The sequence below is a fragment of the Streptomyces sp. M41(2017) genome (assembly GCF_002078175.1).
GTDB lineage: Bacteria > Actinomycetota > Actinomycetes > Streptomycetales > Streptomycetaceae > Streptomyces.
Map to the genome: position 1 here is coordinate 3,323,656 of NZ_MWFK01000001.1, position 57,671 is coordinate 3,381,326.

Consider the following 57,671-nt stretch of genomic DNA (forward strand, 5'->3'; position numbering starts at 1 on the left):
TCAGGGTGCTGCCTCTTCTGTGTACGCGGTGCGAGGCGAGCGCGGGGGTCGTGACGGGACCGTGCCGGGGACGTCGGCCGCTCTGTGACGGGCGGGCCGAGTGGCATGGGACCACTGCCGACGCTCGAGCTCTCGTGCCGCTGAGGGTCCCTCCGGACGTCGTACGCAATGTGCCGTACCGACGAGGAGGGCTGTCGGGTCGGAGCCGATCGGGCCACCGACCGGGCATCCTCATTCGTGCGGCCCGACACATACTCGCCGGGCGCATTACCACCATACCCCGGATTCGCGCATATGCGATGGCCGGTTTGGTCACGTAGTCGTCGTCACACTGGTTGACCAGGGACTTCCGCCGTGCGGTGAGAGGGCTATTGTGCGCTTCATGACGACGCCTGACAACGCCGCTGAGAAGCCCGCCGAAGCCCCCGCAGACACCGCTCCGACGGCCACCGGAGTCGCCGCGCAGAACTGGGACACGGCCTCCGCCGACCCGCAGTACCGCGCCGCGGTGGTGGACCTGCTCGGAGCGCTCGCGTACGGCGAGCTGGCGGCGTTCGAGCGGCTCGCCGAGGACGCCAAGCTGGCGCCCACGCTGAGCGACAAGGCGGAGCTGGCGAAGATGGCTTCGGCCGAGTTCCACCACTTCGAGCAGCTGTCGAACCGGCTCACCGCGGTCGGCGCGGACGCGGGCCAGGCCATGGACCCCTTCGTGGCGGCCCTCGACGGCTTCCACAAGCAGACGGCTCCCTCCGACTGGCTGGAGGGCCTCGTCAAGGCGTACGTCGGCGACTCGATCGCCAGTGACTTCTACCGCGAGGTCGCCGCCCGCCTCGACTCGGACACCCGCGGACTGGTCCTCGGCGTCCTCGACGACACCGGGCACGCCAGCTTCGCCATCGAGAAGGTGCGCGCCGCGATCGACGCCGACCCGCGGGTGGGCGGCCGGCTCGCGCTGTGGGCGCGACGGCTGATGGGCGAGGCCCTGTCGCAGTCGCAGCGGGTGGTCGCCGACCGTGACGCCCTGTCGACGATGCTCGTGGGCGGCGTGGCGGACGGGTTCGACCTCGCGGAGGTCGGCCGGATGTTCTCGCGCATCACCGAGGCGCACACCAAGCGGATGGCGGCGCTGGGGCTGGCCGCCTAGCACCCGCCCGCTCGGACGGGCCCCGGCCTTCGGGACCACGGGCCCGTCCTGGCCGCGACGGCCCGCGGACGGCTGTCGGTGCGGCTATCCGCGCGGCTCCCGCGCCTTCTCGTCCCGCTCGTGATCGTCCCGCTCGCGCCCGCCGTGGCGCCGGCGCGGACGGAACCCGCGGCTCCCGCCGAACGGACCGGGCGGTCGCCGGGCGTCAGGCCGTGGCCGAGCGTCGGCGAAAACGCTCCTCCGGGCGGAGCAGCAGCGAGAGCAGCGCCGCGGAGACGGCCACCGCTCCGGCGAGGATGACGAGGAAGTGGCCGGAGCCGAGCGCGGTGTGCGTCAGGAAGGCGCCGAACAGGCCTCCCGCCACCCCCGTCGACAGGACCAGGCTGCGGGCCGGCAGACGGTGCGGCAGGCGGTACGAGGCCGCCCATGCCAGAGCCAGACCAAGCAGCGCGGAGCCGAGCGCTTCCAAGAACATGGTGGGGTGTCCCTCCCTCACGGCCGGTGCAAATCGGTCGTAGCCGGTCCTACCCGTGGCGTGCGGAACGCAACCCTCCCCTGTGCTCGAACTGTGCTCCATCTGTGGAGGAGTTCGCGCGGGGCGGAATGCACGCGAAGGGTCCGGTGACATCGCCACCGGACCCTTCGTGTACCTCCGTGTCGCTCTGTGAACCTCTTACAGAGCGCTGAATCCGACCTTGCGCTGCGTGGGCTCACCGAGCTCCACGTAGGCCAGGCGGTCGGCCGGAACCAGGACCTTGCGGCCGTGGTCGTCCACGAGGCTGAGCAGCTGCGACGTGCCGGCCAGCGCCTCCGACACCGCGCGCTCGACCTCTTCCGGGGTCTGACCGCTCTCCAGAACGATCTCGCGGGGCGCGTGCTGCACGCCGATCTTGACCTCCACGGCTTTGTCCCTCCGACGGTCAGTCATGTGCGCGTTCGTACGCGCCGTACGCAGCACACATTAGCCCGGTGAGGGGACCGGCACGCTCCGCCCGGGAACGCCAGGAGCGAACAGCGGACGGGAACAAAGAAGCGGCCGGGGGATGTGCCCCCGGCCGCTTCCGTGTACTCCGTGCCGATCGATGCCCCGCCCGCTCAGTGCTGGTCGGTGCCGTGCAGCGGGAAACCCGCGATGCCACGCCAGGCGAGCGAGGTCAGCAGCTGCACCGCCTGGTCGCGCGGGACGCTGCGGTCGCTGTGCAGCCAGGAACGGGCCACCACCTGGGCCAGACCGCCGAGCCCCGACGCGAGGAGCATCGACTCGGCACGCGAGAGACCGGTGTCCTCCGCGATCACGTCGCAGATCGCCTCGGCGCACTCGTGCGTCACCTTGTCGACCCGCTCGCGGACCGCGGGCTCGTTGGTCAGGTCCGATTCGAAGACCAGCCGGAAGGCGCCGCCGTCGTCCTCGACGTAGGCGAAGTAGGCGTCCATCGTGGCGCGGACACGCAGCTTGTTGTCCGAGGTCGACGCGAGCGCCGTGCGGACCGCCTGGAGCAGGGACTCGCAGTGCTGGTCCAGCAGGGCGAGGTACAGATCGAGCTTTCCCGGGAAGTGCTGGTAGAGGACCGGCTTGCTGACGCCCGCGCGCTCGGCGATGTCGTCCATGGCGGCCGAGTGATACCCCTGCGCAACGAAGACTTCCTGGGCGGCGCCGAGGAGCTGGTTGCGTCGGGCACGGCGCGGCAGGCGAGTGCCCCGCGGGCGTGCCGCCTCTGTCTGCTCGATGGCTGTCACGCCGCCTCCCAAAATTGTCCACTGCGGTGTGCGCCGCGCCGCCATCGTACTTTTCGGTAACCGTGCTGTGTGCGGTGCGAGCGCAGAATTTCACGGACCGGACGCCGACGGCGGCGGCGCACAGGGGGCCGAAGGGGACGAGCCGGGCGCCCACCCCTCGCTACGGCCCTGATCAGCGGTGTCGCGTCACCTGTAGTCGTCCTCGTTCTGCCGGACGACCCGGGCCTGCTCGGCGCGATCCCCCTCGTCGGCGCTGAGGGGATCGCCCGGGGGCTCCGGGTCCAGGTCCTCGGCGGGATCGATCTCGCCGGCCTGCTCGGCGGCGTCCGCCTCCGGGGCCTCCAGGTCGAGGATGTCCCGGAACTGGTCGTCGAACGTCGTGGGATCTGTCGGGTCGACTGTCATGGTTCCTCTTCCCGAACGGTACGAGTGCGCTCCTGACGTACCTGCGAGTGCCCTCGATCGAAGCCTAGGAGACACGCGATCGGGGCGCTATGCGATCTCCGGGCGATCTGTGACGGCGAACACATGAGCCCCGGCGTGATCGTCTCGTAACATTGCGGCATGTCTTCGACCGAACTCCCGTCCGCGCTGGCCTCCACCGTCACGCCCAGGGTCGGTGCCGTCAGGGTCGCGGAGGGCGAGCGGCTGCGGTCGGTCGGGCTCCCCGGGGTCACGCTGACGGTCCGGTCGAGGCCCCCGGCCCGCGAGGGGCTGCCGCCCGCTCTGTACGTGCACGGCCTGGGCGGCTCCTCGCAGAACTGGTCGGCGCTCATGGCCCGGGTCGACGGGCTGGTGGACAGCGAGGCCCTCGACCTCCCCGGGTTCGGCGACTCGCCGCCGCCGGACGACGGCGACTACTCGGTCACCGGACACGCGCGCGCGGTCATCCGTTATCTCGACGCGTCCGGACGCGGGCCCGTCCACCTCTTCGGCAACTCGCTCGGCGGTGCCGTCTCGACGCGTGTGGCCGCCGTCCGCCCCGATCTCGTCCGCACGCTGACCCTCGTCTCGCCCGCCCTGCCCGAGATCCGCGCCCAGCGGAGCGCCTGGCCGACCGCGCTGCTCGCCCTGCCCGGGGTGGCCGGTCTGTTCACCCGCCTGACCAGGGAGTGGAGCGCCGAGCGACGCGTCCGCGGGGTGACGGCCCTCTGTTACGGCGATCCCACCATCGTGACGCCCGAGGGGTTCCGTGACGCGGTGGAGGAGATGGAGCGGCGGCTCGCGCTCCCCTACTTCTGGGACGCCATGGCGCGTTCCGCGCGCGGGATCGTCAACGCGTACACCCTGGGCGGCCAGCACGGGCTGTGGCGGCAGGCGGAGCGCGTGCTCGCTCCGACCCTGCTGGTCTATGGCGGCCGCGACCAGCTCGTCGGCTACCGTATGGCCCAGCGCGCGGCCCGTGCCTTCCGCGACTCCCGGCTGCTGACTCTGCCGGACGCGGGGCACGTCGCCATGATGGAGTATCCACAGACGGTGGCCACGGCCTTCCGTGAACTCCTCGCGGACCAGGGAGAGTTGACCTCCGAGGCGGCAACCGGCGCGGAGAGCTGAGGCGGGAAGTGGGACGACACAGTCGTCGGGGGCGGGCCGACAAGGCAGAGACCTCGCAGACGCGAGCGGTTCCCGAGGCGGAGCCGTCACCGGAGCCGGGCCCTGACCGGACCCGTCGAACGGCGGCGCCCCGTCCCGGCGCCCTCGGGCCCTACCCGCCGACGGGTACGGGCTCACCCCGCAGCGCACCACCGCGCGCCGACGCGACGCCGGCCCACGGATTCCCGCAGGCCTTCGACGGCACCCCCGCGCGCGGCGTGCCGCGTTTCGCGGACGGCACCCCGGCACGCGGGGTCCCGCGCTTCCAGGACGGCACCCCCGCGCACGGCGTACCGCGCGTCTTCGACGGGACACCCGCCCACGGGACACCACGACTTCCCGACGGGACACCCGCCCACGGGACACCACGACTTCCCGACGGGACGCCCGCCCACGGGATGCCCCGGGTCCGGGGCGGACACCCCGAGCAGCGTGAACAGGGCGGCGGCTGGGGGGAGTCCCGGGCCGGCGCGGCCGTGCAGGGAGCGCCTCCCGGGCCGATGGTCCCGCGCCCGCGCCAGGGGCACCCGACCGCCCCGCGGCAGGCCTACGTCGACGCGTTCGACGTCGCCACGGACGAGGACGACGACCTCTTCGCCCCCCGTTCGGGCGCTCCCGGCCGCACGGCCGGCCCCCGGACCGACGACCCGTACGGCTCCGTCACGTCGTGGGACACGGAGGGCGACGGCTCCGGCGGACCCGGTGGACCGGCACTGCCGGAGACCGGCGAACAGGAGAAGGGCCGAGGCGGCAAGGGGCGGGCGTTCACCGGGATCGCCGCCGCCGCCGTCACCACCGTGCTCGCCGTCGTCGTCGCCGGACAGGTCGCGAGCGGACAGCACGACGCCGGCGCCCGGACCCAGTCCGCCGCAGGCGGCCGCGCGACCCAGGACCCCGCCTCGCGCGGGGACGGCAGGCCGACCCAGGCGGGCCACCCGAGCGTGGCCGCGGTGGCCCTGACGTACGACCAGAAGATGGCCAGGACGTACCCGCTCGGCGCGAAGCTCAAGGGGTCGGGGAAGTTCGACGCCGTGCCCGGGTTCGCCAAGGCGCCCGGCACGGGACGCAAGTACACGTACCGCGTCGACGTGGAACAGGGGCTCGGTCTGGAGGGCGCGCTCTTCGCCGAGGCCGTCCAGAAGACGCTGAACGACAAGCGGAGCTGGGCGCACGGCGGCGCCCGCACCTTCGAGCGGATCAGTTCGGGCAAACCGGACTTCGTCATCACGCTGGCGAGCCCCGGGACCACCGCCGAGTGGTGCGCCAAGTCGGGCCTCGACACCACGGAGGACAACGTCTCGTGCGACTCGGCGTCCACCGAACGCGTCATGATCAACGCGTACCGCTGGGCCCAGGGCTCGACGACCTACGGTGACAAGATTCACTCCTACCGGCAGATGCTGATCAACCACGAGGTCGGCCACCGGCTCGGATACGGGCACGTCACCTGCGACAAGGACGGCGAGCTCGCCCCGGTCATGCAGCAGCAGACCAAGTTCCTCGACCACGACGGAATCCACTGCCGGGCCAACCCCTGGGTGTATCCCGGGAGTTGACAGGAGGCCCTCGGGCCACGTTGACATGCGCCGAAAGTTCGTTCATATTTTGGCGCATGTCGCCCCGTCACGCCTCCGTCTGCGCCGCCATCGAGCTGGCGCTCATCGGCGTGACCGCACTGTGCGTGGCCGACATCGACTGTCGCTGACGCCCGCCCCCGGCGAGTGCGTCGCAATCCTTCTCGTCTCGTTTCCGTGCGCCCCCGAACCTCTCCGGTTCCCCGCGCCCGTACCTCCTCCGGTCCGGTCGGACTCCGACGCTTGACGCCCTGGGCGGGCTCCGTGCCCCGCTGTCTCATTCCGCGTCATTCCGTCTCAGTATTCGAACCATCCGAGAGGTCGTCTTCCGATGCGTCAACCGTCCCTCATAGCCCGCCGCGTGGCAGTGGCATCCGTCAGCCTGGTCGTGGCAGCGGGCGCCGCCGCCTGCGGCCCTGAGGACAACGATGCCAAGAGTTCCGGAGGCGGCGACTCCCAGGCGAAGAAGGGCGGCACGCTCAGCGTGCTGAACTCCAACCCGCAGTCGGACTTCGACCCCGCGCGGCTCTACACCTCCGGCGGCGGCAACGTGCCCTCGCTCGTCTTCCGCACGCTCACCACCCGCAACCGCGAGAACGGCGCCGCCGGCTCCGAGGTCGTGCCCGACCTGGCCACCGACACCGGCCGCCCGAGCAAGAACGCGACCGTGTGGACGTACACCCTGAAGAAGGGGCTCAAGTACGAGGACGGCTCGCCGATCACCTCGGCCGACATCAAGTACGGCATCGAGCGCTCCTTCGCCGCCGAACTCTCCGGCGGCGCGCCCTACCTGCGCGACTGGCTCATCGGCGGGGCCGACTACCAGGGTCCCTACAAGGACAAGAAGGGCCTCGACTCGATCGAGACGCCCGACGACCTGACTATCGTCTTCCACCTGAACAAGCCGGAGGGCGAGTTCCCCTACCTGGCCACGCAGACGCAGTTCACCCCCGTCCCGAAGGCCAAGGACACCGGCACCAAGTACGAGCAGCACCCGGTCTCCTCGGGCCCGTACAAGGTCGTCAAGAACGAGAACGACGGTGAGCGGCTGCTCCTGGAGCGCAACACCCACTGGTCCGCGTCGACCGACGCCGAGCGCAAGGCCTACCCGGACAAGATCGACGTACGGTCCGGTCTGGACTCGTCCGTGATCAACCAGCGGCTGTCCTCCTCCCAGGGCCCCGACGCCGCCGCCGTCACCACGGACACCAACCTCGGCCCGGCCGAGCTCGCCAAGGTGACCGGCGACAAGGAGCTGGCCTCCCGCGTCGGCACCGGCCACTTCGGCTACACCAACTACATCGCCTTCAACCCGAAGGTGAAGCCGTTCGACAACCCCAAGGTGCGCCAGGCGATCTCCTACGCCATCGACCGCAGCTCGGTCGTCAACGCGGCCGGCGGCTCCTCGCTCGCCGAGCCCGCGACCACGTACCTGCCGAACCAGAAGTCCTTCGGCTACACCCCGTACGACCACTTCCCGGCGGGGGCGTCCGGCAACGCCGCGAAGGCCAAGGAACTGCTCAAGGAGGCCGGCTACAAGAACGGCCTGACCGTGACGCTGACGCACTCCAACAGCAAGGACTTCGAGACCAGCCCGGAGATCGCCACCGCGATCCAGGACGCGCTCAAGAAGGCCGGCATCACCGTCAAGCTCCAGGGCCTGGAGTCGAACGACTACAGCGACAAGGTCCAGAGCGTCACGACCGAGCCGGGCTTCTTCCTCGCCCACTGGGGTGCCGACTGGCCCTCCGGCGGTCCCTTCCTGGCCCCGATCTTCGACGGCCGGCAGATCGTCAAGGACGGCGCCAACTTCAACACGGGCTTCCTGAACGACAAGTCGGTCAACGACGAGATCGACGCGATCAACAAGCTGACCGACCTCGACGAGGCCGCCAAGCGCTGGGGCGCGCTGGACAAGAAGATCGGCGAGCAGGCGCTCACCGTGCCGCTGTTCCACCCCGTCTACAAGCGCCTGTACGGCAAGGACGTCAAGAACATCGTGATCAGCGACTGGACCGGCGTTCTGGACATCTCCCAGGTCGCGGTGAAGTAGCACCGTGAGCGAGGCACTTGTCGCCTCCTCGGCCCCCGTGACGGATCCGTCCGTCACGGGGGCCTCGGGGGCCCGTCAGTTCTGGCGGCGACTGCTCGCGCAGCGCGCCGCCCTCGTCGCGGCGGCCGTCGTCGCCCTCCTCGTCCTGGTCGCGATCGCCGCACCGCTGCTCACCGCGATCGAGGGCCAGGACCCCACCACCTACCACCCCTCGCTGGTCGACTCCGCTCGCGGCGGGGTCCCCGTGGGGTCGTTCGGCGGACTGAGCGCCGACCACTGGCTCGGCGTCGAACCGCAGACCGGCCGCGATCTCTTCGCCCGTCTCGTCTACGGGGCGCGCGTCTCCCTCGGGGTCGCGCTCGGAGCGACCGTCGTCCAGGTCCTCATCGGGGTCGTGGTCGGTGTCGCCGCCGCGCTCGGCACGCGCTGGGTCGACCAGCTGCTGAGCCGCTTCACCGAGATCATCATCGCGATGCCGCTGATGATCATGTCGCTGGCGTTGCTCGCGATCGTGCCGAGCAGCTTCCCGCGCCCCCTGCTGGTCGCCCTCGTCATCGGCCTGATCGCCTGGGGCAACGTCGCGAAGATCGCGCGCGCCCAGACCCTCACCCTCAAGGGGCTCGACTACGTCTCCGCCGCCCGGCTCAGCGGCTGGGGCACCTGGCGGATCGCCCGCCGTGAACTGCTGCCCGGACTCGCCGCGCCGGTCATCACCTACGCCGCGCTCCTCGTCCCGATGAACATCAGCGTGGAGGCCGCGCTGTCCTTCCTCGGTGTCGGGGTGAAGCCCCCGACACCCTCCTGGGGACAGATGCTCACCGCCGCCGACGTCTGGTACCAGGCCGCCCCGCAGTATCTGCTGCTGCCCGCCGGCGCGCTCTTCGTGACCGTCCTGGCGCTGACCGTCCTCGGCGACGGCATCCGTACGGCTCTCGACCCGCGCGCCGCCTCCCGTCTGAGCATCGGCACCGGCCGCATTCGTGAGGCCAGGGCCGACGCGGACACCGCGCAGGCCGCCACGGACGCGAACGCCGGGGCGGACGTCACCGGCCGTAAGGAGGAGCGGGCATGAGCGGCTTCGGCGGATTCCTCCTGCGCCGCCTCGTCGGCACCCTGATCACCCTGCTCGCCATCTCGGTGATCGTCTACGTCGTCTTCTTCGTCACACCCGGCAACGTCGCCCAGATCACCTGCGGCCCCCGCTGCTCCCCGGAGCAAGTGCACCAGGTGGCCCAGCAGCTGAGGCTCGACGACCCCCTCTACGTGCGCTACTGGCACTTCCTCCAGGGCATCCTCGTCGGCCAGGACTACTCCACGGGCACGTCCGTGGAGCACTGCTCGGCGCCCTGCCTCGGCATGTCGTACCAGGGCGGCCAGCAGGTGACCCGGCTGATCTTCGCGAAGCTGCCGGTCAGCCTGTCCCTCGTGTTCGGCGCGATGATCCTCTGGCTGATCCTCGGCGTCGGCACCGGCGTCCTGTCCGCGTGGCGGCGCGGCCGGATCAGCGAGCGCGTGCTGACCGGCGTGACGCTCGCGGGCGTGGCCACCCCCGTCTTCGTCATCGGGCTCGTCCTGATGATCATCGTGTGCGGGCAACTGCGGCTCCTGCCCTTCCCGCAGTACGTCAGCCTCACCGACGACCCCGAACAGTGGGCCTGGAACCTGCTCCTGCCCTGGCTCTCCCTCGCCCTCATCGAGGCCGCCACGTTCGCCCGGCTCACCCGGGCGTCGATGCTGGAGACGCTCGCCGAGGACCACATCCGCACCTTCCGCGCGTACGGCGTCGGCGAGCGGTCGATCATCGGACGGCACGCGCTGCGCGGGGCGTTCGCGCCGATCATCGCGCTCAACGCGAACAACGTCGGCGGTGCCATCGGCGGCGCCGTCCTCACCGAGACGCTCTTCGGACTGCCCGGCATCGGCCAGGAACTGGTCCACGCCGTGAACGTCGTCGACCTACCCGTGGTCGTCGGCATGGTCCTGGTCATCGGCTTCTTCGTGGTCATCGCCAACGCCGTCGCGGACGTGCTGTACGCGGTGGCCGACCGACGGGTGGTGCTCGCATGAGCGACTCTTCCACGACCGTGTCCGCGACGGCTTCCATGGCCCCGCCGGACACTGCGGCCTCCGCGAACGGGGGCGGTGACGTCGCGGCCCCGCTGGTCGAAGTGGACGGCCTGTCCGTCGACTTCGGCGGCCTGCGGGCCGTCGACGGGCTCTCCTTCCGCCTGCGGAAGGGGGCAGCCCTCGGGCTGGTCGGCGAGTCCGGCTCCGGCAAGTCGACGGTGGCCTCGGCCCTGCTGGCGCTGCACCGCGGCACCGGGGCGCACGTCACCGGCACGGTCCGCGTCGCCGGCGTGGACGTGCAGCGGGCGTCCGACGACGAGCTGGGCCGGCTGCGCGGCGGCAAGGCCGCCATGGTCTTCCAGGACCCGCTGTCGTCCCTGGACCCGTACTACGCGGTCGGCGACCAGATCGCCGAGGTGTACCGAGTGCACACGAAGGCCTCGCGCCGCGCCGCACGCGCGCGAGCCGTCGACGTGCTGGACCGGGTCGGCATCCCCGACGCCGTACGCCGGTCCCGCTCGCGCCCGCACGAGTTCAGCGGTGGCATGCGCCAACGCGCCCTCATCGCCATGGCGCTGGCCTGCGAACCCGAGCTGCTGATCGCCGACGAGCCGACCACCGCCCTCGACGTGACCGTCCAGGCGCAGATCCTCGACCTGCTGCACACGCTGCGGCAGGAGACCGGGATGGGCCTGCTGCTGGTCACCCACGACGTCGGCGTCGCCGCCGAGAGCGTCGACGAGATCCTCGTGATGCGTCACGGCCGCGCGGTCGAGCACGGACCGGTCACCGCCGTCCTCGGCGCCCCCCGGGAGACGTACACGCGTGAACTGCTCGGCGCGGTGCCGCGCGTGGAGACACCCCGGGCGACCGGCGGGGGCGGCACGACCGGAACGGCCGCCGATCCGGCAGGGGATCCCGGTCGGGTGGAGACGGCCGGTTCCGCCGGTGGGCCCGGTCCCGCGGCGGAGACCGCCCGTGCGGGTACGGGGAGCGCCGGTGGGGAGAGCGCCGGCACGGACAGCGGCGGCTCGGCGACCGTTCCGTCGAACGACGTGGTCCTCGAAGCGGTCGGGCTCCGGCGCGAGTTCGGGCGCGGGAAGCAGCGGTTCGCGGCCGTCGACGACGTGTCGCTGACCGTCCGCAGGGGCGAGACCCTCGGTGTCGTCGGCGAGAGCGGCAGCGGGAAGACCACCCTGGGAAGAATGCTGGTGGGGCTCCTGGAGCCCACGCGCGGGTCGATCCGCTACGAGGGGCGCGAACAGTCCGGCGTGCGCCCTTCCGTGCAGATGGTCTTCCAGGACCCGGTCTCCTCCCTCAACCCCCGGCGCAGCGTAAGCGAGTCCATCGCCGACCCGCTGCGGGCGCGCGGCGAGCGGGACGAGGGACGCATCCGGGCGCGGGTACGGGAACTGCTGGAGCGTGTGGGGCTCGAAGCGGCGCACTACGACCGCTACCCGCACGAGTTCAGCGGCGGCCAGCGCCAGCGCGTGGGCATCGCACGGGCCCTGGCCGCCGAGCCGCGCGCCATCGTGTGCGACGAGCCGGTCTCCGCGCTCGACGTCACCACGCAGGCCCAGGTCGTCGCCCTGCTCGGCGAACTGCAGCGCGAACTCGGGCTGGCGCTGGTGTTCGTGGCGCACGATCTCGCGGTCGTACGCCAGGTCAGCGACCGGGTGGCCGTGATGCGGCGCGGCAGGCTCGTCGAGTACGGACCCGCCGACGACGTGTACGAGCGTCCGGCCGACCCGTACACCCGCCGACTGCTGGCCGCCGTCCCGGCACTCGACCCGGAGGTCGCGGCACGTCGACGCGCGGCCCGCAGGGAGCTGGCCGACGGCAAGGAGACCGACGGCAAGGAGCCGGCACCGGCGTAGCGCGTGAGGCCCGCGGGCGGCGGCCCGGTCACGGGCGGCGGTCGACCGAACGTGACCGCTTGATCTCTTAGCGCGACAGAACGCCTCCCGTGCGGGAAAGTTACGACCGTTCACCCCTTTTGGTGGCGCGATGGACAACCGTCCGTCGCGCCACCGCCTTGTCCGCATACGTTCGTCCCGCTGCGAGCCGCCGGGTCAACGGCGGCTCCCCATACGGGAGATCGGGGGTGTGCTCGTGCGCATCGGACTGCTGACGGAGGGTGGCTATCCGTATGTGAGCGGTGACGCCAGACTCTGGTGCGACCGGCTCGTGCGCGGGCTCGGGCAGCACGAGTTCGACATCTACGCGCTCAGCCGCACCGAGCGTCAGGAGGACGAGGGCTGGATCCAGCTTCCCTCCCAGGTCAGCCGCGTCCGCACCGCGCCCCTGTGGACGGCGGAGGACGACGGCGTGGTCCACGGACGGCGCGCACGCCGCCGCTTCGCCGAGGCGTACGGGGAACTCGCCGCGGCCGTCTGCGCGGGACCGGAGACACCCGGCGCGACGGACCCCACGGCAGGGGCGGCGGATTCCTCCGCTGTGGAGGCGGACCGTTTCGCCAGCGCGCTGTACGCCCTCGCCGAACTCGCCCGCGACGAGGGCGGGCTGGTCGGCGCCCTCCGTTCGGAAGGAGCGGTCCGCGCCCTGGAGCGTGCCTGTCGCGCGCCCGGCGCGCTGCGGACCGCCCGCGCGGCACGCGTACCCGACCTGCTCGCCGTCGCCGGCCACATCGAACGCGCTTTGCGGCCCCTCTCGCTGGACTGGTACGAGGACGACGCCCTCGGCTCGGTCGATCTGTGTCACGCCGCGGCAGGCGGAGCGGCGGCCCTGCCCGGCCTCCTCACCCGGCACTTCTTCGGAGTCCCGCTGCTCGTCACCGAGTACGGCGTGCAGCTCCGCGCGCACTACCTGTCCTCCGCCGTCGTCACGGAGGCTCCCGCCGTCCGTGCCCTGCTCGCCGCGTTCCACGGCGCGCTCGCCGCCGAGGTGTACGGCGCGGCCACACTCATCACGCCCGGGAACGCCCACGCCCGCCGCTGGCAGGAGCGCTGCGGCGCCGACCGCGCCAAGCTGCGCACCGTCTACCCCGGCATGGAGGCCGAGCGCTTCGCCGAGGTCGGGGAGGGTGCCGAGGGCAGCCGGTGCGCGGACCCGGACACGCTGGTGTGGGTCGGCCGCATCGAGCCGGCGAAAGACCTCATCTCCCTGTTGCACTCCTTCGCGGAGGTCCGCAAGGAGGAGCCGAAGACGCGGCTGCGGATCGTCGGCGCCCCCGCCGACGGCCCGGACGGCGCGACCTACCTGGCCCACTGCAAGGCGCTCGCCGCCCAGCTCTTCCCCGACGAGGCCGAGGGCGTGCACGCGGTCGGCGACAACCCCGTGTCCTTCGAGGAGATCGGCGGACCGGAGGTCCCGAGCCTCGCCGAGGCCTACGCCTCCGGTGCCCTCGTCGTCCTCTCCAGCGTCGTCGAAGGCTTCCCGATCAGCCTCGTCGAGGCCATGTTCTGCGGCCGGGCCACCGTCTCCACCGACGTGGGCGCGGTCGTCGAGGTCATCGGCGGTACGGGACTGGTGGTGCCGCCGCGCAACCCGCGGGCGCTCGCCGAGGCGTGCGTGACGCTGCTGCGCGACCCCGAGCGCCGCGAGCGCCTGGGTGCCGCCGCCCGCGCCCGCGCTCTCGAACTCTTCACCGTCGAGCAGAACATCGCGGCATTTCACGGCATTTACCTGGAGATCGTCTCGCACGCTCCGGTACGCCGCCTGGTCGTGGACAACGCGGGGGAGCCGCTGCCGTTCGGCGTTCCCGCCGAGGCCCACCTTCCGGGCCGCTGGACCGACGCCCGCCTGATGGCCGCGGGCCGGCCGCGGTGGGGCGACGGGGCACCGGTGCGTGCCACGGCCACCGTTCCGGCGGGGGAGGGCGCATGACCGGCGACACCACCGGCGCCCGCGGAGGCGCGGGCGACCTGACGCAACGCGACCTCGACGGCGGCACGGAAGCGCGGGAGGCGGGCGAAGCCGGCAGTGGGAGCGGGAGCGGGGGTGTGGAGGTCGCGGAGGGAGCGGCACGGGCCGGCGGCGCGCGAGCCGAGGGTGCCGACGGTGGGCTGATGCTCTCCGACACCGCCGTGGACAGCACGAGTTCCGGGACCGCCGATGGTGAGGACCAGCTTCCTGGCAACGGCCTTCCTGGCAGCGACCTTCCTGACATGGGCCTTCCTGGTACGGGCCTTCCCGGCGTCGGAGCGGAGGCGGACTTCGCGGGGCGCAGGCTCCCCGGCCCCGGCACCAGTACCGAGGGCGCCGACGGCACGCGCAGGAACGCCGGGCGCAGGGGAGCTGCGGACCCCGTGAAGGCGCTGATGCACCGGCACCGCGAACTCTGCGAACGGGCCGTCGACCCGCTGGAGATCGCCGCCGGCCTGGAGGCGCACGGCGTGACCGACCGGACCGCCGCCCGCTTCCGCCACCGGGACGTGTTCTCGCTCGCCGAGGAGATGTACGCGCGCGTGGCGCGCGACGGCGAGGCCACGGCGCCCGACGCGGAGACCCCGGCGACGCCCGGTAAGCGCGCCTACTGGACCGTCCTCGCCCTGGTCCCGGGCGCCCTCGCTGCGGGCGTCGTCGCCGGGCTGCGGCTCACACACGGGCAACCGCGCCTCGCCGTCGCCGCGTCCGGCGCCCTCGCCGTCGCGTTCGGCCTGCGCCTCGCGCTGCGTCGCGGCCCGCTGAGCAGCAGCCACGGTACGACGGGCGCCACCCTCGCGTGGACGTGCTGGCTCATCGCGTACGCCCTTCTCGGCGACGGCCTGCTGAGCGCCGGGCTCAACGGCGGGCCGGACGGAAACTGGCCCCTGGCCACCGCCCCGGTGCTGGCCCTCTCGCTGGCCTGCGCTCCCGCCGCCTGGTGTGCCCACCTGTTCGTCAGCCGCGCTCGCCGCCGACTCACCACCAGTCGGGGGCTGGAGGAGTTCGCCGCCTCCGTCCAACCCCTGCTCCTCGGCGCGTTCGGCCTGTTCGTGTGCGCCCTGTTCGCCCTGCTCGCCCTGTGCGGCGCGGTACTGGACGAGCCTCCCGCCTACGCCGGAGCCGGCGCCCTCGGCGCGCTCCTCCTGCTCGCACGGCTTCTGACGGCGCGCGGTTTCGCCCACGCCCCGGCCCTGGCCCTCGCAGCAGCGGGCACGCTGGAAGCAGCGGCCCTGACCACGGTCTACGCGGCCCGCCTCCCCGGCTGCTCGTTCCTGGCCACCCCCGTCGACGCCCTCGTCGACACCGGGGGACCCGGCGCCGTACCCGCCCTGGTGTGCGCGGCGGGCGCAGGCATCCTGCTCCTCCACGCCTCCCGCACGCTGACCCGAGCCTCGGCCCACGCCCGGACCGGCGAGGCCCCATGAACGCCGGGGACGAGACCAGACGAACGGGCCGAACCGAGCCACCGGCTTCCGGCGCCGCCGACCCCGGGGTCCGGGCAGCGTCGAGGCACGCTGCCACGCACGACCGCCGCGCGACGCGGCCCTTCGACGACGCCGCCACGGCGCACGATCCGTCCTCGCACGGTCCTGACTCCTGCGGCATGTCCTCGCACGGTCCGTCCTCGCACGGTCCTGACTCCTGCGGCATGTCCTCGCACGGTCCGTCCTCGTACGGCGCGTCCTCGTACGGCGCGTCCTGTTCCGGCCCTTGGCCTCCGCCGCCATGAGCCCCCTCCGGTGCCCGGACCACACCCGGGGCCGGGCCCCCTTCTCCCGCGGGGCCGACACCGCGGGCCCTCTCCCCGACCTACGCATCACCTCGAAGGAGACAGCCAGATGATCACCTCCCGAACCGGAGAGTCCGCCCCGGGAGCCGCCCGATGAGGGTCCTGCTGATCGGAGCCAACGGCTACCTCGGCCGTTTCGTCGCCGACAGACTGCTCGCCGACCCGGCCGTGCAGCTGACCGCGCTCGGCCGGGGCGACGACGCCGACGTACGCTTCGACCTCGCCTCGGGCAGCCCCGGCGCGCTCACCCGCTTCCTGGACGCGGTGCACCCCGGAGTCGTCATCAACTGCGCGGGCACCACACGCGGCGGCGCCCGCGACCTCACCCGGCACAACACCGTCGCCGTCGCCACCGTCTGCGAGGCACTGCGGCGCAGCGGCTGCGGTGCCCGGCTCGTGCAACTCGGCTGTGGAGCCGAGTACGGGCCCAGCCAGCCCGGCTCGTCCACCGCCGAGGACGCCGTGCCGCGACCGGGCGGACCGTACGGCGTGAGCAAGCTCGCGGCCACCGAACTCGTCCTCGGCTCCGGCCTGGACGCCGTCGTGCTCCGCGTCTTCTCGCCCGCCGGGCCCGGAACACCCGCCGGATCCCCGCTCGGCCGGCTCGCCGAGGCGCTGCGCCGGGCCATGCAGTCCGGCGACGGCGAACTGAAGCTCGGCGGCCTGGCCGTACAACGCGACTTCATCGACGTCCGTGACGTCGCACGCGCCGTGCACGCCGCCTCCCTCTCCGCCGCGCAGGGCGTGATCAACATCGGCTCGGGCCGTGCCGTCCGGCTCCGCGACGCCGCTTCCGTCCTCGCCCGGGTGGCCGGCTACGGCGGCGCCCTGCACGAACTCGACGGCCCGCCCGGTCCGCCCGGCCCCGCGCTGCGAGCCACCATCGGCCACCCCCGCCCGGAACCCGACCACGTGGCCCCCGTCGCGTACCCCTACCCGGACGGTTGCGGCGGCTGGCAGCAGGCCGACGTGCGCACCGCCCGCGACCGGCTCGGCTGGCGGCCCCGGATCAACCTCGAAGAGTCCCTCGCCGACATCTGGATGGAGGCGGCATGCCGCATCTGACCAGCACCGCCATCGGCACGGCGGGCACCGACCGGTCCGGGGTCGGCTTCGGCGTCCCCGGCTATGCGCACCCCCTCGTCGCTCCCGTCGAATGGGACGGCCTCACCCGCCCCGGCACCCCCCTGCACTGGGTCGTCCTGAACGTGGACAACGGTCCCGGTGACCGACCCGACCCGCGCTGCCTGGAAGCCTCCGGACGGCTGCGCAACGCCGGCGTCCGGGTGCTCGGCCACCTGGACACCGCCTACGGGGCCCGTCCGTTCGGCGAAGTACTGGCCGACGCACGCCGCTATCTCGACTGGTACCAGGCCGACGGGTTCCTGCTCGACCGCTGCCCCGCCGAGCGCTCCGCGCTGCCGGAGATCCGCCGCACGGTCGGGTCGCTGCGCGCGCTCCGCGACGGCGCGCACATCGTGCTGGGCCACGGCACCCACCCGTACCCGGGCTACGCGGAGAACGCCGACCAACTGGTCACCTTCTCCGGGCCCTGGAGCGAGTACCGCTGGTCGCAGGTCGCCGAGTGGACAGCCGACTATCCGCCCGAGCGCTTCTGCCACTTCGTGCACGGTGTGCCGCGCGGTCATCTGGACGAGGCGCTGCGCATCGCACGCTGGCAGGGAGCCTCCACGATCTACTTCACCGATCGCACCGACCACGGGGGGAGGGTCGACCCCTGGGAGACGATGCCCGGCTACTGGGACGAAATCGTCTCGCGGATCGGAACGGGTGTCTCGGAATGAAGAAGGGCGTGGCAGTGTTACGGGGAGAACAATTGTAGTGATTGACCGACCAACGGAGTCCCCGTGTCGCTGCCACCCCTGGTCGAGCCAGCCTCTGAGCTCACCGTAGACGAGGTCCGCAGGTACTCCCGCCACCTGATCATCCCCGATGTGGGCATGGACGGGCAGAAGCGGCTGAAGAACGCCAAGGTGCTCTGTGTGGGCGCCGGCGGCCTCGGATCGCCGGCGCTGATGTACCTGGCCGCCGCGGGCGTCGGCACGCTCGGCATCGTGGAGTTCGACGAGGTCGACGAGTCGAACCTGCAGCGCCAGATCATCCACAGTCAGGCGGACATCGGCCGGTCCAAGGCCGCCTCCGCCCGCGATTCCGTGCTGGGCATCAACCCGTACGTGAACGTGATCCTTCACGAAGAGCGGCTCGAGGCCGAGAACGTGATGGACATTTTCAGCCAGTACGACCTGATCGTCGACGGCACGGACAACTTCGCGACCCGCTACCTGGTCAACGACGCGTGCGTGCTGCTCAACAAGCCGTACGTGTGGGGCTCGATCTACCGCTTCGACGGCCAGGCCTCGGTCTTCTGGTCCGAGCACGGCCCCTGCTACCGCTGCCTCTACCCGGAGCCCCCGCCGCCGGGCATGGTCCCCTCCTGCGCCGAGGGCGGCGTCCTGGGCGTGCTCTGCGCGTCCATCGGCTCCATCCAGGTCACCGAGGCGATCAAGGTCCTGACCGGCATCGGTGACCCGCTCGTCGGCCGTCTGATGATCTACGACGCCCTGGAGATGCAGTACCGCCAGGTCAAGGTCCGCAAGGACCCGAACTGCGCGGTCTGCGGCGAGAACCCGACCGTCACGGAACTCATCGACTACGAGGCCTTCTGCGGCGTCGTGTCCGAGGAGGCCCAGGAGGCGGCGGCCGGCTCGACGATCACTCCCAAGCAGCTCAAGGAGTGGATCGACGACGGCGAGAACATCGAGATCATCGATGTCCGCGAGGTCAACGAGTACGAGATCGTCTCGATCCCCGGCGCCAAGCTGATCCCGAAGAACGAGTTCCTCATGGGCACCGCCCTGGAGACCCTGCCGCAGGACAAGAAGATCGTCCTGCACTGCAAGACGGGTGTCCGCAGTGCGGAGGTCCTGGCCGTCCTGAAGTCCGCGGGCTTCTCGGACGCGGTGCACGTCGGTGGCGGCGTGATCGGCTGGGTCAACCAGATCGAGCCCGACAAGCCGGTGTACTGACCGGCAGGACGCCCCGCTCTTTCGATGGCGGGGGTTCCGCGGACCGGGTGTCCGCGGAACCCCCGCCGTCGTCATGAACAGACCTTGCCGTCCTTCGGCACCGCCCCGTCCAGCAGATAGCTGTTCACGGTCGAGTCGACGCAGTCGCTCCCACTGCCGTAGGCGCCGTGGCCCTCGCCCTTCCAGGTCAGTTCCACCCCGACATCCTTGCCGAGCTCGTCGGCCATTCTGCGGGCGCCCTCGTAGGGAGTCGCCGGGTCCCCGGTGTTGCCGACGACCAGGACCGGAGCGGCGCCCGGCGCGCTCACCTCGGGGGTGTCGTACTGCCCGGCCACCGGCCAGTCGTGGCACCAGCCCGCCGTGTCCCAGCCCATGAAGTCGCCGAAGACGGGGGAGATCTTCTCGAACTCGGCCAGCCGCTTCTTCGTCTCCTCCGGAGTCGGCCGCTGCTTGTCGTCCAAGCACGATATGACCCGTTGTGAATGCGTCGTCGTGCCGTAGTGCCCCGAGGCGTCGCGTTCGTTGTATCCGTCGGCGAGGTGCAGCAGGGCCGAACCGTCCCCGCCCTCGGCGTCCTTCAGCGCTTCGGTGAGTGTCGGCCAGCCCTGCTTGCTGTAGAGCGGGAGCACGATGCCGGTGAGGGCCAGTGTCTGGCTGAGCTTGCGCCCGCTGGAGGTGGGCAGCGGCTTCGCGTCGATCCGCTTCAGCAGGTCCGCGATCTTCCGCGACCCCTGCGCGGGGTTCTGCCCGGTGGACTTCAGGTAGTCGTCCAGGGCGCGCTGGAAGCCCAGCGTCTGGTTCTTGGCGTGGCCCACGGTGTCGGCACTGGGATCGACCACGGCGTCCAGGATCAGGCGTCCCACGTTCTTCGGGAACAAGTGGGCGTACACACCGCCCAGTTCCGTGCCGTACGAGATACCGAAGTAGTGCATGCTGCGGTCGCCGAGGACCTGGCGCATCAGATCCATGTCCTTGGCCGTGTCCGTCGTCGACACGTGGGACAGCAGCTTCCCGGCCGCCTTGGCGCAGCCCTTGCCGAAGTCCTCGGCGTCCTGGAAGTAGGCGGCTTCCTCCGCCGCGTCGTCCGGCGTGGCGTCGACGGACTCGGAGGCCTGGATGCCCTTGTCCGTGCGGCACCGCACACCCTCGCTCGCGGCCACTCCGCGCGGGTCCCAGCTCACCAGGTCGTACCGCTCGTGGAGCGGGCCGACGGCGCTTCCGTACGACGGCATGGTGGAGACGCCCGAGCCGCCGGGGCCGCCGAAGTTGAACAACAGCGAGCCGATGCGCTTGCTCTGGCCGCCGGTCGCCTTCGAGCGGATGAGTGCGAGACCGATCGTCCCGCCGTCCGGCTTCGCGTAGTCGAGGGGTGCCTTGAGCGTGGCGCACTGCCAGCCGCTCCCTGGCGCGGGCGCCTCCGAAGTGGCCTTGCAGCGGCCCCAGTCGAGCTTCTGCGCGGTCAGGGAGGCGGGCAGCCCCGGCGACCCCGTGGAGGGCGGCGCCGCGGCCGACGGCCCGTCGCCGTTCTTCCCCTCGTCCTTGCCGTCACCGGACGATCCCCCGCCGCAGCCGGCCACCAGCAACGCGGCGGCGGCAGCGGCCGTCCACCGAGCGAAACGTGTCATGAGCGTCCCCCCTTGCCCGTGCTCCGCCCGAATGCGCGGATCACATGCAGGCAATAGTAGGCGCCGGCCGCCGACCGCGCCGAGACCTGTGGATAACGCTCTGACCTGGTACTTTTCAGGAGCAGACGGTTCCGGCCGAGGGCACGGTGCCCTGCAGCAGATAGCCGTTCACCGCGCCCTGCACGCACTTGTTCTTGCTGTCGTACGCCCCGTGTCCCTGGCCCTTGTACGTGAGCTCGACGCCCACACCCTTGCCGAGCGCCTCCACCATCTTCCGCGCCCCCTCGTACGGGGTTGCCGGGTCACCGGTGTTGCCGACCACGAGGATCGGGGCCGCGCCGGGAGCGCTGACGTCCGGGTGGTCCGCGGCGCCCGGTACCGCCCAGTCGGTGCAGCTGACCATGCCCCAGGCCAGGTAGTCGCCGAACAACGGGGAGGCGGACCGGAACTCCGGAAGCTTCGACCGCACGAAGTCCGCGGTGTAACGCGGTTTGTCGTCGGCGCAGTTGATGGAGATGTTCGCTGCCGTGATGTTGCTGTACGTGCCGTTCTCGTTGCGCCCGTTCATCGAGTCGGACAGCAGCATCAGTACCTTGCCGTCGCCCTCGTACGCCTGCTGGAGTCCCTCGGTCAGGTACTCCCAGAAGTCCTTCGAGTAGAGCGACTGTGCGATGCCGTTGGTCGCGGCGGTCTGCGTCAGCTCGCGCGGGAAGATGCCGGGGATCGGCTTGGTCTCGAGGTCCTTCAGCAGTTTGGCGATCCGGTCCTTGACGTCCTGGGCGGTGTCGCCGATGGGGCAGTCCTCGACCTTCGAGGTGCAGTCGTCGGCGAAGTTGTCGAGCGCGAGCTGGAAGCCCTTGGCCTGGCCGAGCGAGCTCTGCTCCGGGTTCTGCGTCGGGTCGACGACCCCGTCGAACACGGCGCGCCCCACGTTCTTCGGGAACAAGTGCGCGTACACCCCGCCCAGTTCGGTGCCGTACGAGATGCCGAAGTAGTGCAGCTTGTCGTCGCCGAGCACCTGACGCATCAGATCCATGTCGCGCGCGGCGTCGGTGGTGCGCACATGAGGGAGGACCTTGCCGGAGTTCTTCTCGCACGCCGCGTTGAACGTCCTGGTGTTCCCCAGGAGGTCCTGCGTCTCGGCGTCGTCGTCCGGGGTCGCGTCCTGCTGGAAGTACTTGTCGAGCTGCTGGTCGTCCTCGCACTCCACGCCGGCGCTGCGGCCGACACCGCGCGGGTCGAAGCTGACCAGGTCGTAGCGGGTGCGCAGAGCGGCGTAGTCCTTGCCGAACGCGGGCAGGGTGGTGACGCCCGAGCCGCCGGGGCCCCCGAAGTTGAAGATGAGCGAGCCGATGCGCTTGCTCGCGTCGCCGCTCGTCCTGGCCCGGATCAGCGCGAGCCCGATCGTGTCGCCCTTGGGGTCCGCCCAGTCGAGGGGCGCCTTCAAGGTGGCGCACTGCCACTCCGTACCGCCCGGCAGGGGCGAAGGGGCGCTGCCGCCGCCCTCGGAATCGGACGGGGCCGGGCACTCCTTCCAGCTGAGCTTCTGCGCCGTCAGATCCTCGTTCTTGGAGTCGCTGCTGCAGCCGGTCGCCCAGGCGGCCAGCAGAACGGCGGTGACGGTCAGGGCAGCGGCGCGCAGTTGGGACGGGTTCGGCATGCTCCCATCCTGAGGGCGCGTGCGATGGCGCGCTCGGGGCGCGAGCCGTGTGGGTGAGCGTGCGCCACGAGACCCGCACGCGGGAGCTCCGGCCGGTGTCCTAGAGGGCGCCCTTGCGCGTCAGGTGGTTGAAGAACAGCCAGCCGGGCAGCACCGGGATCCAGAGCGTGAGCAGCCGGTACAGGAGCACGGCGGGGGCCGCGACCTCCTTGGGGAGGCCGACGGCGATCAGACCGACCGTCAGGGTCGCCTCGACCGCGCCGACGCCGCCGGGGGTCGGCGCCGCGGAACCCAGCGCGTTGCCCGCGAGGAAGACGACGGCGACGCTGGCGAGGCTGAGCGTGGTCGGCTCCTCGTGACCGAAGGCGCGGATCGACGCGTCCAGGCACATCACGAAGCAGGCCGTCAGCAGCAGCATGCCACCGATGCCGGTGACGAGTTTCTGCGGACGCTGGAGCACGTCGAGCATGCGCGGGACGACACCCGCGAAGAGCGACCGCACGCGCGTGGAGACGAACTTGCGGAGGAACGGGACCGACGTCACCACGAGGACGAGTACGGCGACCGTCAGCAGACCCGCGATGACCGTGCGGGACGGCGACAGGGACGGCGTCTTCTCCGTGCCGGTCAGATAGCCGAAGGACAGCAGCATCAGGATGTGGCAGCCGAGCCCGAACAGCTGTGAGGCACCGACGCTCGCGACGGCGAGCCCAGGCCGGACACCGGCACGCTGCAGGAAGCGCGTGTTCAGGGCCACACCGCCGACCGCCGCGGGGGCGACGATCTTCACGAACGAGCCGGCGACCTGAGCCGCCACGGTCCGCATGAAGGGCACACGCTCGGGCACGAAGCCGAGCAGGCTCATGGCCGCCGCGAAGTAGCTCAGTGCGGAGAACAGCACGGCCGCCGCGACCCAGCCCCACTCGGCGTTGTCGAAGAGCGTCCCGAACTCGATGTGGGTGAGCTGGGTCAGGAGGAAGTACGCGCCGATGGCCCCGGCGATGAAACTGATCAAAGTGCGCGGCCGGACCCGCTCCAGGCGGGCGGGTTCGACGGGTGCCTGCGGTCTGATCAGCAGCACCTGGTGGCGGATCTGGGTGAGCAGGTCCTCCTCGCGCGCCTCGTCCAGCGCTTCGTCCAGGGCCCGCTTCTCGGCGCGCTGTTCCGCACGGACGGCCTTCTTGGCGTTCTTCTCCGAGACGGGCGCCGCCGCCTCCGCCGTTTCCTCGGCGCGGGCGAGCTTGGCCTGCCGGGAGGCCTCCAGGACCGCGTCCCGCTCGCGCTGCGAGCGTTCCCTGGCCAGTTTCCGCAGCGTCGCGCGCGTGCTGCGGGTCAGCGCGATCGGCTGGAGCATGGGCAGGCAGTCCGCGACCGCGTCCGGGCCGAGCACGCCGACCGCCGACGCGACCGCGCGCTCGGCACCCACGCGCAGTCCCAGGGTGGTCACCAACTGGGCGACGTCCATCCGCAGCAGGAGGTCACCGGCCGCGATCTCACCGCCGCGCAGGTCGGTGAGGATCACCTTGCCGGAACGATCCACCAGAATCGCGTCGCCGGCGAGCCTGCGGTGCGCGATGCGCCGGGACTGAAGCGCCTGCACCTGGTGCCAGGTGTCGCGCAGCAGATCGTCCGTGACCTGCTCGTCGGACAGGGAGTCGAGGGTGCGGCCACCGGTGTGCTCGTAGACGAGCATCACGGCGTCGGGGCCCAGTTCGGAGGTGGCGATCAGCTTGGGCGCGTTGGCTCCGGCGGCGATGGCCGCGTACGCGAGGAGGGCCTCCTGTTCCAGCGCCTGGCGCAGTGACTGGAGGCTGCGGCGAGTGGTGATGCCGCGCAGCGTCAGCCGGCGCCAGGCGCGGTAGAAGAAGGCCTGCGCCTGCTGCTCCCGGTCGACGACCGTGACGTCCAGGGGCGGGCCGTCCTCCAGCGTCACGAAGTACCGCCGGCCACGGTCGCCGTTCTCGGTGGTCTCCGGCGTCTCCTCACGGGCCGCGCTGACCGGGTGGAAGCCGACGTGCCGCAGGCCCGCCATGAGGGTCCGTCCGGTGGGCCGCACGTTCGGGGAGCCGACCGCGTACAGCGTTCCGTAGGCGACCGTCCAGCCGATGAGGACCGTCAGGATGATCGAGAACGGCGTCGTGTAGCCGGTCACCAGCATGGAGAAGGCGTCGAGCAGGAGCACCACCCAGAGCACCGCGCGCCAGCGGGGCCGGCGGGACATCCCGACGGCCGTCATATAGGCGATGACCGGCGCGAGATAGCCGTGGACCGGGTCGGTGAGGGCGTGGATGTCACCAGGAGAGGGTTGGGTGAGCGCCTCCTGGATGGAACCCGGGGAGCCCTTCGCGACCCAGAGGTCCGTGGCGAGAGTCACCCCGTGGGCGAGGACCGCGGCGAGCACGCCGTCGGCGATGCGCAGTCCGTCCCGCTTGATCAGCCGCTCGATCGCGAACGCGACGGGCACCAGGAGGATCGCGATGCTCGACGCGAGCCCCGCGATCTTGATCAGCAGGTCGGGTGCCTGTCCGGTGCCCTTGTTGATGTCCTGTTCGAGACCCGACGTGGTGCCGTGGGCGAACGCGGCGATGGCGAGCAGCACCGCGATGGCGAGCACGCCGACGAGGAGCCGCATGAGGTCGGAGGGGCGGTGCACGCGCGCCGGGAGGAGGGGTTCGTCGCCCTCGACCTCGTCCGCGTGGGCCTCGTCGTCGCAGTCCTGCGCGGGCCGGCGCTTCTCGGGTCCCGAGGGGTGCGGAGCGGTGTCCTCGACCTCGGAAGGGACTTCTTGCGCCGCGGCCTCGGCGTCGCGGGCCTCGCTCGTACCGGACCCGGACTTCTCAGCCGATTCGGCCGTGCCGTTCTGGTCCCGCTTGTTCTTCTCGCCGCCGCCGGTGTCCGGGCGTGACGAGGCATCGGAGGTGCCCTCCGCGTCTTCGGGGTGCACGCCCTGCTGCCTCATGGTCTCTTCTTGATCTCGTATCACCGGTCACCGCCCGCACGATGGTGGCATGCCCGACTGACACACGGGGGCATCAGGGTGCAAATGCGGGGTCGCACAGTCTGCCTCAAGCGTCTCCCCGGAGCGAGGTATACGCACAGTCGCCGACGCGTCACATTGTCGGTGGGGTGGTGCAGGATGGGGCGGATGAGCGAGGAGAGTCTTCCGGCGGACGCCCTGCCGGAGTACGCGGAGCGGGTCCTTGAGGTCGCCGAGCTGATCCCGCCCGGGCGCGTCATGACGTACGGCGACATCGCCGAGTGGCTGGAGGAGGGTGGCCCGCGGCAGGTGGGCCGGGTGATGGCCCTCTACGGCGGGGCGGTGCCGTGGTGGCGGGTCACCCGCGCCGACGGGACCCTGCTGCCAGGCCACGAACTGGACGCGATGGCCCACTACCGCTCGGAAGGCACGCCCCTGAAGGAGGCGAGCCGGTCCGCCGACGGTCATCTGCCACGCGTCGACATGAGACGGGCGCGGTGGGACGGCGGCGAGCGGGCGGAAGGTCACACCTGACAGCTTCCGGCATTCACGGGACGGAAGAGGAACCTGAGGCCCGTACGAGGGAACCGAGGGACATCCGTGACATGCCGTACGTTCGTGAGGCGAGGGACGCACGTGACGTGAGGGAAGAAGCGGAAGCCCTGCTTCCGTGAACCTCACCGGCGTACCGTCGTCGGCGCGCGTCTCCCTCACCCCGCGGCCACCGCCACTCGCGCGAGGGCCCGCCAACCAGTACGAGCACCAGGACCGGCGAACCACGTGAGCTCCACTTCTTCCACCAGGCACCCGGCGCACCCCCAGGTGCGCCAGGGGACCCGCGGCGCGTACCGGCTGGTGCGCACCGCCCCGGTCCGGGTGGATCCCCCTCGTCTTGACGCAGGGCAGCGCGCGGTGGTTGAGCACGGCGGCGGACCACTCCTCGTGCTCGCGGGTCCCGGTACGGGCAAGACGACCACGCTGGTGGAGTCCGTCGCCGCGCGGATCGCCCGGGGCGCCGATCCGGCCCGCATCCTGGTGCTCACGTTCAGCCGGAAGGCGGCCGTCGAACTGCGCGACCGCATGGCCCTGCGCATAGGCGCAGCCCGCGCTCCCCAGGCCACCACCTTCCACTCCTTCTGCTACGCGCTGGTCCGCGCCCACCAGGACACCGACCTCTTCGTGGAGCCGCTGCGGCTGCTGTCCGGCCCCGAGCAAGACGTGGCGGTGCGCGGACTGCTCGCGGGCCAGCCCGACCTGGAGCGGCTCGGCCTCGCCTCCGTGCGCTGGCCGGACGAGCTGCGCGCCTGCCTGACCACGCGTGGCTTCGCCGACGAGGTCCGCGCGGTCCTCGCCCGCAGTCGTGAACTCGGCCTCGGCCCCGACGCCCTGGAGGCCTTCGCCCGGCGCATCGGCCGCCCGGACTGGAGCGCGGCGGCGGCCTTCCTCGCCGAGTACCTCGACGTGCTCGACATGCAGGGCGTGCTCGACTACGCGGAACTGGTGCACCGCGCGGTGCTCCTCGCGCGGCGCACCGACGTCGCCGCGCGGCTCGCCGCCCAGTACGACGCCGTCTACGTGGACGAGTACCAGGACACCGACCCCGCGCAGGTACGGCTGCTGCACGCCCTGGCCGGCGGTGGCCGCACCCTCGTCGCCTTCGGGGACCCGGATCAGTCGATCTACGCGTTCCGGGGCGCCGACCTGAACGGCATCCTGGACTTCCCCGACGCCTTCCCCCGTGCGAACGGCCGCCCGGCACCGGTCGAGGTCCTCCGGACGTCCCGCCGCTCGGGCGCCACCCTGCTGGCTTCGACCCGTCTGCTCACCCAGCGCATGCCGCTCACCCGCCTGCCGTCCGAGAAGGTACGTGCCCACCGCGAGCTGTCCCCGGTGCGGGACGGGGGCGGCGCCGAGGTGTACACGTACCCGACGGCCGGTACGGAGCTCGACAACATCGCGGACATCCTGCGGCGCGCCCACCTGGAGGACGGCGTCCCCTGGGGCGACATGGCCGTCCTGGTGCGCGCGGGCTCCCGTTCGATCCCCACGGTCCGGCGGGCGCTCACCGTCGCGGGCGTCCCCCTCGACATCGACGGCGACGACCTGCCTCTGCGCCACGAACCGGCGGTGGCGCCGTTGCTCACGGCCCTGCGGGCGGTGGCCCGGGCGGAGTCGAACGCGGACATGGAGCGGAGGACCGGCGACAGCGCGGGTGGATCCGAGGAGGCCGGTGGTTCGGAGGACGCCAGGGACGTCTCCGCGCCCGTGGAGGGCGCCGGGGAGGCTCTCGGGGACTCCGCGCGCGTGGAGGGCACCGACGGGGCCACCGCCGAGATCGCCGAGGCCGAAGGCTCTGAGGGTGCGGACGCTTCGGCCGACGGTGTCGACGGTGTCGACGGTGTCGACGGTGCGGGCGGTGCCGACGGTGCGGGCGGTGGGCAGGTCGTCGCGGCCTGGCTCGGCACCGAGACCGCGCTCACTCTCCTCGCCTCACCGCTCGCCAGCATGGACGCGGCGGATCTGCGCCGCCTGGGGCGCGCGCTGCGCGAGGAGGAGCGCGCCGCCGGGAACCTCGTACCGCCGCCGTCCGACGAACTGCTGGCCCGCGCGCTGGCCGAGCCGGAGCGGCTCGTCGCGCACGATCCGGCGTACGCCCGCGGGGCCCAGCGCCTCGGCGCGCTGCTCCGCAAGGCCCGGGAGCGTCTCGCGGGTGGCGGGAGCGCCGAGGAGGCCCTCTGGGATCTCTGGCAGGGCACGCCGTGGCCCCAGCGCCTGGAGCGGGCCGCCCGCCGCGGCGGGGCGGCCGGGCGCAACGCCGACCGGGACCTCGACGCGGTGTGCGCGCTGTTCGCCACGGCCGCGCGCGCGGAGGAGCGGACCGGAGGCCGGGGGGCCCTGAACTTCCTGGAGGAGATCGACGCCGAGGACATCGCGGCCGACACGCTGACCCGGCGGGCGCTCCGGCCCGATGCCGTGCGCCTCATGACGGCACACCGCTCCAAGGGACTGGAGTGGCGGCTCGTCGTCGTCGCGGGTGTCCAGGAGGGCCTGTGGCCGGACCTGCGCCGGCGTGGTTCCCTGCTGGAGGCCGACCGCATCGGGCGGGACGGCCTCGCGGAACCCCTCACCCCCGGTGCCCTCCTCGCAGAGGAGCGCAGGCTCTTCTACGTGGCGGCCACCCGCGCGCGTGAACGCCTCGTCGTGACCGCGGTGAAGGCGCCGGCCGACGACGGCGACCAGCCGTCCCGCTTCCTCACCGAACTCGGCGTGGAGCCCAAGGACGTGACCGGCCGCCCGCGCCGCCCCCTGTCCGTCGCCGCGCTCGTCGCGGAACTGCGCGCCACGACGGTCGATCCCCGCGCCTCGGACCGCATGAGGCAGGCGGCGGCCCACCGCCTCGCCCGGCTCGCCGCCCTCGCCGACGAGGACGGCCGGCCGCTCGTCCCCTCCGCGCACCCCTACCGCTGGTGGGGCGTGTACGAGCCGACCGAGAGCAAGGTCCCGTTGCGTGACCGCGACCAGCCCGTCGTGCTGTCCGGCAGCGCCCTCGACCAACTCGCCAACGCCTGCGCCCTCCAGTGGTTCCTCGGGCGCGAGGTGAAGGCCGACGCGCCCGCCACCGCCGCCCAGGGCTTCGGCAACGTGGTGCACGTCCTCGCCGACGAGGTCGCCTCCGGACGCACCCCCGCCGACCTGGCCGTGCTCATGGAACGCCTCGACTCCGTGTGGAACGCGCTCGCCTTCGACGCGCCCTGGAAGTCCGCGCAGGAGAAGGAGCACGCGCGCGTGGCGCTCGAACGCTTCCTCAAGTGGCATGTCATGGACCGCACCGGGCGCACTCCGGTGGCCAGCGAGCACGACTTCGACGTGACCCTCGAAGCGGGCTCCTACGAAGTGCGCATCCGCGGCTCCATGGACCGGGTCGAGGCGGACACCGACGGCCGCGCCTACGTGGTCGACTTCAAGACCGGCAAACAGGCGCCCAGCGCCGCCGAGGTGACCCACCACCCGCAGCTCGCCGTGTACCAGCTCGCCGTCCGCGAAGGCGCCGTCGACGACGTCTTCGACGGCGAACGCCCCGACCCGGGCGGCGCCGAACTCGTCCAACTGCGCCAGGGTGCCGCCAAGAAGAACGGCGGCGAGACCCTTCCCAAGGTCCAGGCGCAGGAACCGCTGGAGGGCGAGTGGGTCGGCGACCTTCTGGCGAACGCCGCGGGCAAGGTCCTCGACGAACGGTTCTCGCCCACGACCGGACAACACTGCACACACTGCGCGTTCCGGGCGTCGTGCAGTGCCCGGCCCGAGGGGCGGCAGATCGTCGAATGACCTGCCCGGAGAGGGACACCGGGTCGTCGGGTCGAACGACGCGAGACGCGGGGCGTCACCTACGTGACGTACGGCACCACAGGGGCTGACCAGCGGTTCTCCCGCCCCCGGCGTCGATGTGGCCCCCACTGTCAGCGGGCGCCGCTAGCCTCTCGGACATGCCCGCCCGTATCACCCGTCCCGATCAGCTCAAGGAGCTCCTCGGGATCCCGTTCACCCCGGAGCAGACGGAGTGCATCACCGCGCCGCCGGCCCCGCAGGTGATCGTGGCCGGCGCCGGTTCGGGCAAGACCACGGTGATGGCGGCGCGCGTGGTGTGGCTGGTCGGCACCGGACAGGTCGCCCCCGAACAGGTCCTCGGCCTGACGTTCACGAACAAGGCGGCCGGCGAACTCGCCGAGCGGGTCCGCAGGGCGCTCGTCAAGGCGGGTGTCACGGACCCGGACGTCATCGACCCCGACAACCCGCCGGGTGAGCCGGTCATCTCGACCTACCACGCCTTCGCGGGCCGTCTGCTCACCGACCACGGCCTGCGGATCGGGCTCGAACCGACGTCACGACTGCTCGCCGACGCCACCCGCTACCAGCTCGCCGCCCGAGTGCTGCGCGAAGCGCCGGGCCCCTACCCGGCGCTGACCCGCTCCTTCCCCGACCTGGTCGGCGACCTCCTCACCCTCGACTCCGAGCTGTCCGAACACCTCGTACGAGCCGAGGACCTGCGCGCCCACGACGCCGAACTGCTGCGCACCCTCGAAGGCGCCAAGCTCAGCAACGCGGACCTGCGCAAGATCCCCGAGGCCGCCGCCGCCCGCCGGGAACTCGCCGAGCTGGTCGGCCGCTACCGAGCCGCCAAACGCGAACGCGACCTCCTCGACTTCGGCGACCAGATCGCCCTCTCCGCCACCCTCGCCCGCACCCGGCCCGAGGTCGGCGAGATCCTCCGCGACGAATTCCGGGTCGTCCTCCTGGACGAGTACCAGGACACCTCGGTCGCCCAACGCGTGCTGCTCGCCGGACTCTTCGGCGGCGGAACCGGGCACCCCGTGACGGCGGTCGGGGACCCCTGCCAGGCGATCTACGGCTGGCGCGGCGCCTCGGTGGCCAACCTCGACGACTTCCCCGAACACTTCGCCCGCTCCGACGGCCGCCCCGCCACCCGCCAGTCGCTCAGCGAGAACCGCCGCAGCGGCGGCCGTCTCCTCGACCTCGCCAACGGTCTCGCCGAGCCGCTGCGCGCCATGCACGCGGGCGTGGAGGCGCTGCGGCCCGCCCCCGGAGCCGAGCGCGACGGCCTCGTGCGCTGCGCGCTGCTGCGCACCCACGCCGAGGAGATCGCCTGGCTCGCCGAATCCATCGCGCACCTCGTGCGCACCGGCAAGGCGCCCGGCGAGATCGCCGTCCTGTGCCGCACCGCCACCGACTTCGCCGAGATCCAGGGCGCCCTCGTCTCCCGCGACATCCCCGTCGAGGTGGTGGGACTGTCCGGGCTGCTGCACCTGCCCGAGGTGGCCGATCTCGTCGCCGTCTGCGAAGTCCTTCAGGACCCGGGGGCCAACGCCTCCCTCGTCCGTCTGCTCACGGGACCGCGCTGGCGGATCGGCCCGCGCGACCTGGCCCTCCTCGGACGCCGGGCGCGTCTGCTCGTGTCCCACGCGCGCGTGGGGGCGGACGAGGACCCGGACCGCCGGCTCGCCGCCGCCGTCGAGGGGGTCGACCCGGCCGAGGTGATATCGCTCGCGGACGCCCTCGACACCTTCCTGGAGACCCCCATCGAGACCCCGGGGGACGACGACGGGCTGCCCTTCTCGCCGGACGCGCGCGTGCGGTTCGCCCGCCTCGCCGCCGAACTGCGCGACCTGCGCCGCTCCCTCGCCGATCCGCTGATGGACGTCCTGCACCGGGTCCTCGCCGTCACCGGACTGGAGGTCGAGCTCTCCGCGTCCCCGCACGCCCTGGCCGCCCGGCGCCGCGAGACCCTGTCGAACTTCCTGGACGTCGCCGCGTCGTTCGCGGCCGGCGACGGAGAGGCGAGTCTGCTGGCCTTCCTCGGCTTCCTGCGCACCGCCGCGCAGTACGAGAAGGGCCTGGACAACGCCCTGCCGGGTGGTGAGAACACCGTCAAGGTGCTCACCGCGCACAAGTCCAAGGGCCTGGAGTGGGACGTCGTCGCCGTGCCCGGCCTCGTCAACGGCACCTTCCCCAGCAGCCAGGGCCGAGAGAAGTGGACCGCCCAGGGCAAGGTCCTGCCGCACACCCTGCGCGGCGACGCCGACACCCTGCCCGACGTCGAGGCCTGGGACGCCCGCGGGATCAAGGCCTTCCAGGAGGCCATGAAGGAGCACCAGCACACCGAGGAACTGCGTCTCGGCTACGTGACGTTCACCCGCCCCCGTTCGCTCCTGCTCGGATCCGGCCATTGGTGGGGCCCTTCCCAGAAGCGCCCCCGCGGCCCGTCCGACTTCCTGCACGCCCTCTACGACCACTGCGCGGCAGGACACGGCGAGATCGAGGCCTGGGCGGACGAACCCGCGGAGGACGAGGAGAACCCCGCCCTGCACGAGGGGTCCGCCGACCACGCCTGGCCGCTCCCGCTGGACGACGCGGCCCTCACCAGGCGCCGTGCGGCGGCGGAGACCGTACTCGCCCACCTGGAGCGCGTCGCGTCCCACGGCGACGCGCACCCCGCAACGTCCGGGCACCGCCCGACGGCCACCCACGACCCTGCCTCCCACGACGATCCGGAATGGCCGCCACCGCCCGAGGACGACGAGGAGACCGATCCGTTCGCCTACGAGGAGGACGGCCTCCCCGAGGACGACTCCACCCGTGACGACCTTCCCGAGGGCCCCTTCCCCGAGAGCGACGACTCCGACTGGGACTCCTGGACGACGGACCGCCCCGGCGACCGCCCGGCCGGGCACGGAACGGGCCGCCCGACCGTCCCGCACCAGGGGCACGCCCCCTCCGCGGACGCCCGCCGGCACCCCGAGGAGCCCGGAGCCGAACGCCTCACGCCCGAGGAGGCCCGCACCCTCGCCTCCTGGGACCGCGACCTGGACGCGCTCACCGGGGAACTCCTGCGTGCCCGCGCGAGCGTCACCGACGTACCGCTGCCCGCCTCGCTCACCGCCTCCCAGCTGCTGCGCCTCGCCTCCGACCCGGACGCCTTCGCGCAGGAGCTCGCCCGCCCCATGCCGCGCCCTCCGCAGCCCGCCGCACGCCGGGGCACACGCTTCCACGCCTGGGTGGAGTCCCGCTTCGAAGCGCTGCGGCTGCCGATGCTGGAGCCCGATGAGCTGCCCGGCAGCGATGCCGAGATCGCCGACGAGCGTGATCTCGAAGCCCTGAAGGACGCCTTCGAACGCACCCCCTACGCCCATCGCACCCCTTACCGCGTCGAGGCGCCCTTCCAGCTCGCGATCGCCGGGCGCGTGGTGCGCGGACGCATCGACGCCGTCTACAAGGACGGCGACGGCGACGGGACGACGTACGAGATCGTCGACTGGAAGACCAGCCGCGAGCGGACCGCGGACCCGCTCCAGCTCGCCGTGTACCGCCTCGCCTGGGCCGAGCGGCAGGGCGTGCCCCTGGAAGCCGTCACAGCCGCGTTCGTGTACGTCCGCGGCGGCGAGGTCGTCCGCCCCGGCCGGCTCCTGGACCGTGCGGCACTGGAGCGGCTGCTCACCGAGGACCCCGCGGCTCTCTCGGACGGTGCCCCCGGAGAACCGCCGGACGAACACGTCTCCGTGGGCAGCTAGGCTCGTGAACATGAGCAAGCCCGTTGACGACGTCGTCAGCACCGTCCGCACGTACATCGAGGCCCACCGCGGCGCCTTCCTCGACGACCTCGCGGAGTGGCTGCGCATCCCCTCGGTCTCGGCGCAGCCCGAACACGCCGCGGACGTGGCACGCAGCGCCGACTGGCTCGCCGCCAAACTCAGCGACACCGGCTTCCCCACCTGCGAGATCTGGCCCACCGCGGGAGCCCCCGCGGTCTTCGCCGAGTGGCCCTCCGAGGACCCCGAAGCCCCCACCGTCCTGGTCTACGGACACCACGACGTGCAGCCGGCCGCCCACGAGGACGGCTGGGACACCGACCCCTTCGAACCGGTGATCCGCGGCAACCGCCTCCACGCGCGCGGGGCCGCCGACGACAAGGGCCAGGTGTTCTTCCACACACTCGGCGTCCGCGCCCACCTCGCCGCCACCGGCCGCACCGCCCCGTCCGTGCACCTGAAACTGCTCGTCGAGGGCGAGGAGGAATCCGGCTCCCCGCACTTCCGCCGGCTCGTCGAAGAGCGCGCGGAGCGGCTGGCGGCCGACGCCGTGATCGTCTCCGACACCGGCATGTGGTCCGAGGACACCCCCACGGTCTGCACCGGCATGCGCGGCCTCGCCGAATGCGAGATCGAGCTGTTCGGGCCGGCCCAGGACATCCACTCGGGTTCGTTCGGCGGCGCCGTACCCAACCCGGCCACCGCGGCCGCCCGCCTGGTCGCGGCCCTGCACGACGAGCACGCGCGCGTGGCCGTACCCGGTTTCTACGAAGGCGTCACCGAACTCACCGACCGCGAGCGTGAGCTCTTCGCCGAGCTGCCCTTCGACGAGGAGCAGTGGCTGCGCACGGCCAGGTCGACGGCCACCCACGGAGAGGCCGGTCACACCACCCTGGAGCGGGTCTGGGCCCGCCCGACCGCCGAGGTCAACGGCATCGGCGGCGGCTATCAGGGCGCCGGCAGCAAGACGATCATCCCGTCCTCGGCCCTGGTGAAGCTCTCCTTCCGGCTGGTCGCGGGACAGGACCCCGACCATGTGGAGAAGGCCGTCCGCGCCTGGGCCGCGGACCAGGTGCCCGCCGGTGTCCGGCACGAGATCACCTTCGGCCCGGCCACCCGCCCGTGCCTCACCCCGCTGGACCACCCCGCGCTCCAATCCGTCGTACGCGCGATGGGCCGGGCCTTCGAGCAGCCGATCCGCTACACCCGGGAGGGCGGCTCCGGGCCGGCCGCCGACCTCCAGGAAGTCCTCGGCGCCCCCGTGCTCTTCCTGGGCATCTCCGTTCCCTCCGACGGCTGGCACGCCCCCAACGAGAAGGTCGAACTCGACCTCCTCATGAAGGGCGTCGAGACGGCCGCCCACCTGTGGGGCGACCTGGCCGAGAACTGGCGCGAGCCACACTGAACAAGCCGATCCCCACCCTCATGGGCACCGCACACGCCCGTCCCGCCGAACCGCCCGCCGAAATAACCGTTTCACCGGGGGAGTTGGAAGCACCCGTGACCACCTGGACCGACCACAGCGCCGACCGTCCCATCTCGCTGACCGCGCCGAGCGGCATCGACCGCGCCGCCCACCACCGGCTCGACGAGGCCTGGCTCGCTGCGGCCTGGAGCCACCCCACGACCCGCGTGTTCGTGGTCTCCGGCGGTCAGGTGCTCATCGACGAGACGGCCGACGGCACCACCGAGCTCCTGATGACGCCCTCCTTCGAGGCTCCGCTCACCGAGGCGCACCGCTACTTCCTGGGCACGGACGACGACGGGGTGAGCTACTTCGCGCTCCAGAAGGACGCGCTGCCCGGCCGCATCGACCAGTCCGCCCGCCCCGCCGGGCTGCGCGAGGCGGGGCTCCTGCTCTCTCCCCGCGACGCGGGACTGATGGTGCACGCCGTCGCGCTGGAGAACTGGCAGCGCCTGCATCGCTTCTGCTCCCGCTGCGGAGAGCGGACGGTCATCGCCGCCGCCGGTCACATCCGCCGCTGCCCCGCCTGCGGCGCCGAGCACTACCCCCGCACCGACCCGGCCGTGATCATGGCCGTCACCGACGACGAGGACCGCATCCTGCTCGGCCGCCAGGTGCACTGGCCCGAGGGGCGCTTCTCCACGCTCGCGGGCTTCGTCGAGCCGGGCGAGTCGATCGAGCAGTCCGTGCGCCGTGAGGTCTTCGAGGAGGCGGGCATCACGGTCGGCGACGTCGAGTACGTCGCCAGCCAGCCCTGGCCGTTCCCCTCCAGCCTCATGCTGGGCTTCCTCGCCCGCGCCACCTCGTTCGAGATCAACGTCGACGGCGAGGAGATCGAAGAGGCCCGCTGGTTCTCCAGGGAAGACCTGCGGGCCGCCTTCGAGTCCGGAGAGGTCCTGCCTCCCTACGGAATCTCGATTGCGGCCCGCCTGATCGAGCTCTGGTACGGCAAGCCCCTGCCGACGCGGGGGAACGCCGTCTGACGTCGCTCAGACGCCGATCTTCTGCTTGACCTGGGCCAGCGAGGGGTTCGTCAGCGTCGAACCGTCCGGGAAGAGAACGGTGGGAACCGTCTGGTTTCCGCCGTTCGCCTTCTCCACGAACGCCGCGGACTGCGGGTCCTGCTCGATGTTGATCTCGTTGTACGTGATGCCCTCGCGGTCCATCTGGCTCTTCAGCCGACGGCAGTAACCGCACCACGTGGTGCTGTACATCGTCACAGTGCCCTGCATGTCCAACGGCTCCTTCACGGCTTCGGGTGCGTGCTCGCTGCCAGTGGAACGCAGGCGGCCGGGCGGCCATTCCCGCCGGGGGTATCCACCCGCCCGACTCCCGTAGGGGCTTCCCGCCGCCGGTCGCCCCGGCCCGCGCCGTGACGCCTGTCGCATTCGTACGACTGCGGGTGCCTCCCTGTGGACAACCGGCTCACCCGTCTCTGTGGACCTGGCAGCATGGCGGGGTGACAGCAGCAACGCACTCCACCCTCTTCCCGCAGGTTCCGGACACGGCCGACGCGGTGCTCGACGGGCTCGACCCCGAGCAGCGCGAGGTCGCCACCGCCCTGCACGGTCCGGTGTGCGTCCTGGCGGGCGCCGGCACCGGCAAGACCCGGGCGATCACCCACCGCATCGCCTACGGAGTGCGCGCCGGGATCCTCCAGCCCTCCAGCGTGCTCGCCGTCACCTTCACCAACCGGGCCGCCGGCGAGATGCGCGGACGGCTGCGCCAACTCGGTGCCGGGGGAGTGCAGGCGAGGACCTTCCACTCCGCCGCGCTGCGCCAGCTCCAGTACTTCTGGCCGAAGGCGGTCGGCGGCAGCCTGCCCCGGCTCGTGGACCGCAAGATCCAGCTCGTCGCGGACGCGGCCGCCGCCTGCCGCATCCGCCTCGACCGGGGAGAACTGCGGGACGTCACGGGCGAGATCGAGTGGTCCAAGGTCACCCAGACCATCCCCGCCGACTACGCCGCGGCCGCCGCCAAGATCGGCCGCGAAGCCCCCAGGGACCCGGCCGAGATCGCCCAGATCTACTCCGCGTACGAGGACCTGAAGCGCGACCGCGCCGTCATCGACTTCGAGGACGTCCTGCTGCTGACGGTCGCCGTCCTGCAGGACCGGCACGACATCGCAGAACAGGTCCGCTCCCAGTACCAGCACTTCGTCGTCGACGAGTACCAGGACGTCAGCCCGCTCCAGCAGCGGCTCCTGGAGCTGTGGCTCGGCGAGCGGGACAGCCTCTGCGTGGTCGGCGACGCCAGCCAGACGATCTACTCGTTCACCGGTGCAACTCCTGACCACCTGCTCGACTTCCGCACCCGCCATCCCGGAGCCACCGTCGTCAAGCTGGTCCGCGACTACCGCTCCTCGCCCCAGGTCGTCCATCTCGCCAACGGCCTGCTCTCCCAGGCCCACGGCCGGGCCGCCGAGCACCGCCTCGAACTGATCTCCCAGCGACCGTCCGGCGCCGAGCCCGTCTACGCCGAGTACACGGACGAGCCCGCGGAGGCCGAGGGCGCCGCCCGCCGCATCCGCGACCTCATCGCCTCCGGCGTCCCCGCCGCCGAGATCGCCGTCCTGTTCCGGACGAACTCCCAGTCCGAGACCTACGAACAGGCGCTCGCCGACGCCGGAGTCCCGTACCAGCTGCGAGGCGCCGAGCGGTTCTTCGACCGCCCCGAAGTGCGCAAAGCGGGATCGGCCCTGCGCGCAGCCGCCCGTTTCGGCGGCAACGACGCACTGCTCGACGACGCGGACGACCTGCCCTCCCAGGTGCGGGCGGTGCTCTCCGGCGAAGGCTGGACGACCCGGCCCCCCGCCGGCTCCGGCGCGGTCAGAGAGCGCTGGGAGTCACTGGCCGCCCTGGTGAACCTCGCGCAGGACTTCGCCAAGGCCGGCGCGACCCTCGCCGACCTGGTGGCCGAGCTCGACGAACGGGCGAACGCCCAGCACGCCCCGACCGTTCAGGGCGTCACGCTCGCCTCCCTGCACTCCGCCAAGGGACTGGAGTGGGACGTCGTGTTCCTGGTCGGTGTGGCGGAGGGCATGATGCCGATCACCTATGCAAAGACCGACGAGCAGGTCGAGGAAGAACGCCGCCTCCTGTACGTGGGTGTCACCCGGGCCCGTGAGCACCTCTTCGTCTCCTGGGCGCTGGCACGCTCACCCGGCGGCCGTGCGGGCCGTCGCCCCAGCCGGTTCCTGGACGGCCTGCGTCCCGGCTCCGTGGGCACGGCAGGACGGGGCGGCGGCGGGGCCGGAGGCATCGAGCGCGGCGTCCGTGGCGGCGTCGCCACCGCCGTGGGGCGCAGAAGCCGGACCCCCGCGCGCTGCCGGGTCTGCGGGCGGACGCTCACCGACGCCGGTGAGATGAAGCTGATGCGCTGTGAGGGCTGCCCCTCCGACATGGACGAGGGCCTCTACGAGCGGCTGCGGGAGTGGCGTGCCGTGCAGGCGGAGCGCAGCGGGCAGCCGGCGTTCTGCGTCTTCACCGACAAGACGCTGATGGCGATCGCCGAGACCGTGCCGGACGACGCGGGAGAGCTCGCCCGGATCCCCGGCGTCGGCGTGCGGAAGCTCAACCGCTTCGGGGCCGAAGTTCTGGCCATCTGCGCAGGTCGCGAGGTCGACGAAGAGCGTGAGAGCGACTGATTCAAACTCGTCGAAAAAATAGTTTGCGCATGCCCCAGCAATCCCCATAGGTTCTTAACCACGGCAGCAGCGGCCTTCTCCGAGGCACTGGTTCCGTGCTGTACTTAATAACCGTCGGGTCGGCTCACGCCGATCCCCCAAGACGCCGAGAGGAGGCGATTCCAGTGATCAGCATCAACACCAGCTTCATCAGGACCGTGAAAATGACCGATCCCTCGACCGTCGTCTCCACCTGCTCGCTCGGCGTCTCCAACCTGGGCACCGGTCTGTCCGGCATTCGTGCCGTCCGTCCGGCGTCCTCCGTGTCTCTCGCGGTCCTTCCCGTCCGGGAGCGCAATGAGCGACCGACGCAGGCACTGGAAGCGGCAGTAGTGGCAGAGGCGCATGCCTATGCCTTTGCGGCGGCCGGTGCCGGATCCCTGAAGCAGACGCAGCAGCAGCACACGATGTGGGCCTTCCGTGGGCCTGAACCCTGGAGTGATCCAGCCTGATTCGATCAGGCCGGCGCCTTCAGGGCCGCGGAACCCCACCCGGGATCCGCGGCCCTTCTGTTTGTCCCCGACCAGGGACGACAGAGCGAAGGGGCCTCGGGACATGAGAACCCGGTACCAGCCGCCAACCGGCCGACCCGGCCGGCACGACCAGACGAGGAAAACCAACCGTGCAACTCGAAGCGCACGCCCCGTCCGTACCGCCTTCCGAAACGATCCCCCCGCCCGGCTCCACGGAGGACTCCACCTTGATCCCGCTCACTGCGCTCACCGCGCTCGACGACGCCATCGAGAACCTCGGCGTACCCGTCCCCTGCCGCTCGTACGACCCGGAGGTCTTCTTCGCCGAGTCCCCGGCCGATGTCGAGTACGCCAAGTCGCTCTGCCGTACCTGCCCGCTGATGGAGGCCTGCCTCGCCGGCGCCAAGGAGCGGCGTGAGCCCTGGGGCGTCTGGGGTGGCGAGCTCTTCGTCCAGGGTGTTGTCGTGGCCCGCAAGCGGCCGCGTGGCCGCCCGCGCAAGAACCCGGTCGCGGCATGAACATCCGAGGAACGATCGACCGCCCCCTGACGAACGACCCCAAGAAACAGGCCCCGATGAAGCCGTCCCCGAGCGAGCCCGCCGGCTCCGCGACACCAGACTTCACTTCTCACGGCGCGAACGACTCGCGTCAGAACAGGACCCGAGAGATGCAACTCATCCCAGAAGCCCTGGCTCGTGCGCATATGCACGAGCAACTGCACCAGGCTGAGCAGGAACGCCGGGCCGTGCGCCTGGCGACCGCTCGCCGCATGCAGCGCCGGGCCGAGCGCGCTTCGCTGCGCGCCCGCCGCGCGCTGGCCATGGCGGTCATGCAGTAGTCGACCCCGGTCGCTCTGACAACCGCAGCAGTTGCAGGCACATCCACATCCCCGCGGGGGCCGGTCCGGTCGGACCGGCCCCCGCGGTGCGTTGTGCGGGACGATCCGCGGACCGCGGGGATATCGTCGCCGAGTGACGAGTCTTCCCGGGGACAGTGACAGCACGGGTCCGGCGCCGCGCTCCGACGCGGGCGGTGACCGGCAGATCGCGTGCGCCCGCTGCGGTGCCCGGGCCGACGGCCCCCGGCCCACGTGGACCTGCTCCGTCGAGAACGGCACCCGCCACTACTTCTGCGACGCCTGCTCGCGCAGCAACCTCAGAGCGATCGAGGGCCGCCTCGACTCCGCCTGGTGGTAGCCCGGCCGGCTCAGGCTTCCGCGGCCGGCAACGTCTCCTCCGGTTCCTCGACGGCCGCGTATTCCGCGTCCTCCGCGTCGTCCTCCACCGGTACGAATCCCGGCAGCCACTCCTCCAGTTCGTCGCGCAGCCGGACCGTCGCGCCGAGCTGACACAGGACGCCGATCGTGCTGAGTGTCACGCGGTGTATGAGGAGGTAGGACGGCGGCAGGTTCAGCTGCCGGCCCAACTGGTGGGCGGGGGAGCGCGGATCGGCGATCCGGGCGGCCTGGCTGCGCATCCAGCCGCGGGTGAAGGTGAACGCGTCCACCTGCGCCGGTTCGATGATCGGCACGAGATAGTCCAGGACCGCGTCCGGGTCGAGGTCTATCGACTCCTTGACGAAGCCTTCCTCGCGGAGGAGTTCATAGACCCCCTCGGCGTCGCCGTCCAGCGTCATCCGCAGGGAGTCCCCGATCGTCTGCGGCAGACCACCCGGGAGCCGGTCCACCGTGCCGAAGTCCAGGACACCCAGACGCCAGCCACTCTCCTCGTCCGGCAGCAGACGGAAATTGCCCGGATGCGGGTCGGCGTGCAGCAGTCCGGTGCGGGCGGGACCGGAGAAGAGGAAGCGGGCCAGCAACTGGCCGGCGCGGTCGCGCTGCTCCTCCGTGCCGTCGTTGATCACCTCCGACAGCGGGACACCGTCGATCCACTCGGTCACCAGAACCTGCTCGCACTGATGGACCACCGCGGGCACCAGCACGTCCGGATCGTCCGCGAATTCCTCCGCGTGCGCCTCCTGGGCCTGCGCCTCCAGGCCGTAGTCGAGCTCCTCGGAGACCCGGTCGCGCAGCTCCGCGATGAGCGGCTTGATGTCCATGCCGGGGATCAGCGGCCCGAGCAGCCGGGCGAACCGGCTGAGCTGGGTCAGATCGGAGAGCAGGGCGTCTCCGGCCCCCGGATACTGCACCTTGACGGCGACCTCGCGCCCGTCGTGCCACACGGCCCGGTGCACCTGACCGATCGAGGCCGCCGCGGAGGGCTTGTCCTCGAACTCCAGGAACAGCTCGCCCCAGTCCGCGCCGAGCCGCTCCTCCAGTACGGAGTGGACCGTGCGCGTCGGCATCGGGGGCGCCGCCTCCTGGAGTTTCGTCAGCGCCGCCCGGTACGGGCCCGCCACCTCCTCGGGCAGTGCCGACTCGAAGACGGACAGCGCCTGCCCGAACTTCATCGCGCCGCCCTTGAGCTCCCCGAGGACCTTGAAGAGCTGCTCGGCCGTGCGCTGCTGGAGCTCGCGGCCCACGAGCTCCGCGGACGCCCCGCCGATGCGCTTTCCGAGTCCCCAGGTCGCGCGCCCGGCGAAGCCGAGCGGCAGCGCGGCGAGTTTGGCAGTACGGGTCACTGCCTTCCGGGGAAGATCAGACATGCGCCCTCCAGGTCCCAGCAAGCCCTGCCGCGTGCGACTGTTGCCCTGCCATTGTCGCGTGCGACTCCTCGTCCTCGGAGGCCCGCTCCCCTTTTGTTTTCTCAGCGGCTCCGCAGGGGCAGCCGGGATGGGGCCAGACAGGCTTCGCATGCCAGTCGCAGCCCGGCAGAGACGCCTCCCAGCGCACTCCGGCGGCGGAGGGCGCGTCTCCGTCCAGAAAGGCGAGCGCATGGCTCGCCGCCAGCCCGGCGACGGCCGCGGCCAGGGCCAGATCGCACGCGGGCACCCGGCGCTGCCGCCCGGAGCGCCATTGCGCCACCAGTCTCGGCCAGGTCGGATCCCGGTCGGTCCGCACATGGTCCAGACACCCGGCGCAGCCGGTGTCACCGGGCAGGACCAGCGGGCCCACGACTCCGGTCGCCTCGACCACCCCGACATACAGATGAGGTGTCCCCGCGGTGATCAGGGGCTCGGCCGACACCGGGTCGGGTGCGTGCACGGAGAGGCCGTCCCGGGGCGCGAGGATCACCAGGGACAGTCCGCGGGCCGCCTCTCCCTCCCGCTCCTTGGACGACGACCGGGGCGCGCGGTCCGGGGCCGCCCGCCGCATCACCCGCCGGGCGGCGTCCTGACGGCGCTCGCCGATCGCCTCCACGGGCAGGCCGCCCGGCGTGACGTCCCCCGGCTCGACCCGGCCCAGGTCACGCACCTCGACCTCGCCCACACCGGCGCCGGCGAGCAGCGCGGCCAGGACGACTCCGACCCGGCCGGCGCCGCGCACCTGGACACGCAGAGCGCGACGGGCGGCGAGGCGCTCCACGGCCCCGCCCGGCCCGGGAGCGACGAGGGAGAGCGAGGCGAGATCGGGCCGCATCCGCTCCATGACCTCCTTCTTCTCCCGCAGCGCGGCTCCGGCCGGGCCGCCTCCGGTCGCGTCGTCCAGCAGACCCGAACGGGCCAGCCGGTCCACCAGACCGTCGACGTGGCCGTCCGGCAGGCCCATCTCGCGTCCCTGCTCGCGCAGCAGCGGCATCCCGCGTGTCCCGTCGAGCAGATCGAGGAAGCTGCCGGTCGCCGTGTCCATGGGGCCCAGCACCATCGCGTGCGCCGGCGCCATGCCGAACTGCACCGTGTTGAGATCCCGCCAGGCGCGCCGCAGCGCGGGCTTCACGATCGGATGCATGACCTACCCCCGTAGACCGTAGTACGTCCCCGAATGTCCGCCGGGTGCTCCCGCAGCGCGGACCGGATGCCAGCATGCCCGGCCCGTCCGGAGCCCGCCGAAAGTTGTCCACAGGCGGCATCGTTCGTCGTACAAATCGAACATGGGGGGTGCGGATCGGCACCGAACCGTCCCGGGGACGGGACTTCCCCCATGCGCAGCGGGTAACGTCGGGGCGTGCCCGCCGACCCACTGCACCGCGCCGCAAAACCACAGCGCAGCACGACGAGCCCGCCGCCGAGCGGTTCGGGGGCGAGCGCGATCGAGGTCCGCAGGAGCGCCCGACGGCGCCGAACGGTTTCCGCGTACCGCGAGGGCGATCGCACCGTCGTGCTCATCCCCGCCCGCATGTCCGAGGCGGAGGAGCAACGCTGGGTGACCGTCATGCTCGACAAGCTGGCCGCCCAGGAGAGCAAACGGGTGCTCGGCGACACCGAGCTGTCCGAACGGGCCGAGCGGCTGTCGGCGCAGTACTTCGAAGGCCGCGCGCGGCCCTCGTCGGTCCGCTGGGTCACCAACCAGAACACCCGCTGGGGCTCGTGCACCCCCTCCGAGGGCAGTATCCGGCTGTCCCACCGGCTCCAGGGCATGCCCGAGTACGTCGTCGACTACGTCCTGCTGCACGAGCTCGCCCACCTGCTCGTTCCCGGTCACGGGCCGCGCTTCTGGCGTCTCCTGGAGGCCTATCCGCGCACCGAGCGGGCCCGCGGCTACCTCGAAGGAGTCGTCGCGGCGGACCGGCTGCCCCGGATGCCGGCCTCGGGCGACGAGGAGGGCCGTCCGTCGTAGGGCCGTCCGTCCTCGATGGAGCCCGACGGCACCCCGGAGCGGGAGCGATTGTGTACCGGGTCTGTACCGGCTGAGTCCAGCCCAAGATTTTGCCGTTAGCCTGACGCGACGCACTTGTATTCGGGATGGGGGACGGTCGTTACGCATGGCCAGGGAATTCCAACGCGGCCACAAGGCCAAGATCACTGACCTCACCGCGGGCACCGATCTGTACGTGGGCGTGCAGATCACCGGCCCCGGGCTGACCTTCGACATCAGTTGCTTCGGGCTCGACGCCCACGAACAGCTGTCCGACGACCGGTACTTCGTCTTCTTCAACCAGCCGAAGTCCCCCGAGGAGTCCATCCAGCTGCTCGGCGCCCAGTCGGGTGACACCGAGTCCTTCCGGGTCACCCTCGACCGGATCCCGGCGCAGATCCAGAAGCTGTCCTTCACGGCGACGATCGACGGCGCCGGACAGATGTCGCAGATCGCCCCCGGCTACCTGCGCATCGTCGCGGGCGGCGAGGAAGTCGCTCGGTACGCGTTCAGCGGCGCCGAGTTCTCCACCGAGCGCGCCGTGATGCTGGGCGACTTCTACCTGAAGGACGTCTGGCGGTTCGCCGCCGTCGGACAGGGCTTCGACGGCGGTCTCGACGCGCTGCTGAAGAACTTCGGCGGCGAGGTCGCCGAGGACGAGCCCGCCCCGCAGCAGCAGCCGTCCGGCGCCGCGCCGTCCTTCGCACCGCCCGCCTTCGGGGCACCGGCTCCGGCCCAGGGTTTCGCGCCGCCGCCCGGCGCCGCTCCGCAGGCCCCGGCTCCCACGCCCTCGGTGCACGGCGCGCCCACCATCGTGGCGCCGCTGCACACCCCGCCGGGCGGCGCCACCGTGCCGCCGCCGGGACCCGCGCCGTACGCGCAGCCCCCCGGCCCTCCCGGTCCGCCCGGCCCGCCGCCGGGCTACGGCCAGCAGCCGCCCGGCCAGGCGGCGCCGATGCCTCCGGGCTACGGGCAGCAGGCACCCACCGCACCTCCCGGATACGGCCAGCAGCCTCCGTCGGCACCGCCCGGCTACGGGCAGCAGCCGCAGTACGGGCAGGTCCCGGGCCAGCCCGGCGCGCCTTCGTCCTACGGCGTTCCCCAGGGAACTCCGCAGGCCGGAGCCGGTGTCGCCGCCGCGCTCGGTGTCTTCAAGGAGACCCCGACCGGCCAGCGCTGGACGCCGCAGAACAAGAAGCTCATCCGTGTCGACCTCGGCGTCGGCGGTCAGCCCGTACTCGCCCGCCAGGGCAGCATGGTGCTGTACCAGGGCAAGGTCGACTTCAGCTACAAGGGCGCCGGATTCGCCGGCCGGCTCGTGGGCAACGCGACCGGCCAGGAGATGCAGCTGATGCGCTGCACCGGCCAGGGCCAGGTGTTCTTCGCCGAGAACGCCACCCACGTGCACCCGATCGAGCTCCAGGGCGACGCGATCTGCGTCTCCGCGGAGAACGTCCTCGCCTTCGACGAGTCCCTGCAGTACGAGGTCCGTCGCATCGAGGGGCACGGCATCCCCGGCGGCGCGCTCTTCACGATGCAGTTCCAGGGAACGGGCACCATCGTCGTCAAGACGCACGGCGCGCCCGTCGTCCTGCCGGTGACGCCCACGACGTTCGCCGACTGCAACGCCGTCGTCGCCTGGTCCGCCGCCGCCCAGGTGATCGTCTCCAGCCAGGTACGGATGCGCCGGAACGCCTACCCCGGCGACACGGGCGAGAGCGTGAACCTCCAGTTCCGCGCCGCGCCCGGCAGTTTCGTCGTCGTCCAGCCGTACGAGGTCTGAGGGAGCCCGTCATGAACCAGCCATTCGCGGGCTTCGCCCCCGCGCCCGTCACCGCGCGCATGGAGAACCACGGCAGCCACATGCTGAAGGTCGCCATGCAGACCGGAAACGACCTCTACGCGCGCGTGGGCTCGATGGTCGCCTACGAAGGGTTCGTCCAGTACGAGCCCAACCCGCCCGCCGTACGCCAGATCGCACGCGACTGGATGACCGGCGAGGGCGCGCCCCTCATGAAGTGCTCCGGCGACGGCCTGCTCTACCTGGCCGACTACGGGGCGGACGTCGTCGTCATCAACCTCAACGGTGACGCGATCTCCGTCAACGCGACCAACCTCCTCGCCTTCGACACGCAGCTCACCTGGGGCGTGGAGCGGGTGAAGGGGCTCGCCAAGTTCGCCGGACAGGGTCTGTGGAACACCAAGATCTCCGGCCAGGGCTGGGTCGCGCTGACCTCCCGGGGCAAGCCCATCGTCGTCGACTGCGGCGGCGGTGAGGACGAGACGTACGTCGACCCTGACGCGCTCGTCGCGTGGTCCCCGAACCTCAAGGTGAAGGGCAAGCGCAGCTTCAAGGCGCAGTCGCTGATCGGCCGCGGCAGCGGCGAGGCCTACCAGATGGCGTTCTCCGGTACCGGCATCGTCGTCGTGCAGCCCAGCGAGGACAGCACCGACCGCCTCCGAGTCCGGGGCTGAGGGGGAACAGGACACCATGCAGAGCCCGATCTTCGGCTACAACGACCAGCAGACCCAGGACCGCTACAGCCTGCAGAACTCGCAGATGCTCCGCGTCGTCCTGGAGGGGCACGACGACATCCTCGCCCGCAAGGGCACCATGGTCGCCTACCAGGGACTCGTCGAGTTCGACGCCGAGTACCAGACAGGCGGCCAGCACCGCGCGCGTGCCCACACCGGTGAGGGACTCGACCTGATGCGCTGCCACGGGCAGGGCACCGTCTACTTCGCCAACCTCGCGCAGCACGTCCACGTCGTCGACGTGGACCAGGACGGCCTCACCGTCGACAGCAGCTACGTGCTGGCGATGGACTCCGCGCTCCACCACGAGGTCATCGCCGTGGACAGCCAGTACGGCATCTCCGGCTCCGGGAAGTACCAGCTCAACATCACGGGGCGCGGCAAGGTCGCGCTGATGACCTCCGGGATGCCCCTGATGATGCAGGTCACCCCGGACCGCTACGTGAACTGCGACGCCGACGCGATCGTCGCGTGGTCCACGAGCCTGCGCGTCCAGATGCAGGCCCAGACCCACTCCTCCGGCGTCTGGCGGCGCCGCGGCAACACCGGTGAGGGCTGGGAGCTCAGCTTCATGGGCAACGGGTACGCGCTGGTGCAGCCCAGCGAACTGCTCCCGCCGCAGAACGCGGCGATCGGACAGGGGCTGCGCGCCCAGTACGGCATGGGCCAGCAGGGTGTCCACGCGCAGAACCAGGGCAACGCCTGGAGCTGACCGCGCGACGGTCCGGCTCGGACCGGCGCCACCGGATCACGACGAACGGCGTAAGGGGCGACCACTCAGGTGGTCGCCCCTTACGCCGTTCGGCGACGCGCGTGCGTCCGTCCCGCAGAACCCTGGTCGCCCGGACGGACGCGTCGGGCACGTCGGTTCACAGCCGGGCGCGGGCCGCCTCCAGGAGCCGGACGACCGACGCGTCGGCCACCCCGGAGACCTCGTCGTAAGCGAACCAGCGCAGATCGAGGGACTCGTCGCTGATCGCCTCGACCGCGTCGGACGGCGCCAGGGCGACGTACTGCACGTCCAGATGCCAGTGGCACGGCGCCGGGATGGCGTGCCGGTCCAGCGTCACGGGACCGCCCGGCGCCAGGGTCAGCCCCTGGATGCCCGACTCCTCGGTCGCCTCACGCAGGGCGGCGGCGGCCAGCGTCGCGTCGCCCGGCTCGCAGTGACCGCCCATCTGCAGCCACATGCGGAGCTTGCGGTGCAGCGTCAGCAGAACGCGGCCCCGCTCGGGGTCCACCACCAGGGCGCTCGCCGTGATGTGCCCGGCGTGGCAGGACTTCCACGTGCCGTCCGGGTGCTCGGACAGGTGGTCCAGATAGACCTGGCGCAGCTCTTCCTGGCCCTCGTGGCTCTTCAGCACGAGGACCGCGTCGTCGTGCAGGCTCACTCGGTGCCGTCGCCCTTTGCCTCACCCTTTTCGTCGCCCTTGGCGCCCTTGGACTCGTCGTCCTCGGCGTCGGCAGGCTCCGACGAGGTGTCCTTCGTCAGATCCGGCTTGCCGGCCGAGCCGCTCGCGGCCTCGCCCAGCATCTTGTCGAGCTCGGAGAAGTCCATGTGCTCGCGGTGCACGAAGCCGTCCGGGTCGTCCAGGTCCGACGCCGTCGGCAGCATGTCCGGGTGGGCCCACAGGCCGTCCCGGCCGTCCACACCCCGCGCGTCGGTGAGCGAGGCCCACAGGCGCGAGGCGTCCCGAAGCCGGCGCGGACGCAGCTCCAGGCCGATCAGGGTGGCGAAGGTCTGTTCGGCGGGACCGCCCGTGGCACGGCGGCGGCGCAGCGTCTCGCGCAGCGCGTCGGCCGAGGACAGGCGCGGCTTGGCGGCCGCGTGCACGACCGCGTCGACCCAGCCCTCGACCAGTGCGAGCGCCGTCTCCAGGCGGGCCAGCGCGGCCTTCTGCTCGGGCGTGTCCTCCGGCTGGAACATGCCCTGCTGGAGCGCCTGCTGCAGCTCTTCCGGGTTCTGCGGGTCGAACTGGCCGACCACGTCCTCCAGCTTCGCGGTGTCGACCTTGATCCCGCGCGCGTAGCCCTCGACGGCGCCGAACAGGTGCGAGCGCAGCCACGGCACGTGCGCGAAGAGGCGCTGGTGGGCGGCCTCGCGCAGCGCGAGATAGAGCCGCACCTCCTCCTGGGGGACGCTCAGGTCCTTGCCGAAGGAGGCGATGTTCAGCGGGAGCAGCGCGGCCTTGCCGACCGGACCGAGCGGCAGGCCGATGTCGGTGGAGCCGACGACCTCGCCCGCGAGGACACCCACGGCCTGCCCGATCTGCGTGCCGAACATGGCGCCGCCCATGGAGCGCATCATGCCGATGAGCGGGCCCGCCATGGCCTGCATCTCCTCGGGCAGGACGTCGCCCATGGCCGCGCCGACACGCTCGGCGACCGGGTCGACCAGCTCCTTCCACACGGGAAGGGTCGCCTCGACCCACTCCGCGCGGCTCCAGGCCAGCGCGGAGCCCGCGCCGGACGGCAGCGACGTCGCGTCGTCGAGCCACAGGTCGGCCAGACGCACCGCCTCCTCGACGGCGAGCCGCTCGGCCGGACCGACGCTCGCGTCCTTGGTGCCGTCAGAAGTGCCCTGGGAGACCGTCTGACGGGCGATCTGCTTGGCCATGTCCCAGTTCACCGGACCGCCCTCGTACGAGAGCATCTGGCCCAGCTGCTGGAACGCGGCGCCGAGATCATTGGGGTTCATCGACCCGAACATGGCTGCGAGGGGATTATCGCCTCCTGGACCACCGGCTCCGGGCCCGAAACCGAAAGGTCCCTGGCCACCGCCGCCCTGCTGGTCCTTCTTCTTGCCCTCGTCGCCGTTCTCCGGCTCCTCCGGCGGAAGGCCGAATCCGAATGGGGTGTCACTCACGGGATTCCTCGGCTGGTAAGGCCGCCGGGTTCGTTCCGACGGCGGCTGCCCACAACACCACCCAGCGTAGACACCAGAACCCGATCGGGCCTCGGTGCTTCGCCGACTCGTCGCCTGCGGCAGGATGGATGCCACCTGGTAGGGGCGCGTCACGCGCGTCCGTTACTGAAGACAACCGCTGGAGACGCCCGGTGAGTTCCCCAGATCCACAGGTTCGCGCAGCGCGAAACCGCTCAACCAGCCCGGCCGCGCGCGGCCCCGTCGTCGCGGTCACCGGCGCCGCGGCAGGCGTGGGCGCGATGCTCACCGAGCGGCTGGCAGCCAGTGAGGAGATCAAGCAGGTCGTCGCCATCGACGAGCGGCGCGGCGAGTGCGCCGACGCGCAGTGGCACATCCTGGACGTGCGGGACCCGGCGATCGCCGAGAAGCTGCGCGGCGCGGACGTCGTGGTGCACCTGGCCCTCGACCTCGACCTGGAGACGGACGCGGCGGCCCGCACGGCCTACAACGTCCGGGGGACGCAGACCGTCCTCACCGCCGCCGCGGCGGCCGGTGTCCACCGGGTCGTCCTGTGCACGTCGGCGATGGTCTACGGCGCGCTGCCCGACAACGAACTGCCGCTCGCCGAGGACTCCGAACTGCGGGCGACCGCCGAGGCCACGGGCGTGGGCGACCTCCTGGAGATCGAGCGGCTGGCCCGTCGCGCGCCCCGCGCGCACCCTGGTCTGAACGTGACGGTCGTGCGGCCCGGAGTGCTGGTCGGGGGCGGCACCGACACCGCGCTGACCAGGTACTTCGAGTCGCCGCGCCTGTTGGTCGTGGCAGGGTCCCGGCCCGCCTGGCAGTTCTGCCACATCGAGGACCTGTGCAGTGCCCTGGAGTACGCGGTCGTCGAGAAGGTGGAGGGCGAGCTGGCCGTCGGGTGCGACGGCTGGCTGGAGCAGGAGGAGGTGGAGGAGCTGAGCGGGATCCGGCGGATGGAGCTGCCGTCCGCGGTCGCGCTGGGCGCCGCCGCCCGGCTCCACCGGATCGGGCTCACCCCGTCGCCCGCGGGCGACCTGGCCTACACGATGTACCCCTGGGTGGTGAGCGGGAGCCGGCTGCACGATGCCGGGTGGCGGCCCCGGTGGACCAACGAGGAGGTCCTCGCCGAGCTGCTGGAGGAGGTCGCCGGGCGGCACACCGTGGCCGGGCGCCGGCTGGGCCGCAAGGACGCGACCGCGGCGGGCGCTGCGGGCGCGACGGTCGCTCTGCTCGGCGCGGCGGCCGTCGTCCGCCGGGCGCGAAAGGCTCGACGCCGGATCTGAGCCCGGGCGTGTCGCGGCCCCCGGCCCCCGGGGGCCCGTGCGCACGGTGAGCGCGGCCTGAGCGGCGGGCGCCCGGCGGGCCCGGACTGTAGGAGGCTCCAACCCGGCACGCGTGCGTGCCGGGTGAAAGGTCTATTCCGCCCTGTCGGCGGGGTGCGGCACGATGGAGTCATGGCACCTACCAATGACCACCCCGGCGAGCAGGGCGCGCAGGACCCGATCCGTCTGCTGGCGATCCGCGACGAGCCGCTCTCCCTGGACGAGGTCTTCCGCGCCGTCGGGGACGACGCAGCCGGGGGGACGGCGCTCTTCGTGGGGACGGTGCGGAACCACGACGGGGGTGCCGACGTGGACGCGCTGGGGTACTCCGGTCACCCCAGCGCCGAGGCGGAGATGCGACGGGTCGCCGAGAAGGTCGTCGCCGACTATCCGGTGCGGGCGCTGGCCGCCGTCCACCGGGTGGGCGATCTGCGGATCGGGGACCTCGCGGTCGTGGTCGCCGTCGCGTGTCCGCACCGGAGCGAGGCGTTCGAGGCCTGCCGGAAGCTCATCGACGACCTCAAGCACGAGGTGCCGATCTGGAAGCACCAGACGTTCTCCGACGGTTCGCAGGAGTGGGTCGGCGCCTGCTGATCCGCACCTCCGGTCGCATGACCGATCCTCCGGTTGCGTAACCGGGGCCCTGCCGTGAGCGTTAACCCTGCGGATGGTTAATCTGCTGATCAGTCAGTTGCGGTCGCTCATGGGGTTGGGAGGTCGACATGGCGGCGCTTGCCTGGTTGCTGATTCCGCTTATGGCCGCGATCGGTGCCGGAGTCTGGGGCAGTTGGGCCGGCCGGAATCGCAAGGCCGCGGGAGACGGCGTGGAGCTCGCTGGATACACACGCTTCCGTGAGGCCATGGAGCGGTCGGACGCCGAGGAGAAGTCACCCTCCGACGTGCTCTGAGACCCCTGGGCCACCGCGGCTGCGGCGGGCCCGGCGAACGGCCCCCGACGGCACCCCGTACGGACGGCCCCGACGGTGCGCCGACAGGACTGTCCCGTACTGTCGTTCCATGCCACGCCGCACCGCGACGATGCTCGCCTCCACTCTGATCCTGATCGCGCTCCTGTGCGCGGGAGTGTTCATCAAAGTGCCCTACGCGGAGATGTCACCGGGTCCCACGGTGAACACGCTGGGCGATCACGACGGCGAGCCGGTGCTGCAGATCTCCGGGCGCAAGACGTACCCGACGACCGGTCACCTCAACATGACCACAGTCCGGGTGACGAGCGCCGACTACAACATGAACCTCGTCGAGGCCGTCTACGGCTGGCTGGCCCACGACAACAAGGTCGTGCCGCACGACACGCTGTACCCGGACGGCAAGACCGAGCAGCAGTCGACGCAGGAGAACGCCGAGGAGTTCAGCCAGTCCCAGGAGAGCGCCAAGGTGGCGGCCCTCAAGGAGCTGGGCATCCCGGTGAAGTCCTGGGTGATCGTCTCCACCGTCCTCAAGGGCTCCCCGGCGGAGGGCCGGCTGCACGCCGGTGACGTCATCAAGTCCGTCGACGGCACCGTGGTCAAGGCGCCCGACGACGTCGCGAAGCTCGTCACCAAGCACAAGCCCGGTGACAAGGTCGTGTTCACGATCGTGCCCGCCAAGGAGCAGGCCGCCGCCGAGAAGGAGCACACGACGGCGACCGCCACCAAGAACGTGACGATCACCACGGCCAGGTCCGACGACAAGGGCAGCGACCGTGCCATCGTCGGGATCTCGGCCGGGACCGACCACACGTACCCCTTCACCATCGACATCAAGCTCGCCGACGTCGGCGGCCCGAGCGCCGGCCTGATGTTCGCCCTCGGCATCGTGGACAAACTCACCCCGGGGAACCTCACCGGTGGCAAGTTCGTGGCCGGCACCGGCACCATCGAGGACGACGGCAAGGTCGGCCCCATCGGTGGCATCGAGTTGAAGACAGTCGGCGCGCGCGACAAGGGCGCCCAGTACTTCCTGACGCCGAAGGACAACTGCGCCGCCGCGGCCAAGGACACCCCGAGCGGGCTCACGCTCGTCAAGGTCAGCACCATCGACGACGCGATGAACGCCCTGAAGGACATCAGCGCGGGCCGGACCTCCGGCCTGCCGAAGTGCACCACCAAGGGCTGACGGACACGGTCCGCCCGTACGACAGCGCCACGACGGAGAGGGGGCGCCCGGAACATCCGGGCGCCCCCTCTCCGTCGTGCTGTGCGGATCAGTCGGCGAACGTCGCGGACAGCGCGTCCGCGAGGCCCGGCACCAGGCCCGCGCCCGTGAGGACCTCCGTCGACGCGTCCTTCTCCCGCAGCCGCAGGGCGGAGTCGCGGGTTCCGTCGCGCAGCACGCCGACCGTCATGCGGACCTCCTGCCGGTCCGGGTGCGCGGCGACCCACTGGGTGAGCTTCTTGCCGCTGAGGCCTTCCGGTACGGACGCCTCGGCGGACGGCGGCAGCATCAGCCGTTCCACGGTGAGCGCGCAGCCCACCACGGCGTCGGGCCAGGCGATGGTGCCGAGGAACTCGTCGAGCGGCTTGCCGGCAGGGATCTCGTCCTGCTCGACGGGGGTGAGACCGGTGGTCGCCTGCTCGTCCTCCAGGCCGAGCTGGCGGGCGAGGCCGGGTTCCTGGGTCCGTAGCCGAGCGGTGTCTACGAGGGCGAAGAGACGGGCGGGCTGGTCCCAGCCGAGGCCGGATGCGTACTCGTCGATCTCGAGTACGGCCCGGGTGAGGGGGCTCGCTGCCATGGGAGTGTTGGACATGGTCACAATCCTGCCTCGTTCGTACCCGGAAACGGGAACCGAGTAAAGCGTGAGTAAGTTGCATAGATGAGGCTCCTCGATCACGGAGCCTTACGGACGGCTCTCCAAGTCGGGGGGCCTGACGGATCAACAGCGACTTCGAGGTGCGCACCTTGGCTTTCCAGATGCCGGACCGCGGCGGAGGCCCGACGGGGCCACGGATGAGAGTGGGCCGGCCGTCCCGGCGTGTCCGGACCCTGCTCATGACACTGGGCGTCCTGGCCGTCCTGGCCATGGCCTTCGTCATGTTCGCGGGGTTCTGGACGGACTGGCTCTGGTACAGATCGGTTCACTACTCGTCGGTCTTCACCACCACCCTGTGGACCAAGATCGGGCTCTTCTTCGTCTTCGGCCTGCTCATGGCGGCCGCGGTCGGCTTCAACATCTGGCTGGCCCACCGGCTTCGTCCGCCGCTGAGCGCCATGTCGATGGAGCAGCAGAGCCTCGACCGCTACCGCATGGGCATCGCGCCCTACAAGCGGTGGCTGCTGGTCGGCATCGTCTCCGTGGTGGGACTGATCGCCGGCGCGTCCGCCTCGGGCCAGTGGCGCACGTGGCTGATGTGGGTGAACGGAGTGCCCTTCCACCAGAAGGACCCCCAGTTCCACCTCGACGTCTCGTTCTACGCCTTCGACCTGCCCTGGTACCGCTTCCTGCTCGGCTTCGGCTTCGCCGCCGCCGTGCTCTCCCTGATCGCCGCCGCGCTCACGCACTACCTGTACGGCGGCCTGCGGGTCACCAGCCCGGGCGCGCGCGCCACGGCCGCGGCGACCGGGCACCTCTCGGTGCTCCTCGGCATCTTCGTGGCCCTGAAGGCGGTCGCCTACTGGCTCGACCGGTACGGCCTCGCGGTGAAGTCGAGCGACTTCAAGGCGACGGGCAACTGGACGGGCCTGCGGTACGTCGACGCGAACGCCTATCTGCCGGCCAAGACGATCCTGTTCTGCATCGCCGTCATCTGCGCGCTGCTCTTCTTCGCCACCCTGTGGCGGCGCACCTGGCAGCTGCCGGTCATCGGCTTCGGCCTGATGGTGCTGTCGGCGATCCTCATCGGCGGGCTGTACCCGGCGATCGTGCAGAAGTTCCAGGTCCAGCCGAACGAGCAGGCCAAGGAAGCGCCGTACGTCGAGAAGAACCTCAAGGCGACCCGCGAGGCGTACGGGATCGACGGCACCGACGTGAAGGACTACCCGGGATCGAGCGACACCAAGGACAAGGCCAAGCTCCGGGACGACGCCGACACGGCGGCGAGCATCCGGCTCATGGACCCGAACGTCGTGTCGCCCACGTTCCAGCAGCTCCAGCAGGTGCGGAACTACTACGGCTTCCCGTCGAACCTGGACGTCGACCGCTACAGCAAGGACGGCAAGGACCAGGACACCGTCATCGGTCTCCGCGAGCTGAACCTCGCGGGCATCCCGAAGAGCAACTGGATCAACGACCACTTCCGCTACACCCACGGGTACGGCGCGGTCGCGGCCAAGGGCACCACGGCCGACAGCGAGGGCCGGCCGGTCTTCACCGAGTACAACCTGCCGTCGAGGGGTGACCTCGGCGAGTACCAGCAGCAGATCTACTACGGCGAGAAGACCACCCAGTACTCGATCGTCGGCGGTCCCCAGAAGGAGATCGACTACTCCGACGACAGCGGTGAGAAGACCACCAGCTACAAGGGCAAGAGCGGCATCAGCCTCTCCAGCCCGGTCAACCGCGCCGCGTACGCGGTGGCGTTCGGCGAGCCGCAGATCCTCTACTCGGGCGCGATCGGTGAGGGTTCCCGGATCCTCTACAACCGCACGCCCAAGGAGCGCGTCGAGGCGGTGGCCCCCTGGCTCACCATCGACGGCGACGCCTACCCGGCCATCGTCAACCACAAGATCCAGTGGATCGTCGACGCGTACACCACGACCAACGGCTATCCGTACGCCTCCCGCACCACCCTCGGCGACACCACGGCGGACTCGCTGACGGCGGCCAACAACCAGCGGGCGGTGGTGGCCCAGCAGAACCAGGTCAACTACATCCGCAACTCGGTGAAGGCGACCGTCGACGCGTACACCGGCGAGGTCAAGCTCTACCAGTGGGACACCAAGGACCCGGTCCTGAAGACCTGGATGAAGGCGTTCCCGAACACGGTGAAGGCGAAGGACTCGATCTCGCCGGACCTGATGGCCCATCTGCGGTACCCGCAGGACCTGTTCAAGGTCCAGCGCGAACTGCTCACCCGCTACCACGTGAAGGACGCGCAGACGTTCCTCAGCGGCAGTGAGGTGTGGCAGGTCCCGGACGACCCGAGCAACAACTCGGGCAGTGCCGTGCCGCCGTACTACCTCAGCATGAAGCTGCCGGGGGAGACGTCACAGGCGTTCTCGCTCACGACGACGATGACACCGAACGGCCGGGACAACCTCGCCGCGTTCATGTCCGTCGACGCCGAGGCGGGCACACCGGACTACGGCAAGATCAGCATCCTGAAACTGCCGACGGGCAAAACCGTCGACGGACCGAAACGGGTGCAGAGCCAGTTCAACTCCGAACCGTCCATCGCCGAGTCCATCAGCCTTCTCGAACGCGGCGATTCCAAGGTGGAGTACGGCAACCTCCTGACGGTGCCCCTCGACGGCGGACTCCTGTACGTGGAACCCGTGTACGTCCGCGGTGGCGACCTCAAGTACCCGCTGCTGCGCAAGGTGTTGGTCACCTACGGAGGCAGCACGGCCTTCGAGAGCACGCTGGACCAGGCGCTCAACAAGGTCTTCGGGGCCGAGAGTTCGACCCAGCCACCACCGGACGAGAACCCCACGAAACCGCCGACGTCGAGCAACCCGACGGTGCAGGCCGCTCTGGACGACGCCCAGAAGGCCTTCGACCAGGGCCAGGAAGCCCTCAAGAAGGGCGACTGGCAGGCGTACGGGGAGGCGCAGAAGGATCTGGAGGACGCGCTGAAGAAGGCCGAGGACGCGCAGAACAAGGCGGACAAGGCCGGCAGCGGCGGCTCCGGCTCCGACAAGAGCACGGACAAGGGCTCCGACAAGAACGCCGACAAGAAGAGCAGTCCGAGCGGCGGCCCCAGCAGCAGTCCGAGCAGCGACAAGAGCTCCTGAAGTAGCTGGTCAGGGGCCCACTCCGCGCCGTGGTACGGTTGCAACACAACGGCGCGGGGTGGAGCAGCTCGGTAGCTCGCTGGGCTCATAACCCAGAGGTCGCAGGTTCAAATCCTGTCCCCGCTACTGAAGTCGAAGGCCCGGATCCAGTTCATGGATCCGGGCCTTCGGCGTGTGTGACGCCACGCCGAGGCGCACGCGGTGACCTGCCGACTCCCAGGAAGTGCTGCGCCGTACGTGGGGAGTTGAGGGATCTGTGTTTCACTTGTCTCTCTGTGGGCATGTCGACAAAACGCTGAAGTGACCTCACTGGCTGCGGTATACCAGGTGTACCCAGGTTGCAGGTGGTGCGACGATGGACGTTATGGGGGACAAGGCAACTCTGTTGGATACAGGGCGGTTTGCGCAGCCTGCCGACTTTGAGCAGCCTGCGGATCTCACGCAGCCTTCCGACCGGGACGAAACCGGTGAGGCCGCCGAGGAGGCGCGCCAGTGGTCGGCGGCACAGGCCGGCGACGTCGAGGCGATGAGCGTCCTCGGGGCCATGCTGCTGCGCCGGGGTGATCTCGACGCGGCCGAGCCCCAGTTGCGCGCGGCGACCGCCGCGGGCGACCGGGCCGCGGCCAACAACCTGGGTGTCCTCCTGCATCAGCGCGGGTACGCCGACGAGGCCGCCGGATGGTGGCGGATCGCCGCCGTCGCGGGCAGCGCGGCCGCGGCACACGCACTCGGCCGGCACCACCGCGAGCGCGGTGACGAGCCGGCCGCCGAGTACTGGCTGCGCCAGTCCGCCGAACAGGGCCACGCACTGGGGGCGTACGCGCTCGCCGACCTCCTGGAGCACCGCAGTGACGTGGGCGCCGAGCAGTGGATGCGATCCGCCGCGGAGCGCGGGCACCGCGAGGCCGCCTACCGGCTGGCGCGCTCGCTCGACCGCAAGGCCCTGGAATCGGGCCAGGCCGTGGCGGACAACGGTGTCATCGGCGCTGCGGGCGAGGACGCCGAGCAGTGGTACCGGCAGGCCGCTGCGCGCGGCCACCGCCGTGCCGCTTTGCATCTCGGCGCCATCCTGGAGAAGCGGGGCCACCTCAAGGAGGCCGGGCGCTGGTACCTGACGTCCGCGAAGGACGGCGAGGCGCGGGCCGCCTGCGCCCTCGGATTCCTGCTGCGCGACGCCGGGGACACCGAGAGCGCCGCCGTGTGGTGGCTCCGGGCCGCCCAGGACGGCGACGGCAACGCCGCCAACGCGCTGGGTGCCCTGCACGCCGAGCGCGGGGAGACGCAGACCGCCGAGCGCTGGTACCGCGCCGCGATGGACGCGGGCGACGTGAACGGCGCGTACAACCTCGCGCTGCTCTGCGTGGAGCAGGGCCGGACCGCGCAGGCCGAACAGTGGTACCGGCGGGCCGCCTACGCCGGTCACCGCGAGGCCGCCAACGCGCTGGCGATCCTGCTGCTCCAGGTCGGCGACGCGGCCGGGGCGGAGCCCTGGTTCTCCAAGGCCGCGGAGGCCGGCAGCGTGG

Annotated in this window: 46 protein-coding genes and 1 tRNA gene (1 of these 47 running past the window's edge); 34 read left to right on the top strand and 13 right to left on the bottom strand. The window is 71.5% G+C overall.

From position 1 onward, the window contains the following. Positions 1 to 382: 382 nt before the first annotated feature. Positions 383 to 1,144 carry a ferritin-like fold-containing protein gene (locus tag B0675_RS14730; RefSeq protein WP_081221797.1) on the top strand — a complete coding sequence of 254 codons (762 nt, stop codon included), beginning with the start codon at positions 383 to 385 and terminating at the stop codon, positions 1,142 to 1,144. A 205-nt stretch (positions 1,145 to 1,349) separates the two neighbouring features. On the opposite strand, the gene B0675_RS14735 is transcribed toward B0675_RS14730, so the two are convergent. The 4 genes from B0675_RS14735 to B0675_RS14750 all read right to left on the bottom strand — a co-directional run bounded on the left by B0675_RS14735 (position 1,350) and on the right by B0675_RS14750 (position 3,286). Further along, a complete protein-coding gene (locus B0675_RS14735; RefSeq protein ID WP_081219276.1) occupies positions 1,350 to 1,619 on the bottom strand; it encodes a hypothetical protein in 270 nt (89 codons plus the stop codon). Positions 1,620 to 1,817: 198 nt separating this feature from the next. Beyond that, on the bottom strand, positions 1,818 to 2,045 hold the full coding sequence (locus B0675_RS14740; protein ID WP_081219277.1) for a DUF3107 domain-containing protein: 228 nt from the start codon (positions 2,043 to 2,045) through the stop codon (positions 1,818 to 1,820). A gap of 194 nt (positions 2,046 to 2,239) precedes the next feature. After that, complete coding sequence (locus B0675_RS14745) at positions 2,240 to 2,881, bottom strand: TetR/AcrR family transcriptional regulator (RefSeq protein WP_081219278.1); 642 nt, start codon at positions 2,879 to 2,881, stop codon at positions 2,240 to 2,242. Between the two features lie 186 nt (positions 2,882 to 3,067). Beyond that, a complete protein-coding gene (locus B0675_RS14750; RefSeq protein ID WP_081219279.1) occupies positions 3,068 to 3,286 on the bottom strand; it encodes a hypothetical protein in 219 nt (72 codons plus the stop codon). A 159-nt stretch (positions 3,287 to 3,445) separates the two neighbouring features. Here B0675_RS14750 and B0675_RS14755 point away from each other — a divergent pair, with 159 nt between their 5' ends. The 12 genes from B0675_RS14755 (at position 3,446) to moeZ (ending at position 18,892) form a co-directional block, all read left to right on the top strand. Continuing rightward, the gene (locus B0675_RS14755) at positions 3,446 to 4,435 is read left to right on the top strand and encodes an alpha/beta hydrolase (RefSeq protein ID WP_081219280.1); all 990 of its coding nucleotides are present in this window, start codon (positions 3,446 to 3,448) and stop codon (positions 4,433 to 4,435) included. Positions 4,436 to 4,443: 8 nt separating this feature from the next. Then, entirely contained in the window at positions 4,444 to 6,030 is a 1,587-nt protein-coding gene (locus B0675_RS14760) for a DUF3152 domain-containing protein (RefSeq protein ID WP_081219281.1), read from the top strand. Positions 6,031 to 6,086: 56 nt separating this feature from the next. Beyond that, positions 6,087 to 6,179 carry an Ms4533A family Cys-rich leader peptide gene (locus B0675_RS42565; RefSeq protein ID WP_323178179.1) on the top strand — a complete coding sequence of 31 codons (93 nt, stop codon included), beginning with the start codon at positions 6,087 to 6,089 and terminating at the stop codon, positions 6,177 to 6,179. Between the two features lie 200 nt (positions 6,180 to 6,379). Beyond that, positions 6,380 to 8,101 (top strand): ABC transporter substrate-binding protein, encoded by a 1,722-nt coding sequence (locus tag B0675_RS14765; RefSeq protein ID WP_081219282.1) that lies wholly within the window; start codon positions 6,380 to 6,382, stop codon positions 8,099 to 8,101. Positions 8,102 to 8,105: 4 nt separating this feature from the next. Next, positions 8,106 to 9,173, top strand: coding sequence for an ABC transporter permease (locus B0675_RS14770; RefSeq protein WP_081219283.1), 1,068 nt, complete (start codon positions 8,106 to 8,108; stop codon positions 9,171 to 9,173). After that, positions 9,170 to 10,168: an ABC transporter permease gene (locus tag B0675_RS14775; RefSeq protein WP_081219284.1), complete on the top strand. Its 999-nt coding sequence runs from the start codon at positions 9,170 to 9,172 to the stop codon at positions 10,166 to 10,168. Before B0675_RS14770 ends, B0675_RS14775 begins: the two co-directional genes overlap by 4 nt. A gap of 35 nt (positions 10,169 to 10,203) precedes the next feature. Then, positions 10,204 to 12,045, top strand: coding sequence for an ABC transporter ATP-binding protein (locus B0675_RS14780; protein ID WP_081219285.1), 1,842 nt, complete (start codon positions 10,204 to 10,206; stop codon positions 12,043 to 12,045). A gap of 235 nt (positions 12,046 to 12,280) precedes the next feature. After that, complete coding sequence (locus B0675_RS14785) at positions 12,281 to 14,014, top strand: DUF3492 domain-containing protein (RefSeq protein WP_241539943.1); 1,734 nt, start codon at positions 12,281 to 12,283, stop codon at positions 14,012 to 14,014. Continuing rightward, on the top strand, positions 14,011 to 15,480 hold the full coding sequence (locus B0675_RS14790; RefSeq protein WP_241539788.1) for a hypothetical protein: 1,470 nt from the start codon (positions 14,011 to 14,013) through the stop codon (positions 15,478 to 15,480). Before B0675_RS14785 ends, B0675_RS14790 begins: the two co-directional genes overlap by 4 nt. 458 nt (positions 15,481 to 15,938) lie before the next feature. Beyond that, positions 15,939 to 16,910 (top strand): NAD-dependent epimerase/dehydratase family protein, encoded by a 972-nt coding sequence (locus tag B0675_RS14795; protein ID WP_081219287.1) that lies wholly within the window; start codon positions 15,939 to 15,941, stop codon positions 16,908 to 16,910. Continuing rightward, entirely contained in the window at positions 16,898 to 17,650 is a 753-nt protein-coding gene (locus B0675_RS14800; RefSeq protein ID WP_081219288.1) for a spherulation-specific family 4 protein, read from the top strand. The genes B0675_RS14795 and B0675_RS14800 overlap by 13 nt, the downstream gene beginning before the upstream one ends. 63 nt (positions 17,651 to 17,713) lie before the next feature. Continuing rightward, on the top strand, positions 17,714 to 18,892 hold the full coding sequence (gene moeZ, locus B0675_RS14805) for an adenylyltransferase/sulfurtransferase MoeZ (RefSeq protein WP_081219289.1): 1,179 nt from the start codon (positions 17,714 to 17,716) through the stop codon (positions 18,890 to 18,892). Between the two features lie 71 nt (positions 18,893 to 18,963). On the opposite strand, the gene B0675_RS14810 is transcribed toward moeZ, so the two are convergent. The 3 genes from B0675_RS14810 to B0675_RS14820 form a co-directional block, all read right to left on the bottom strand. Further along, positions 18,964 to 20,517, bottom strand: coding sequence for an alpha/beta hydrolase (locus B0675_RS14810; RefSeq protein ID WP_081219290.1), 1,554 nt, complete (start codon positions 20,515 to 20,517; stop codon positions 18,964 to 18,966). Between the two features lie 115 nt (positions 20,518 to 20,632). Then, the gene (locus tag B0675_RS14815; protein WP_081219291.1) at positions 20,633 to 22,177 is read right to left on the bottom strand and encodes an alpha/beta hydrolase; all 1,545 of its coding nucleotides are present in this window, start codon (positions 22,175 to 22,177) and stop codon (positions 20,633 to 20,635) included. A gap of 100 nt (positions 22,178 to 22,277) precedes the next feature. Continuing rightward, entirely contained in the window at positions 22,278 to 25,136 is a 2,859-nt protein-coding gene (locus tag B0675_RS14820; protein WP_081219292.1) for a lysylphosphatidylglycerol synthase transmembrane domain-containing protein, read from the bottom strand. Between the two features lie 186 nt (positions 25,137 to 25,322). Here B0675_RS14820 and B0675_RS14825 point away from each other — a divergent pair, with 186 nt between their 5' ends. The 5 genes from B0675_RS14825 (at position 25,323) to nudC (ending at position 35,704) form a co-directional block, all read left to right on the top strand. Beyond that, the gene (locus B0675_RS14825) at positions 25,323 to 25,688 is read left to right on the top strand and encodes an MGMT family protein (RefSeq protein WP_081219293.1); all 366 of its coding nucleotides are present in this window, start codon (positions 25,323 to 25,325) and stop codon (positions 25,686 to 25,688) included. A 246-nt stretch (positions 25,689 to 25,934) separates the two neighbouring features. Then, positions 25,935 to 29,480: an ATP-dependent DNA helicase gene (locus B0675_RS14830; RefSeq protein WP_081219294.1), complete on the top strand. Its 3,546-nt coding sequence runs from the start codon at positions 25,935 to 25,937 to the stop codon at positions 29,478 to 29,480. Positions 29,481 to 29,638: 158 nt separating this feature from the next. Then, positions 29,639 to 33,238, top strand: coding sequence for an ATP-dependent DNA helicase (locus B0675_RS14835; RefSeq protein ID WP_081219295.1), 3,600 nt, complete (start codon positions 29,639 to 29,641; stop codon positions 33,236 to 33,238). 10 nt (positions 33,239 to 33,248) lie between these two features. Further along, the gene (locus tag B0675_RS14840) at positions 33,249 to 34,661 is read left to right on the top strand and encodes a dipeptidase (RefSeq protein ID WP_081221799.1); all 1,413 of its coding nucleotides are present in this window, start codon (positions 33,249 to 33,251) and stop codon (positions 34,659 to 34,661) included. A gap of 95 nt (positions 34,662 to 34,756) precedes the next feature. After that, a complete protein-coding gene (gene nudC / locus B0675_RS14845; protein ID WP_179165302.1) occupies positions 34,757 to 35,704 on the top strand; it encodes an NAD(+) diphosphatase in 948 nt (315 codons plus the stop codon). A 6-nt stretch (positions 35,705 to 35,710) separates the two neighbouring features. On the opposite strand, the gene B0675_RS14850 is transcribed toward nudC, so the two are convergent. Continuing rightward, on the bottom strand, positions 35,711 to 35,953 hold the full coding sequence (locus tag B0675_RS14850) for a mycoredoxin (RefSeq protein WP_081219297.1): 243 nt from the start codon (positions 35,951 to 35,953) through the stop codon (positions 35,711 to 35,713). 227 nt (positions 35,954 to 36,180) lie between these two features. Between B0675_RS14850 and B0675_RS14855 the strand changes: the two genes are divergently transcribed. The 5 genes from B0675_RS14855 (at position 36,181) to B0675_RS14875 (ending at position 40,075) form a co-directional block, all read left to right on the top strand. Next, positions 36,181 to 38,367 (top strand): ATP-dependent DNA helicase UvrD2, encoded by a 2,187-nt coding sequence (locus B0675_RS14855; protein WP_241539789.1) that lies wholly within the window; start codon positions 36,181 to 36,183, stop codon positions 38,365 to 38,367. Positions 38,368 to 38,531: 164 nt separating this feature from the next. Continuing rightward, on the top strand, positions 38,532 to 38,858 hold the full coding sequence (locus B0675_RS14860; RefSeq protein WP_081219298.1) for a hypothetical protein: 327 nt from the start codon (positions 38,532 to 38,534) through the stop codon (positions 38,856 to 38,858). 170 nt (positions 38,859 to 39,028) lie between these two features. Then, positions 39,029 to 39,397, top strand: coding sequence for a WhiB family transcriptional regulator (locus B0675_RS14865; protein WP_081219299.1), 369 nt, complete (start codon positions 39,029 to 39,031; stop codon positions 39,395 to 39,397). Further along, positions 39,394 to 39,717 carry a hypothetical protein gene (locus B0675_RS14870; RefSeq protein WP_081219300.1) on the top strand — a complete coding sequence of 108 codons (324 nt, stop codon included), beginning with the start codon at positions 39,394 to 39,396 and terminating at the stop codon, positions 39,715 to 39,717. Before B0675_RS14865 ends, B0675_RS14870 begins: the two co-directional genes overlap by 4 nt. A 133-nt stretch (positions 39,718 to 39,850) precedes the next feature. Further along, complete coding sequence (locus B0675_RS14875) at positions 39,851 to 40,075, top strand: hypothetical protein (RefSeq protein ID WP_081219301.1); 225 nt, start codon at positions 39,851 to 39,853, stop codon at positions 40,073 to 40,075. Between the two features lie 10 nt (positions 40,076 to 40,085). On the opposite strand, the gene B0675_RS14880 is transcribed toward B0675_RS14875, so the two are convergent. Both B0675_RS14880 and B0675_RS14885 read right to left on the bottom strand, forming a co-directional pair. Beyond that, entirely contained in the window at positions 40,086 to 41,483 is a 1,398-nt protein-coding gene (locus B0675_RS14880) for an AarF/UbiB family protein (RefSeq protein ID WP_081219302.1), read from the bottom strand. Beyond that, positions 41,476 to 42,666 carry a TOMM precursor leader peptide-binding protein gene (locus tag B0675_RS14885; RefSeq protein ID WP_081219303.1) on the bottom strand — a complete coding sequence of 397 codons (1,191 nt, stop codon included), beginning with the start codon at positions 42,664 to 42,666 and terminating at the stop codon, positions 41,476 to 41,478. The genes B0675_RS14880 and B0675_RS14885 overlap by 8 nt, the downstream gene beginning before the upstream one ends. 216 nt (positions 42,667 to 42,882) lie before the next feature. Between B0675_RS14885 and B0675_RS14890 the strand changes: the two genes are divergently transcribed. From B0675_RS14890 to B0675_RS14905, 4 genes are all read left to right on the top strand, one after another. After that, a complete protein-coding gene (locus tag B0675_RS14890; RefSeq protein ID WP_081219304.1) occupies positions 42,883 to 43,494 on the top strand; it encodes a M48 family metallopeptidase in 612 nt (203 codons plus the stop codon). A 145-nt stretch (positions 43,495 to 43,639) separates the two neighbouring features. Further along, a complete protein-coding gene (locus B0675_RS14895; RefSeq protein ID WP_081219305.1) occupies positions 43,640 to 45,295 on the top strand; it encodes a TerD family protein in 1,656 nt (551 codons plus the stop codon). 11 nt (positions 45,296 to 45,306) lie between these two features. Further along, on the top strand, positions 45,307 to 45,987 hold the full coding sequence (locus B0675_RS14900; RefSeq protein ID WP_081219306.1) for an AIM24 family protein: 681 nt from the start codon (positions 45,307 to 45,309) through the stop codon (positions 45,985 to 45,987). Between the two features lie 16 nt (positions 45,988 to 46,003). After that, a complete protein-coding gene (locus B0675_RS14905; RefSeq protein WP_081219307.1) occupies positions 46,004 to 46,759 on the top strand; it encodes an AIM24 family protein in 756 nt (251 codons plus the stop codon). 157 nt (positions 46,760 to 46,916) lie between these two features. On the opposite strand, the gene B0675_RS14910 is transcribed toward B0675_RS14905, so the two are convergent. Together B0675_RS14910 and B0675_RS14915 are read right to left on the bottom strand one after the other, a co-directional pair. Next, the gene (locus B0675_RS14910) at positions 46,917 to 47,438 is read right to left on the bottom strand and encodes an NUDIX hydrolase (protein WP_081219308.1); all 522 of its coding nucleotides are present in this window, start codon (positions 47,436 to 47,438) and stop codon (positions 46,917 to 46,919) included. Then, positions 47,435 to 48,913, bottom strand: a complete 1,479-nt coding sequence (locus tag B0675_RS14915; protein ID WP_081219309.1) for a zinc-dependent metalloprotease — start codon at positions 48,911 to 48,913, stop codon at positions 47,435 to 47,437. Before B0675_RS14915 ends, B0675_RS14910 begins: the two co-directional genes overlap by 4 nt. A gap of 191 nt (positions 48,914 to 49,104) precedes the next feature. Between B0675_RS14915 and B0675_RS14920 the strand changes: the two genes are divergently transcribed. The 4 genes from B0675_RS14920 to B0675_RS14935 all read left to right on the top strand — a co-directional run bounded on the left by B0675_RS14920 (position 49,105) and on the right by B0675_RS14935 (position 52,374). Further along, positions 49,105 to 50,220 carry an SDR family oxidoreductase gene (locus tag B0675_RS14920; RefSeq protein WP_081219310.1) on the top strand — a complete coding sequence of 372 codons (1,116 nt, stop codon included), beginning with the start codon at positions 49,105 to 49,107 and terminating at the stop codon, positions 50,218 to 50,220. A gap of 171 nt (positions 50,221 to 50,391) precedes the next feature. Further along, positions 50,392 to 50,853, top strand: coding sequence for a molybdenum cofactor biosynthesis protein MoaE (locus B0675_RS14925; protein WP_081219311.1), 462 nt, complete (start codon positions 50,392 to 50,394; stop codon positions 50,851 to 50,853). A gap of 128 nt (positions 50,854 to 50,981) precedes the next feature. After that, positions 50,982 to 51,167, top strand: a complete 186-nt coding sequence (locus B0675_RS14930) for a hypothetical protein (RefSeq protein WP_081219312.1) — start codon at positions 50,982 to 50,984, stop codon at positions 51,165 to 51,167. 109 nt (positions 51,168 to 51,276) lie between these two features. Next, positions 51,277 to 52,374, top strand: a complete 1,098-nt coding sequence (locus B0675_RS14935) for a PDZ domain-containing protein (RefSeq protein ID WP_081219313.1) — start codon at positions 51,277 to 51,279, stop codon at positions 52,372 to 52,374. 88 nt (positions 52,375 to 52,462) lie between these two features. On the opposite strand, the gene B0675_RS14940 is transcribed toward B0675_RS14935, so the two are convergent. Next, positions 52,463 to 53,005, bottom strand: a complete 543-nt coding sequence (locus B0675_RS14940) for a PPA1309 family protein (RefSeq protein ID WP_081219314.1) — start codon at positions 53,003 to 53,005, stop codon at positions 52,463 to 52,465. A gap of 164 nt (positions 53,006 to 53,169) precedes the next feature. Here B0675_RS14940 and B0675_RS14945 point away from each other — a divergent pair, with 164 nt between their 5' ends. The 3 genes from B0675_RS14945 to B0675_RS14955 form a co-directional block, all read left to right on the top strand. Further along, complete coding sequence (locus B0675_RS14945) at positions 53,170 to 56,148, top strand: UPF0182 family protein (RefSeq protein WP_081219315.1); 2,979 nt, start codon at positions 53,170 to 53,172, stop codon at positions 56,146 to 56,148. Between the two features lie 52 nt (positions 56,149 to 56,200). Beyond that, positions 56,201 to 56,274 (top strand) — tRNA-Met (locus B0675_RS14950). A gap of 229 nt (positions 56,275 to 56,503) precedes the next feature. Beyond that, a protein-coding gene (locus B0675_RS14955) for a tetratricopeptide repeat protein (protein WP_081219316.1) crosses the window boundary here: on the top strand, positions 56,504 to 57,671 show its 5' portion. 683 nt of this gene lie beyond the right edge of the window; only the first 1,168 of its 1,851 coding nucleotides appear in the window; it begins with the start codon at positions 56,504 to 56,506; its stop codon lies beyond the right edge, outside the window.

What these genes read in the sequence shown, in the direction of transcription:
- B0675_RS14730 (WP_081221797.1), top strand. Translation starts at nt 383, where the DNA reads ATGACGACGCCTGACAACGCCGCTGAGAAGCCCGCCGAAGCCCCCGCA.
- B0675_RS14735 (WP_081219276.1), bottom strand. Translation starts at nt 1,619, where the DNA reads ATGTTCTTGGAAGCGCTCGGCTCCGCGCTGCTTGGTCTGGCTCTGGCA.
- B0675_RS14750 (WP_081219279.1), bottom strand. Translation starts at nt 3,286, where the DNA reads ATGACAGTCGACCCGACAGATCCCACGACGTTCGACGACCAGTTCCGG.
- B0675_RS14755 (WP_081219280.1), top strand. Translation starts at nt 3,446, where the DNA reads ATGTCTTCGACCGAACTCCCGTCCGCGCTGGCCTCCACCGTCACGCCC.
- B0675_RS42565 (WP_323178179.1), top strand. Translation starts at nt 6,087, where the DNA reads ATGTCGCCCCGTCACGCCTCCGTCTGCGCCGCCATCGAGCTGGCGCTC.
- B0675_RS14765 (WP_081219282.1), top strand. Translation starts at nt 6,380, where the DNA reads ATGCGTCAACCGTCCCTCATAGCCCGCCGCGTGGCAGTGGCATCCGTC.
- B0675_RS14775 (WP_081219284.1), top strand. Translation starts at nt 9,170, where the DNA reads ATGAGCGGCTTCGGCGGATTCCTCCTGCGCCGCCTCGTCGGCACCCTG.
- B0675_RS14780 (WP_081219285.1), top strand. Translation starts at nt 10,204, where the DNA reads ATGGCCCCGCCGGACACTGCGGCCTCCGCGAACGGGGGCGGTGACGTC.
- B0675_RS14790 (WP_241539788.1), top strand. Translation starts at nt 14,011, where the DNA reads ATGACCGGCGACACCACCGGCGCCCGCGGAGGCGCGGGCGACCTGACG.
- B0675_RS14795 (WP_081219287.1), top strand. Translation starts at nt 15,939, where the DNA reads ATGAGGGTCCTGCTGATCGGAGCCAACGGCTACCTCGGCCGTTTCGTC.
- B0675_RS14800 (WP_081219288.1), top strand. Translation starts at nt 16,898, where the DNA reads ATGCCGCATCTGACCAGCACCGCCATCGGCACGGCGGGCACCGACCGG.
- B0675_RS14810 (WP_081219290.1), bottom strand. Translation starts at nt 20,517, where the DNA reads ATGACACGTTTCGCTCGGTGGACGGCCGCTGCCGCCGCCGCGTTGCTG.
- B0675_RS14815 (WP_081219291.1), bottom strand. Translation starts at nt 22,177, where the DNA reads ATGCCGAACCCGTCCCAACTGCGCGCCGCTGCCCTGACCGTCACCGCC.
- B0675_RS14820 (WP_081219292.1), bottom strand. Translation starts at nt 25,136, where the DNA reads ATGAGGCAGCAGGGCGTGCACCCCGAAGACGCGGAGGGCACCTCCGAT.
- B0675_RS14825 (WP_081219293.1), top strand. Translation starts at nt 25,323, where the DNA reads ATGAGCGAGGAGAGTCTTCCGGCGGACGCCCTGCCGGAGTACGCGGAG.
- B0675_RS14835 (WP_081219295.1), top strand. Translation starts at nt 29,639, where the DNA reads ATGCCCGCCCGTATCACCCGTCCCGATCAGCTCAAGGAGCTCCTCGGG.
- B0675_RS14840 (WP_081221799.1), top strand. Translation starts at nt 33,249, where the DNA reads ATGAGCAAGCCCGTTGACGACGTCGTCAGCACCGTCCGCACGTACATC.
- B0675_RS14850 (WP_081219297.1), bottom strand. Translation starts at nt 35,953, where the DNA reads ATGCAGGGCACTGTGACGATGTACAGCACCACGTGGTGCGGTTACTGC.
- B0675_RS14870 (WP_081219300.1), top strand. Translation starts at nt 39,394, where the DNA reads ATGAACATCCGAGGAACGATCGACCGCCCCCTGACGAACGACCCCAAG.
- B0675_RS14880 (WP_081219302.1), bottom strand. Translation starts at nt 41,483, where the DNA reads ATGTCTGATCTTCCCCGGAAGGCAGTGACCCGTACTGCCAAACTCGCC.
- B0675_RS14885 (WP_081219303.1), bottom strand. Translation starts at nt 42,666, where the DNA reads ATGCATCCGATCGTGAAGCCCGCGCTGCGGCGCGCCTGGCGGGATCTC.
- B0675_RS14895 (WP_081219305.1), top strand. Translation starts at nt 43,640, where the DNA reads ATGGCCAGGGAATTCCAACGCGGCCACAAGGCCAAGATCACTGACCTC.
- B0675_RS14900 (WP_081219306.1), top strand. Translation starts at nt 45,307, where the DNA reads ATGAACCAGCCATTCGCGGGCTTCGCCCCCGCGCCCGTCACCGCGCGC.
- B0675_RS14905 (WP_081219307.1), top strand. Translation starts at nt 46,004, where the DNA reads ATGCAGAGCCCGATCTTCGGCTACAACGACCAGCAGACCCAGGACCGC.
- B0675_RS14925 (WP_081219311.1), top strand. Translation starts at nt 50,392, where the DNA reads ATGGCACCTACCAATGACCACCCCGGCGAGCAGGGCGCGCAGGACCCG.
- B0675_RS14930 (WP_081219312.1), top strand. Translation starts at nt 50,982, where the DNA reads ATGGCGGCGCTTGCCTGGTTGCTGATTCCGCTTATGGCCGCGATCGGT.
- B0675_RS14935 (WP_081219313.1), top strand. Translation starts at nt 51,277, where the DNA reads ATGCCACGCCGCACCGCGACGATGCTCGCCTCCACTCTGATCCTGATC.
- B0675_RS14940 (WP_081219314.1), bottom strand. Translation starts at nt 53,005, where the DNA reads ATGTCCAACACTCCCATGGCAGCGAGCCCCCTCACCCGGGCCGTACTC.
- B0675_RS14945 (WP_081219315.1), top strand. Translation starts at nt 53,170, where the DNA reads ATGCCGGACCGCGGCGGAGGCCCGACGGGGCCACGGATGAGAGTGGGC.